Source organism: Nocardia sp. NPDC003979 (assembly GCF_053605015.1).
In genome coordinates this window covers 1-42,101 of the sequence record NZ_JBSGIJ010000033.1, presented here as the reverse complement: position 1 = coordinate 42,101, position 42,101 = coordinate 1, and the positions used below count along the sequence as shown (strand labels likewise).

Genomic DNA, 42,101 nt, shown 5'->3' with positions numbered 1-42,101 from the left:
TTCGTAACGCCCGTTTCTGAGTCGAGGCAATCGGGCGGGATCGTCTGCGCGAGAACGGAAAGCACCCGACCCGTCGTTTCGGTCGGGTGCCACCGTTTCAGTTCTGTTTGGCGCGAGTGCTGGCGAGTCGGTATGAGTCGGTGCCGGTTTCGATGATATGGCCGCCGAAGGTGAGCCGGTCGACGATCGCAGCGCAGAGGCGTGGGTCGGTGAAGGTCTTGGTCCAGCCCGAGTAGCTGTCGTTGGAGGCGATCGCGACAGAGTACTTTCTCCTCGCGTTCGGTCAGAACCTGGAACAGTTTGTCGAAGTCGGATGCGTCTCTGCGAGGTGGCTAGCGGCCACTTGTCCGGCGGACCGAGGCGCGCAGACCGCGAAAACAGGTGGCCGCCAGATGATGCGTGGCACCAGGATGCTGGAATGGCCAACGAGATGAACACCGCCCACCGGATCATCTGGCGGGACCTTTCCGAACCGACGCGCCACGCTGTCGAAGAACGCGTCGGTGCGCGGGTACGTTCCGCGGTGACCCAACCCGGCGGATTCAGCCACGGTCTAGCGGCCCGGCTGGTGCTCGATGACGATCGTGTGGTGTTCGCGAAGGCCATCACCACCGATGACCCGCTCATCACCATGTACCGCACCGAAGCGACCACCGCCACACGGCTACCACCGCGTGTGCCAGCGCCGCGAGTGTTGGCCACGATCGAGGCCGACGGCTGGTTGGTCATGATCTTCGAGCACATCTCCGGCGCCCACCCTCGGCTCGAGGATCCGGTCGAGTTGGCCGCGGTGCTGACTGCGGTCGAGCTGATGTCGGAGGCGCTAGATCCGAGCCCACTGCCTCGACGTGCCGACCATCGATGACCTCTATGGCGTGAAGCTCGCCGGCTGGCGCCGCTATGCCGAACAGGGCCCACCCGCTGATCTCGACGACTGGTCGCGACGCAACCTGGACAGGCTCGCGGCTTTGGAGGGCGACTGGACCACTTCGGCAGCGGGAAAAGTATTGCTGCACACCGATCTTCGTCCCGACAACATGCGGATGCGCCCCGACGGAACCGTGGCTGTGGTCGATTGGGCGTGGCCATGCACTGGCGCAGCCTGGGTCGATCTCGTCATGCTCACACCAGCCATCGCCAACAAGGGAATCGATCCGGATCCGATCCTGGCAACCCACCCCGTAACTAGAAACACCGATCCCGCCTCCATAAACTCATTGCTCTGCGGACTCTCCGGCTACTGGGCCAGCGCCAGCCGTCAACCACCGCCGCCGCGCGCACCACAGCTCCGCGAACACCGCGCCCGCGCCGAACACGTGACAACGCAATGGCTGCGTCGCAGACTCGGCTGGCCGTAGCGCTAACGGTCGGACATTCGCAGATCGAGGACGGTGCGAGGGAGGACCAGTCGATGGGTGCCGGGTTCATACGACGTTCGCCGTCGGCCTCGACGTTGCTTATGGTGTCCTGCAGTCGGTTTCGACCTTCAGGAGTCGCTCACGACGACGATCATTTGTGCGCGGGGTCAAGGTTGCAGCCGAGGATGTAGTAGTGGGCGATCGACTCCTGGAGCTGTCCAGATGGTTCGAGTTCGAGCAATCGTGCTCGCAGATCGGTCTCGAATCGTTCTGCGAGAGTGGAGTCCTGACGAATCCGGGCGGTGTAGGAGGTCGACCACAAGAATCCGAGGAACTCATCCACCGTCCAGGTGTGCGGTGTGGGGAACTGGTGCTCAGCGACGTCGACGAACCCTGCTTCGTGCAGCACGTCTTCGTGAGTGCGCCGCGCGGGGGTGTCGTCCTCGGCGGGGGCAGCCACAGTGCTCGCGGGGCGTCCCGGCTCGCCGGACCATCTGGCTACGACGTCGACTACGACGGCTTGCCAGGGCTCGGTCCCGCTCCACGGTGTGCTGCTGCCCAGGACGGCCAGGCATCCGCCTGGGGCCAGCCATTGGCGGGCGCGCTCGGCGATCAGCGATCGGTCCAGGCGGTGGAACGCATTGCCGATCGTGACGAGCTGCACCGGTTCGTCGATGGCCAGGTCTTCTGCCTTGCCGGTGCTCCAGGTGATGTTAGTGGCGCCAGCTCGCTCGGCTTTGGCGCGTCCGACCTCGACCATGTCGGGCTCGAGGTCCACGGCATAGACGTGGGCGAACCGGGTGTGCAGCGGAATCGCAATTTCACCAGTGCCGCAAGCGAGATCGACCAGGACGCCGCCCTCGCCGACCTGGTCGAGGAGGTCGTCGAACAGTGGCTGGGGGTAGGCCGGGCGGTACCGGCTGTAGTACTCGGCTGCGCCGCGGAAGAGGTCGTCGCGGTAGCCGGGTCGCATAGGCCAGCTTGGTGGGGTCGACGGGGTGTTGGTCATGTCGGGTTCTCGCTCCTTGCTCTGGCGGTTCGGTGCGATGCGGCGGGCTGTGCTGCGTTCGGCTGGCGGTCAGGGGACGAGGTCGGGGCGATCGAACTGCCGCCGGTAGGCGCTGAACCCTTCTCCGCAGACCCGCGAGCACACCTTGAGCTTGCCGCCCGCGATGGTGTCGGTGCTCCAGCTGCGTTCCACGGCCGTGAAGAATTCGCCGACGAGGATCTCATCGAGCGGGTGGTGGGCGGCGTCGAGGGTGGTGACTCCGCCGGAGGCGGTGAGCAGGTCGTGGACCTGTGCGTCGGTGGCGGCTTGTCCACGATACAGCTGGGGCAGCGTCGCTTGGACGTACAGCCAGCAGCACGGATACACGTGCCCGGTCGCCGAGACGAAGATAGCGCTCGAGTCGAGGGCCTGGCACTGGATGGTGCAGGTGTCGAAGAACGCGTCGAAGTACTCGGCGCGGGCCTCGATGCTGCGCGCCCAGAGCACGACCTCGTTGACGAGCCGCTCGTCGGCCGGTGGCCGCAGTTCCCCGACGACTGTGCCGGTGCGGTCGTAGATCGGGGCGGCATCGATGCCGTCACCGGGACGCAGTTCAGGCGCGGGTTCATACAGAGGCCGCAGGAAGCGAGCGGTCTTCTTGACGCTGAACTCGGCGAATCCGAGTTCGGTCGCGCGGGCGCGGGCGGATTCGATCTCGTGTTCGTTGTGGGCGAAGGCGATGTAGTCCCACTGGGCTCGGCCGCCGGCGTCGATGAACGCGGCGGCGTTGGCCAGGACTTTGTCGATGTCGATTTTGCGCCGGTACACGCCGTTGCTGGCCAGCCCGTCGATGGCGAAGATCGTGGTGACGCCGGGGATTTCGGCCAGCCGTGTCCACCAGGTCTGGGTGCGCAGGCCGCCGTTGGAGTAGATGCGGATGGTGGTGGCCGGATTGGTGGAGTGGATGTGGTGGCAGATGTCGAGCAGTTCGGGGGCAATGGCGGGATCGCCGTAGGCGCCGCAGATGTCGACGATCTCGAGTTGGGCCAGGACGTGTTCGGGCACGTAGGTGCGGAACTGGTCCAGGGTCATCGAAGTTTCGGTGAGGCCGGGAGCGGTGGCGCCGAAGAGATTGCGGGCGCACATGGGGCATTCGGCGTTGCAGCGGGTGGAGACCTCGAGGTGCAGTTGGCGCAGGTCCGGGACGGTGTACATGGTTCTCACCTCGGGTTCAGGGGTGGACGGCGGTCGGGGCGGACTTGGTGGCCTTGATTCCGGCGATGCAGTTGCAGGACCGCGCTGTGCAGGTGATGCCCGCGGTGGGCAGGGCCAGGTTGTTGTCGAAGATCGATCCGATCCGGCCGCCCTCGCGACACGACGCCGGCCAGATCTCATCGAACCGGATGAACAGGGATTCGGCGCCGACGTTGCAGGTCCAGCCAGGCCACCGGTTAGCGCCGGTGTCGATGAGCTGCGACGGGGTCAGGACTTCGTGGGTGCCGTCGAGGTATTCGACGTCGAGGTCGCCTTTGAGTAGCGCGGTTTCGCGGGAGCCGGGCTGGTCGACCTCGGTGGCGAGGGCGGCGGTGAGCGCGGCGTGCTGGTCGGGACTGTAGTCGGCGGCCCGCGCCCAGCCGTCGAGGAACATGATCTTGCGGTGCACCGGCGCCTTACCGTCGGCCTGGATGGTCGCGGCGAGGTTCATGGTGGTGTCGAAGGCGGCGGGGTCGATCACCACGTTGACATCGACGCTGGTCGTCGCGGCTATGGTGTCGACGACGGCACGGAAGTGGTCGGGGTCGGCGCGTCCGTGGTGGTAGCTGAGTAGTACGTGGTCGAAGGCGGGTGCGTGGGTAGCCCACCAGGGCTGCGGCCGGCTGCCGTTGGACAGGACCGCGACGTCGATGCCGAGGGCGCGCAGGTCGGCGGCCATGCGGGGCAGCCGTGGCCACAGGGTGATCTCGCCGCCGCTGAGCAGGAAGGTGATGCCGCGGCCGCGGTAGTGCTCGGCGACGGTGCGGGTGAAGCGGTGCACCGAGTCATAGTCAGGCCAGCGAACCCTGTTGTCGTGCAAATAAATTGGGCAGTAGTGGCAGGCATAGTTGCAGACGCTGGACATGATCCACTCCACGACGACGCGACCGGTGTCGGCGGTGTCGGCGGAGGTGATCCGGAGCGGGATTCGGGTCATGACCCTCCGTTCGGGCGGGCGGCGATGATCAGCTCGGTGGTGAGGTGTTCGGTAAGTACGGCGTCGGGCCCGAACTTCTCCACGAGCGCTGCCCGCAGGTCGTCCGCGAACGCCGCGCGGGCGGACTCGTCGCTGAATTGCCCTGGTGCGCTGTAGGAGAACGAGAACTGGAGCCCGATCACGGAATCGATGTCCCGATCCAGATCCCAGTGCCAGGTCGTAACGTCGATGTCGGAGAACGCCGAGGTGGCCAGGACTTCGGTGTGGGTCAGGCGGGGATGGGTGTAGGTGCTGGCGCCGGCGCGGCGAGCCGTGCCGAGGTGGGCGGTGCGGACCTCGGTGACGATGTCGTGCCAGGGCGGTGTGGTGGCGGTGGCCGGGGGCCCGCCGCTGGCCAGCACGACCGCACCGGCCGCGGTGAGGCGATGGTCGAGGTCGGCCAGCAGTGCGGAGCGGTCGGTCCAGTGGAAGCTGGCGCCCATGGTGACCAGATCGAGAGCGGGCAGATCGAGGGCGTCGAGGTGGTAGGAGTCGCCCTCGCGCCAGCTGATGTTGTCGATCCCGGCCGCGGTGGCGAGTTTCGCGCCTTCGTGCAGCATCTGGGGATCGGGGTCGACGGCGTGCACGTGGGCGACCAACGGTGCCAGGCGCAGCGCGATCTGGCCGGTGCCGCAACCGAGGTCGAGTACCTGTTGGGTGCCATCGAGACCGAAGCGGTCGCTCACGGTGGTGAACAGCGCGGCCGGGTAGCCGGGCCGGTGCCGGGCGTAGAAGGGGGCGGCGCCGGTGAACAGGCCGTGGGGGTCGTAGGTCATTCAGCGGGCTCCTTGCCGGATAAGGGGTCACAGGTGGTGCTGTCGAGCAATGCGAGGGCGTCCTCGTGCAGCGCACTGGTGGCGATCCCGGTGTGGTGGAGTAGTTCGTCGTGGCTCATCGGGAGGGGCGGGTTGGCCCAGCCTCGTACGACGACGGTGCGCGGTGCGGCGCGTTCCCCGAGCAGTGCATGGACTGCGGCCGGGTAGCAGGTGGTCGCGATGAGGACCGTGGCCCCGTGTGGGAACAGCCGCTCGAAGTCGGTGGCCGAGATCGCGGCGTCACGGCGACCGGGTGCGCCGAGGCTGGTCAGGTCGTGGATGTGCACGTACCGCAGGCGGGCCGCGGGGCGGGTGGCGGTGATGGTCGTTGCGGCGCGGGTGAGCTCGCGGGCGGCGATGTCACCGATCGAGACCAGCACGATCTCGGGATCGGGGTCGTCGGCGATGTGCGGCCAGACGGCGTACCCGTCATGCAGCTCCGCGTCGATGGTGGTGTGCGGATGGGCGGGCATCGGATGTTTGGAGGCGATGACCAGGCTGGCGCGGCCGAATTTGCGCACGGCGAAGGTGAGTGCGGCCGCGGTGCGGGCGGCGTCGGCGGGCAGATAGACGTGCACGCTCGGGTCGGCGGTGCCGATGGCGATGTCGATGAGCCCGGGGTTGGCGTGGGTGATCGTGTTGTGCCAGCCGAGGCTGGTCAGCAGGTAGACCAGGCTCGGGCCCGGCGGGCGTCCGGCCGCCGCGGCGAGCCGGTGCGCGAGGAGCTGTTGGGCCAGCAGTGAGGCGGTGATCGGGGCGAACGCCTCGTAGCCGACGACCACGCCGCGGCGACCGGTGGCCTGATAGCCCTGAGCCCAGGCGTGGCACAGCTCCTCGTTGAGCACTTCGATCGTCCAGCCAGAATCGGGGGCTCCCAGCTCGATCCGGTTGGAGGCCAGTTCATCCGGGCTGAACACCCTCAGCCCGTAGACGGAGTTCAGTTCGCGCAGGGTGGTGGTGATAGCGGCACCGAAGTCTGCGCCGGCGACCCGGTCGGCGACTGCGCCGGCGGCGGCGATGCAGCCGCGCGGTGCGTGGAGTTCGACCCGGCTGGTTGCGGCCGGCGCGAGGACGCGGCGCACCGTCGCGGTCGGCGCCCCGCCGGTGAACAGTTCCTGCGGGCGGTAGCCCGACAGCCAGCGCTCCAGCGCAACGAATTCCGCATTATCTTCGCGCGGGTTGCGGAGGGGAACCTTGTGCACTCGCGGCGTTTGTGCAACCTGTTGCCCAGCAACCGTTTTCGGCACGCCGTGGCCCTTGTCGACGGTAACGACGACAACGGTCGACGGTCCGTACTGCAAGGGCCGCAGCCCGGTCAAGGCGCGGGCCACTGCGGCGGTGATCTCGTCGGTGGACGGGCCGGCGGTGATCACCTCATAGCCCAGGCCGCCGAGGTGGCGGGCCAGATCGCAGGGGTCCAGGGCGGCCAGCAGCGAGGCCGAGCCCATGCGCAGGCCGTTGGCGAGGATGACCGGCAGCACGCGGCCGTGGGTGCCGGTGCCGATCATGGCGCGTGCGCCCAGCCAGGCTGCCGCAGTCGCGCCGGTTTCGCACTCTCCGTCGCCGATCACCGCGACGACGAGCCTGTCGGGGGCGTCCAAGCCCATGCCGTGGGCGATCGCCAGAGCGGGCCCGAGTTGGCCGCCGACGTGGTCGTGGCCGGGGATGAGCGGCGTAATTTCCCCACCGAACCGGGTGCGCGGGAACTGCGCGCACAGCTGCGCAAGGTCATGCTCGGTGTGACCGAATGCGTCTTCACCGGTGTCGAGGGCACCGGTGATCCAGGCGTGCGCGAGCGCCGACGGCCCGGCGTGGCCGCCTCCGTGCACGACCCGCACGTCGGTTCCGGGCATGCGCCGGTAGGGGCCCAACGCGGCGAGTACGGCATTGACCGGTGGGCACACGCCCCAGTGCCCGGCCGGGGCCAGTTTGACGTGGCCGGGCTGCAACGGCGTGGACAAGGTGACGTTGTCACCCAGATACAGCTGTGCCAGGCACAGGTAGTCCAGGGCGCGTCGCGCGGTGTCGACCTCGGCGGCGGTCACCGAGGCCGCGGCCGCCGCGACTTGGGTTGTCCAGTCGGTCATCGCCGGGCCTTCCGATCAGCGCCGGCCTGGGCGATCGCCGCCACGGCAGCGGTGATGCGGTCGGCACGCAGCTGATCGTTCCCGGCTTCGACGATCATCTCGAGGATCTGGGTCAGCTCGGGCTCGGTGATGTGGTCCAGGTCGAGATCGGCTGCGGTCAGGGCCTGTTGCAGGTCCGCAGGGATGCGATGGTGGCGGCGATCCGGCAGCGCGCGCAACCGCAGCGCCACCGCTCCGCTGGTCTGCTGGGCGGCCCAGGGCGGCGGATTCAAGGCGGCGCGGCCGTCGATGTTGAACACCACTCGTGAACAGCCGCCGGTCCCGTGGTGGTGCTCGACGCGGTAGCGGCGCCCGCGGTGGGGCCCTCGGGGTGCAGCGAAGTCGAGCACCACCACGGTGCGGCCATGCAACCGGCGAAGGGTGCCTTCGGTGCAGACCGGGATTGCGGGCAGTTCAGGCAGCATCGACCATCACCCGGGCAAGATCGACGATGACCAGCGCCCCGGCGGGACCGCCGGTGTTGCGGCGCGCCGCTTTGGCCGCGAACAACGCGCGGTCCACTGCGGCGAGGAGGAACTTCGCGCGCACTGCCGGGTCGACGCTCGGCCACACCAGGCCGGGGCGGACGACTGTCGCGGCGAAGGACACGCTGCACGGCAGTGCGGCTCGGCAGCGGTCACGCAGGTCGGTGACCGAGGCGGTGAACCCCGCCTCGGTGACGCCAGTCGCGGCCACGATGACCTCGTCACCACCGAACGTCGATACACATCCTGCGGGGAATGCGGTGTCGGCGAACCAGGTTCGGCACACTGAACCCAACTGTGTCATCAGCGCATTTCCGGCCAGATGGCCGAAGCTGTCGGGATCGGTGGCGTTGCTGTGCTCGACGTGGCTTTTGAGGTCGTCGACATCACCGATGGCCAGGCCGAGCAGAGTGTGCTCGGCGACGACGCTGGCCAGTGCATCGGTGATGCCATGCGGGTAAAGGTCGGGGAAGGCCACCAACCCGGTGATCGGGTCGCAGCGGGCTGCGGTCAACCATTCGGCGCGGCAGGGCAGCTCATCGAGAATATTGGTCACGGACAGGGCCTTTCAGCTCAGCAGAGGTGCCAGATCGGTCAGGGCCCCAATGCGGGCGACGTCGGGGTGCGCCGGGGTAGCGCTGTTGCGGACGAGGTGGATGGCAGACCAGCCAGCGGCCAGTGCGCCGTCGATGTCGAAGCGGGCGCTGTCACCGACGTTGAGCAGCTGCTGCGGCGCCAGGTCCATCGCGGCCTCGATCGCGCGGAAGGCGGCCGGCTGCGGTTTGCACGCGCCGATCTGCCAGCTGTGCAGCACCACCTCGGCGAGCACGAAGTACGGCGGCCGCGCGGGCTGGGTGTCGGGGTCGGGCCCGATCGCGTTCGACAGCAGGCAGATGCGGAAGCCGAGCCCGGCCAGCTGCTCCAAGGTGGGGATCACATCGGGATACAGCGGCGGATCGGCCATGTCGGCCACGCGCAGGCGCAGCCGAGCAGCCACCACGTCAGCTGCGTGCGGGCGGCCGCATGCGGTGGCGAGGATGGCAGCCAGTTCACCTGGCGGTGTGCGGCGGGTCTTGGCGTGTTCGATCAGCAGGTCGCGGACGTGCTCGATATCGGCGTCGAGCAATTCGGCGAGTTCGGCCGCCAGGACTCCGCGGGGCATGCGCACCAGGACCCCACCGATGTCGAAGCAGATCGCCCGGACCTCACGCTGCGGCACCGGCGTCTCCTTCTACGAAGCGATAGCCGCTGGTCAACCCTGCGACCGTGCGGGCGTCCAGATGCCCGGCGGCGGGCACCAAGGGATCGAGCTGGTGGTCTTGGCGCAGCGGTTCCAGCGTCATGTGGTACTCGATTGCGGGAACAGCCGCGGCGGGTGCGCTGGCGGCCAGGGCCAGTGCGACCGCCAGGCCGGAGCCGTGCGGAAGGCTGCGGATGTTCAGTCGCGCGGCCAGTTCCACCATCGACAGGGTGTGGGCGAGCCCGCCGCACCAGGTCGGATCCGGTTGCCAGATCTGGATATCCCCGACGAGGGTGCGCAGCTGGTCGGTGGGCTCGTAGTCGTGCTCACCGGCGGCGCGTGCCAGCCCGTGCCGGGCCAGGTCGGCATGCGAGATCGGGCCGGGCTCCTCGACCCAGCACACGCCCGCCTCGGCCAACACCGGGAGCATTTGGCGGGCGTAGTCGGCGGGCCAGCGCCCGCCGACGTCGACACCGATGCGGGCCTGCTCGCCGACCGCCTCGCGCAGGCGTCGCAGCCGGGCCGCGTCCGCCCGTGGTGTCTCGCCTCGGGCCGCGCCGGGCAGTCCCCATTTCTGTGCCCAGAAGCCCTCGTCGACGAGCCAGGCAGCGATGTCGGGTGCCAGCGGGTGGTCGATGTCGATGCCCAGTGCCGTGGCATACACCGGGATGCGGTCGCGTCGCTCACCAGCGAGCAGCGCGCCGACCGGGACACCGGTGGCGTGGCTGCGCAGGTCCCACGCAGCGAGCTCGACCGCCGACACCGCAAGGCGCAGGTGCCCGCCCTGGCGGTGGCGACCGTGCGGGGCGAGCGAGGCCATTGCCCGCCAGGCCGCGAGGTCTCGGCCGATCACGGCGGGAGCGACCTGGTCGGAACGCCAACTGGGCCACCGTGGCCGATACCGGCCCGAACCAACCTGTCGCGCCGGTGCTGTCGACGACTCCGACCGCCATCCGGGTCAGGTTCTCCGGCCACGGCTGCGCAGCCGGGTGACGCCGCGCGGGCCCAGTCCAGTCGGGCAGTACCTCCGCCACGGGCGCGGCGGTGAGGGGCAGCGGCGGTAACGGGCGGGTGATGACGTCGGTGATCGTGCGAGCCGTCATCGTCAGATCCTGGTGCCGGTCAGTGGCTCGTCGGCGAAGCTGAAGTACCACAGCGGCCGGTAGTTCTCCCACGGCTGTGGCCGGAGCCCGGTCGGCCCGAACAGCTCCTCGATCTCACGGCGAGCGGCGAGGTAGAACTCGATGTCACGGGCCCCGTCGGCGAGGAACACATCCATCATCGGGGTGTGGGACTGATAGACCTGGAACCGCGGGAAGGTCGTGGTCACCTCGACGAAGTCGGTGAGGTGGCGCGCGGCGACGTCGAGCGGGTCCAGGCCGATGATGTAGGTGAAGTCGGTGCGGATGCCCGCGGCGACGGCGTCACCGAGAACGCGCGCCATCTCGGTCGGGGTGAGCGCGGCCTTGGATTCCTTGAGGATCAGATCGCGCTTGGTGAAGGCTTCGGCGGTCAGCGTCAGGTGAAACGGTCCGATCCCGGCGGCCTCGGCCAGCCCGGCAGGCGTGGTCAGCACACTGGACAGAAAGTGGATCTCCCCGCCGCACTGTTGCGCAGTCATCGCTTCGCGAACCTGATGCAGGTGGGTCAGCGCGAGCTGCTCGAACCGGAAGCACCCGGTGCACACGGTCACCTTCTCCACGCCCGACAGCCCTGTGCCGGTGCGGTCCTCGACCAGGGTGGAGAAGTAGGCGTTGAGGTCGTCGAGGGCCAAGCGGGGATCGTTGGCTTCCTCAAGGGTGTTCGGGCAGAACACGCAGCCGGTGCATGCGCTGCGCGCGTTGGAGTTCAATGTCAGGACCCGGCCCTCGTTGCGCCAATACCCAAGCACCGCGTCGTCGGCCTCGGCGACGTCGATGACCGCGACCTGCTCACCACCGAGTAGAACCTGCTCACCGACCAACTTGAATGGTGACCGGCGCCGGCCCAGCGACAAGATCATGTACAGCTGATCCTCAGGGCGAGAGTTCAGCCGCAGCCGAAACCGCAACCGCGACACCCCGATGTCAGCGTCCAGACCGCACGCATTGAGCGCGATCAACATGACGTCGTCGGCGTCGATGCCCCATCGGATGGCGAGTCGTTCGGCGTCGGTGCTGGCTTCGAGCATATGTACCTACCTCTTGTTGCCGGTGTAAGTGGATGGTGTGGCGGGCATTGGTTGTCGACGTAGAGCAGGCCCGACGAGCGGTCGCGGTGCTCAAGCCCGGCGAGGTGTCCATGCCCGATAGGGGCGCCCCTCCACTCCGCCTCCACCCCGTCTTTGGGTCTGGCTGTTGTTCGAGTGTGCGGGCCCACGAACGCGAAATCGGCTACAGCCGTTTACAGTTCGCGCCTACTATCCGTTCATGGTGCATGCCCACGACGCGGCCCTGATAGGAGCGCGCCTGCGCGCAGCACGGGAAGCGGTGGGCAAGTCGCTGGCCTGGACTTCCCGGCAAACCAACCACAGCAAATCTGCACTCGGGGACGCCGAGAACGGCATCCGACGTCCGACCGCAGACCTCTTTGCGGTGGCGAGCGATCGCTTCGTCGAAGAGCCGGACGGCATTGCGGAATTTCTTCTTACGCAAGGCTTCTTTGCCACGTGCGACGAGGAACTGCGCTTTGAAGGACCCCGGGGTCAAATGCCCTGGGGTGTCATGGAATACGCTTTCATAGCCGACCGACAGGCGGGTTCGGCGCGGCGCACCGTTCCATTCGTGGTATCGCGTCTGACCGGGTGCGAGGAGCTGAATGGTCGGTGACCAGATGTAGATATGGTTGTTGATGATGTCGGTGCTCGCACGGTCTGGATCGGTGGTAGGCACCCTGACCGGCAGGGTGTACGCCATGACGTCACGCGCGATGGAAGGATCGGAGTAGATGTTTCGGTCATGGCTCGCGCAGTCGCGACATTGCGGCGAATGCAGGTCCAGCAGAACTGGTTTGTCTTCGATTTCGGATCGTTTCAGCAACGTTTGGAAGTCATGCTGGTCTGCCCATTGAATTGTCAACGTCATCAATCCGTTCGCGATCAGGCGGCGGACAGTCGATAACCAGCGGTACCTCGACAGTTGAGCCGAGGCGCGTCAGAGGTAGCGGCTCGCGTGAACTGCCTGTGCCAGGACTGGTCGGCGTCAGTTCGGGTCACCGCGCGGACCCCGCTGGTTGCTCTGCCGGCCGCTCCTGGCCGGGCCTGTCGTCTCACCATCTCGAAGTTGATGATGTTGGGAGCGGCTTGTTTTCAAGGTCCCATTCAGTCATCCTCGGCGGAAGCCACTGCAGGGGTACCGTAGGGACACTCGACGACGGCAGGGGCAGACGGGGGCGGTGACGGATGAGTTTGCGGGTTCGGCATTGGACCGGTGCCGATGCTCTCGCGCTCCGAGAAGCGATGCGGCTTACGCGAGAGGTGTTCTCCCAGAAGACCGGTATCGGAGTGAGTACGGTCAAGAAGTGGGAGACCCGCGGTGCGGTGCACAAGCTGTCTCTTCGTTTGGCCGAGGTGATGGACGCGACCCTGGACGGCGCCGAGGATGACGCGGCCGAACGCTTCTGGCAAGGTCGGATGTGCTCCGCCTCCGTAGGTTCGCTCCTACCACCACTGGAGTCCGGATTGATTCAGCGAGCCGATGAGTTCCATGAGCTGCGTGCTCTGGTTCTCGCCGCTGCCGATCACAGCAGCCCGCAGGTGATCGCGGTTGCAGGACCGGGAGGGTTCGGCAAGACCACATTGACCGCCCAGGTGACACACGATCCCGAGGTCGCGGCAGCATTCGAAGACATCCTCTGGGTCGAAACCGGGCAGAGTTGCACCCCGGACCGGGTTGTCCAGCTCATCTCGGATCTGTGCGTTCACCTCGGCCACGACCGGCCAGCGCTGGCCGATCCCACCCAGGCAGGCCTTCACCTGGCCCGCCTCCTCGACGAGCGCGAGGCCTTGCTGATCATCGATAACGTCTGGTCCGCGCACGATCTCGCACCGTTCCTTCAGGGAGCACCCCGTTGCGTGCGGATGATCAGCACACGCAATGTCGGAGTGTGTCCCTCGGATGCTGCTGTGTTCCGGCTCGGCACCATGAACGCCGATGAGACCAAGGAACTGATTCGGCGCAACCTGCCCAGCGAAGCCATCGATGGTTTGTCGCCGCTAGCTACCCTGTGCGGGGGGTGGCCGCTGTTGGCCACCGTCGTCAACGCCGCAGTCGGCCATGACATCCGTTCCGGAGCCACCCTGGGCGCGGCTCTCGCCGCCGCGAGTGAGATGCTACAGGCGGACGGACCGGGTGCCTTCGACGTGTGGGACACCGACCAGCGCAGCACCGCGATCGGCCATGCGATCTCGGCGAGTCTGCGAAACCTCGTCGAGCATGTCACCATCCCCGGCGCCGCGCGCCTCGATGACCGCTACCTCGACCTGTGCGTATTCCCGGCCTCGATACCGATACCGATCCCTATCCTGGCGCAGTGGTGGAAGACCGCACACGGCTGGAGTGTGTCGAGCACTCGCCGGTTCTGCCGGGTTCTCGCGGATCGCTCGATGATCAGCGCCCATCTCGCCGGTCAAGACGCCATCGTTCTGCATGACGTGTTCGTGGCTTACCTTCGGCATCTGTGTGGCGACGGTCAGCAGGCCATACACCGTTCGCTGCTCGATGCCTTCCGCCCTGTGAGTTTGCGGTGGGTCGATGCCCAAGACGTTGACTACCTGTGGCGGTGGCTTTCCTACCATCTCGATCGCGCGGCCCTGCTCGACGAGCTGTACGCCACGTTCGGGTCGCTGGACTTCCTCGCGGACAAGGTGCATCGCTATGGCCATCAGTCTCTCGCGCTCGACTACCAGATTCTGTCGAGTCATCCCAGCTCGAGCCCTGGTCGCGAGCTCACCGCGGCGGGCTTTCTGTTGCACGGGCTGACCGACCGCACCGATATTCTGGCCACTCTGCGGGTCATCACGGCAAGGACCGGCCATGAACTGGCCTGTGCCCCTTCTGACAGCGGCTTCGACGTCGAACATGTTGTCTCATCGGACAACCACAGCCCCGGCCACATCGGGGCGGTCGTTTCGGTGTCGGTGAACGGCTCGACGCTGGCCTCCGGTGGCGAGGACGGAGTGCTGAAGCTGTGGGATCTCGCGACCGGCAGCCCGGTCCGCCGCTGTAGCGGGCACACCGGATGGATACACGCCACTGCTGTCGCCCCCGACGGCTCCGTTGTCGCCACGGGCGGCGATGACGCCGACATCCGGCTGTGGGATACCGAGTCCGGATCGGTGATCGCCGTGCTCGCCGGCCACACTCGCCGTGTCAGATCGCTGGTGTTCACCCACGACGGCACTCGGCTGGTCTCCGGATCCGAGGACTGCCACATCTCGGTATGGGACGTCGAGCACCGCACGATGGTGCGAGCACCGACCGTCGTTGCTGTTCCGGTTTGGTCGGTAGCCGTATCTCTCGACGACCAGCTCATCGCGGTCGGTGGCCAGGACGAATCCGTCCGGCTGATCGACCTTGCCGATGGCCGGATCACTGCCGAGAAGATCGGCCATGACGACTGGGTGCGCACAGTCGCCTTTGCCGATCAGCGCACACTCCTCAGCGGTTCCGGAGACCGCTCGATCCGCCGCTGGACGATCACCCCCGACCACGATCTGATCCCCGAAACCCGAGCGACATTCACCGAGCGTGTCCGCGCCATCGTTTCCGACAACGACCAGACAGTCGTCGCGACCGAGGACGCCCACCTGCACATATTCGAAGACGATCGGCAGGTAGCCGATGCCGCGATGCCGCCGGGAGTCGACTGGATCCGCTCTATCGCGATCACCGAAGCGGGCGAGGTGATCGCCGGGTGCGAAGACGGCGCGATCAGACGATTGCGCGGTGGGCTCGTCTCGACATGGGTACCAGGGGTTAACACGGTCTGGTCGATCGCCCACCATCCCCAGACCCGGCAGACATTGCTCGGCGACGGTACCGGCGAAATCACCATCACCGACGAGTCAGGCACGAAATGCGCCACGATGCAGGTCAGTCCCGGACGGATATGGTCGCTGGCCTGCGCCGCGAACTACATCGCGGCGGCCTGCGGCGACGGCCAAGTCCACCTGCGATCGACCACCGACCCAGCCTGGAGCCTGGTTCTCAATCATGAAGCACGCAGAACATGGGCGGTCACCATCGCTGGTTCAGGGACTCGGGTCGCCGCCAGCGCCCGCGACGGACTTGTCCGAGTCTGGAGTCTGCCAGCCGGCGACCTCATCTGGGAGACCCGCACCGCCGCAGGACGAATCCGTTCACTGTCATTCGACGATGAAGGGTCGATCCTCGCTGCGGCATGTGGAGATGGCACAGCTCGCCTGTGGAACAGCCACGGCGAACTATTGACGGTCGTACCCGCCGCCGGCGGATGGAGCCGGACAGTCGCCCTCGACCCTGCTGGATCACGCCTGGCCGTCGGAGCGGGAACCGGCACGATCATTGTGCGCGACACCGGGACCGGGGAAACTGTGGCCGAGCTTTCCGGCCACGCTGGCCGCGTCCTGATGCTGGGATTCCTCGATGACCATGTCGTCTCCGTCGCCGCGAACGGCACAGCCCGCTGGTGGTCACTCACCGAATCCCGCCACTGCGAAGTCCGCGTCGACGCCTCCTGTCAGGCGGCCGCCTTCGAACCGGCCCGTGGTCGTGTCACGATTGCCAGCGCGGGCGGTATGACAACCTTGACCGTCCCTCAGTCCGCGATGGGAGCCTGATGTCCAACAGCACCACCTCCGCCCCGGCGATCCTGTCCAGCGAGAAGGGATCCTTCTCGTGGAAGGTTCTGACCCAGCGCCATCCCACCCTGATCGACCAGATCGCGTGCGGCCACCCCTACCCGCCCGAAATCCAGCGACGACTCGAGGTATTGCGGGAGGAAATCACCGGAAAGGTCCGGCCCCTGCCGGACGGCGCAGTGGCCAAGCACGCTTGGGACACGTGGGGTGAGGGACTCTACGGCTGCGACTGGCTCGACGTGCCGTTCCTCTGGGCCGAGAGCTACTTTTATCGCCTGCTATTGGAAGCAGTCGGCTACTACGAACCCGGCCCGTGGCGCGGAATCGATCCCTTCGTCCAGAAGAATACCGAACTCCACGACCCCGATCTCGCTGCGGAACTCGCAGCGATGAACCCCGACCACGACGGCTCGCCGACAGAAACCGCAGCCCTGATCCACGCCGCCTTATGGGGTAACCGCGCGGACCTCGGATTCCGGATCTCAGATCCCATGTCGGCTGCCCGCGAGCACAATCACTCCAACATCATTGTCGACCAGACCGCTCAAGCGGTAGATCTCCTGCGTGCCGTCACCGATGGGACGATCACGTTGATCGCCGACAACTCCGGCCGCGAGCTGATCCCCGACCTTCTGCTCATCGACCATCTCCTGAACCTCAACACCAGACTCACGGTCGAACTCCACCTCAAACCACACCCGTATTACGTCTCCGACGCCACCACAACAGATCTCCTGGCGACACTGCGCCTGCTGGAATCGATCCCCGGACGTGCCTCAGGCACCGCCGATCACCTCACCACGGCTCTGCGCAACGACAGACTTCGCCTATCGAGTCATGCGTTCTATTGTGCACCACAGTCTTTTCACGAACTGCCAACCGATCTCAAAGGCCAGCTGTCTGCCGCTGACGCCGTAATCTTGAAGGGCGACCTCAACTATCGACGGCTGACAGGCGACCACCACTGGCCGACGGCAACTCCGTTTAGCTCCCTAACCGAGTACTTTCCAACCGCTGTCATCGCACTTCGGACTCTCAAGTCAGACTTGGCTGTAGGAATCGATGGCACTACGTCTTTCCGGCTTGAGTCCTCGGACCCTTCTTGGCGAACCTCTGGCCACTACGGCATCGTTCAAACACGTCCATGATCTAGGCCTCGTCCGCGTGTCGATAACGCCCCAACTAATCTTGAGTCAAGCCTCAGTGCGTCCGGTTCTTTCGTTCGACTAGCTTCAAGCTTCGCTGCTTCGGACGAGGCCAAGCTCTCACCGAGGCAGCAGAATTCATGCATGCGAGCATGCCAGGCCGCCGCGCGACACTCGTCCATCATGTGCAATCATGACTTGATGAATGCCGCCGCAGATGCCCCGTCGGCAATGAGGACTTCACGATCGACCGGAGCGTTCCAGCGACCGTCGGAGCCCGCGCCGATCGAGGGAGTCCGACGGTTGCCCGCTAGCGAGGTGCAGGCCGCAATCGGGAGGTTTCTGTACCGCTTCCCGTTTCATGGACTGCCGTCCTGAGCGCGGCAAGGTCAAGCCATGGCTTTCGGTGATGAGATCCGGGCAGCGCGACGGTCGCGTCAGTGGTCCTACGGGCGGCTGATCCAAGCACTGGTGGAATGTGCGAATCACCAAGGCATCGGGATTATGACCGAGCGCAGCCTGAAAACTGCGCTGTCGCGGTGGGAGAACAACCGTACGGTCCCAGATGCCTTCTACAGACGGTTACTCACCACCGTCCTGCAACTGGAAGACGTCGACGACCTATTCGTCCGATCCGGTACCTACGTCCACGATCTCCCCAGCGCAGTGGACCTCATGGAAGGGCTCAGCGGCGGACGGGGTCAGCCCAGCAAAGACTATCCCGACGCCGGACTCGCGCTTGTCGAAGACGATCAAGTGATCGCGGGCTATCTGTTCACTCGCTCCTTCTCGGTGCTCGATAGTGATGTTCACTGCGCCGGTACAGTGCATCCCATTGCCGACCGGTTGCGTGCCAGAGCTGCGGAATTGATGGACCTCGACTTTGCGTTGGGCGGTGGTCATGTTCGACACGCATTGACTGCCTTCTTCAGATCACAGGTAGTGCCGGAGTTGCGAGCTAGCCGCGGCAAGCCACGTCATCGGGAAGTATCTTCTGCTGCTGCGGAGGTCATTCAGCTATTGGGTTGGACCGCGTACGACGAAGGCCAGCACAGTCTTGCTGCGAGGTACTTCGTCCTCGGGCTGCGACTCGCAGAGGAGGCAGGAGACCATTTGATGGGTTCCCGACTACTGGCGAATCTCAGCCATCAGTACACGTTCCTAGGACGGCCTCAGCGGGCATTGACCTTCGCGCGCGCGGCGCAGGCGGCGCTACGTGGACGTGGCACCAAAACGGTTGAAACCATGTGCGTGATGATGGAAGCCCGGGCGTTGGCAGTCCTCGGCGACGCCCGGCAAGCGATCGCGACAATCGGGCACGCAGAATCCTTGTTCGGCCGCAGTGCGTCTGACGAGCCAGCATGGATCGGCTACTACGATGAAGCCGAGCTGGCAGGCGACATCGCGCATGCGTTCAAAGACTTGGGTCAGCCTGCGGAGGCACGCCGGTTCACGGCTTTGGCCATTACTCCCACAACTCCTCGGCGGACACGATCCTTTATCCACTTCGTCGCTGCGCACGCCGCGCTGATGGCCGGAGAGGCTGGTGAAGCAGCCTCCCTGGCAGAGTCAGCTGCACGCGATGGCGCAGGCCTTCAGTCAGCGCGCCATGTAAGCTACGTTCGAGAATTCCGGAAGCGAGCGTCCGTCCTCGACGCGCCAGAACTTTCAGATTCGATCGAATCAATACACACTCCGTCAGGCTGATCACTCCGAGCCGAAGCCGAAGTAGAGTTCTCGGTCAAAAGCCACGCCACGCATCCCACAAACGACCGGTACGCATGGTGTTGAGCCGCTTATTGAACTCATGGCGAACGGCTGCGGAGTGTGCGGCGTTCTGACCTAGCCAGGTCGTCATACGTAGCTGCATGACTGCGCAGACTGTGGGAAACCCTTTCCAGCCTCGTACATCGTGCCCGTATGCCTTTGCAAATTCGATATACCGTTCGGGAGCGAGCATTCCCATCTCTGCTTCGGTGGCGATTTTGGCCAGGTCCCACTCACGATGTGCTCGACAGACCGCTTCAAGATCGAGCAGTACTGCGATTCCAGCGGGGTTCACGATGACATTCTTGATGTGCACATCTCCGTGATTGACACCCACATCCATCTCATATGCGAGTCCAGGGAGCTCGGCTCGCAACTCAGTAGCCCTGCCGACCAGAAAATCTTTGTCCGTGTCAGGAATCTCTGCCTGCTCGATGCGCTCTTCGACTCTTTCGAGGGGTAGCCAGGCAGGGATCTGGACTCCCACCGGTGGCGGAAGCTGGTGAAACCGTCGCAGTAGGTCTCCGATCACCCCGAGATCCGATTGTCCCGCGCTGGAGCCTTCTACATACTGCCAGAAGGTAATCGGATGACCATCGATCGTGATCGGTTGTGACGTAGGCAGGTTAGCCGTCCGTACGGCCTCGAAGCTGTTCTCATGGAGCCAACGTGCTGCCTCGACCTCTTTGACTGAGGTGCTCAAGTAGCTCGAATCGCGGGCGACGCGTACCACTACGCCTGGTCCCGGCAGCCGGAACATCAGGTTCTGGCCTAGGCGGAGGAGCTGGATGTCATCCGATGGGAGGCCGACGGTCCGGGATGCCGCAGCGGCGACCGGCGCCATCGCTTCGGGCACGAATCCGAGATGTTCGTTCGACACTCCACCAGGCTAGCGGCGGCATCAAGTTGCTAACCGTTGCCAACTATCGACACTCATCTCCGGGGGCCAAGCTCGATACATGACCTCACATCGTCCTGTACGACAGCGAACATCCCGTCATCGACGTGGCCCACAGCGCGAAGGCGAGCCACCGAACGGTGCAAACGAAAGCCAACATCACATGCCGATCACTGGAACGGTGAGGTGGTTCAGCGTCGATAAAGGATTCGGCTTCATCGGAAGAGAGGACGGCCCCGACGTATTCGTCCACTACACCGGCATAGTTGGCCAAGGATTTCGTGCACTCGCTGACAACGATCGGGTGCAATTCGAGATCACGGAAGGTGACCGTGGTCCGCAGGCAGTGCGCGTACGCATTGTCGAACCTATTGGAACACCAACACCACGGTAGGCAGAAATCATCGGCCCACACTGATCCGCCGCCGACTCGCTGCCATGTACTCGAACTACTGCGGTGCAGCCGTGGACATCGGCGTGGGCGCAGAAATGCGCGAGTCGGAGCCAACTTGTCGTTTGCATATGCACCAGCAGAAGATCCGAAGAACTGGGGTTCACGGCGATGCGCAGTAAGCGAAGACAAGAGCTTGAATCCATCCTCCGGGCAGCCGCGCGCGGTACCCCAGCTGAGCTGGACACCCTCGTTGCCGAACTCAAATGCGAGCACGAGGGTGAACAGCGATGGCGGGCAACCAGCCGCCGAGTGAGGGAAGTTGAACGCGCCCTAGCCACCATTACCGCTGGGACAACCCCAGCAGCGAACATATCCGCGCTTGCCAGCCGGACAAGAACGATCATCCGTCGAACCAGCGGAGGCACCGCCTGATGAATACGTACTTGGCAACAGACCCAGCCGACACGATGCTGGATCAAAGGTCATTCTTGCCTGAACCCGGCATGGACATAAGCCAGGAATGGGAATGCGTCACTGCGGCAAAACCATGTGCCTATTACCAGCAGGTGTGTCACTTGCCAGCGGTCCTGGATTCGATCTCCGGTCAGATTGTCGTCGTCGCAGGGCGAGTGCAGGCGGTCATGGTTCCCTGGACGCTGGGGCAACGCGTGCGCGCTGCTCTAACTCGATCCGACACCGGTGGTGGGCCGATCGTGTCCCACCTCAGGTCGGGGACATGGACGTTCCTCACCAACTCCGACCGCGACTTGGAACCGACGCCCGATGACACCCGGCTCTGGTTGGGAAATGTTGTTGTGTTGTCCGCAGGTGCCCCGATCGCGCTACCGACACCGACGGCGACAAATACCGACCGGTGCCGTGAGTGGGAGTTGCCACCGACCAGCCCTCAACGACCCACCACTTTCGCGGTCCTCACCGCGATCCGGGCGTGTCTGGAACGTGGTGGAAGACGATGAACTCTCCGCGAGTCTTATTGGTGGACAAGGTTATTCACCGGGCCAGTATGTACCGCAATGTGTGTGGTTTCGATGCGTTCGTTCGCGAGTCCACCTCTCAGATCGTGTTGCGGACCGGGACTGTGGGCGCCGTCGAATTGCCGTCCGAGCTCGGTCACCGGGTGATCGCGGCATTGACGTGGCCGGGCCCGGTCATCGTGCATACCGATACCCCGGAACCGGTCGTGACGATTCTGACCGGGCCCGTGCCCACCCATCTGCGCAGTGGTGCGTCCTTCGCGACGCTGTCGGCTGCCGGCGCGGTGCTGGTGCCCGATGGTGACGAGGTGTTACTGCCCTCGCCGCGCGATCCCGCGCGGCGCTGGCTGCCGCACGAGCCGCTGGATCCGTATCGGCCCTCGGCCGAGGTCGTGGTCACCACGATCTCGGCGTGCCGGTAGGACCGGAGTTTCGCGATGCCGCGGCGGATGCTGTCACCTCGTCCGGAGGAACCCGATACTCATTTGCGGGTGATCAGTGCCGGGTTGGTGGTCGACTTCTGTGGGTGCCGCACCGCGGTGCGGAACTTCGTGCGTGACTGGCTTTCTCATCCTCATCCGTCCATGACCGTTGCTGAGATCCGAGACGGATTTCTCCCGATCAACCGAATGCCCTGCGAGGAATTGTGGCTAGACCCTTGACCGAAACCCCTGCCGATCGGTGCACCGCCTACCGCCGCCTCGGTTGGCGTGTCGTGCTCGACGGACACGACCAGATCATCCTGCCCGCCGACACCGTCCACGCCATCCAGGTGTGTTCGGGTTTGGCGGACCTGGTGCTGGACATGCTAGGCCACAGCCGGGTGAGCACCCCGATCGTGGACAACGTCGCGACCGGTACCCGCACGTTCTTGACCACCCCGCCTAAGCCCAGCGATACCCGGGCCGTCAGGTTGTTTCCGCCTACCTCGAGGGTGCAGGCCATCCGTACCGTGACGGGCTCACCGATCCCGCTGCCTACCCCCGGCGACAACAGCCGAAGATGGCTCGCCGAACCCGGCCCCGACAGTCTGGTCGACTTCGAATTGCTGATCAGCATGACCCTCGACGCTGCACGTGCCGCCCTACGCGTCGCGTAACCCGATCTCCACTTCCCGCTGAACCGATATCCCGATCCGCCGGGTACCGCCTGGCGTTCACCACCGCTGAAGAGACGGAAAACGATATGACGTACGTGAGTTGGTATGCCCGAACCGAGACCGGGCTGGCCAAGCTGCAGCGCAGCCTGATCGACATCGAAAGCGGTGTCACCCTCCACCGCGCATGGAATCCGGAGCTGATCATCGGGCTTGTCCAGACCGAGGACTATGCACGCGCGGTCCTGGCCGCCTGCATCGAGGTGCTCGGCGTTCCGAACGACCTCGACGACGTCGTCGCTGCCAGGATGCAACGCCAACAGATCCTCGACCGTGAAACCCACAGCTTCGAGTTCCTCATCGGCGAATGGGCAGTGCACCGCATCGTCGGTGGTAGTGCGGTGATGCGCGCCCAGATCAAAGCGCTGATCGATAACCTCGATTCCCGCCCCAACATGCGGATCGGGATCGTCCCGCTTCACACCGAATTCCGTGCGCCCACACCGGCATTCGTCATCCACGACAGCGCTGCGGTCGAGACCGAAACAGTCACCGGCGAGGTCATCGCCACTCGACCCGACGATATCGCAGTGGCCGAACGCACTTTCGCCCTCCTGCAGAACCAAGCCGTCTACGGCGACGACGCCAGGGTCCTGCTCACCCGGGTACTGACCACACACACCGACTAAATGTGCCCGGCCCGCTGCCGAACCACTCGGCTCGGCGGCGGGCGGGACTCGACTTAGACTGAGCCCCACTTTGATTCACCGCACGAATCGTGCCCATCTCGGTTGAGCGCTGTCGGCGGCAGGGTGATCTTGTCGATCATCCTTGCAGGCGAGCCGCTACCGCCGGAGTGGGTCGTGCTGTACGCGATGTGCAGCACGACCGGGGGCGTCCCGTCGACCTGGACCGGTTGGCGGTGGCGTGGGCTCCGCTCGTTGGACTGGTACGTGGCTGGACGCGCTCACCGCCGATCTACTCGCGGGGCGACGGCCGCGATCCCGGTGCGTATCTGGTGGAACACAGGGTTGGCTCGTTTCCTTTGCAGGAGAACTGATGACGCTCAATCGCAGTACCGTGGCCGCCCTGGCGTGCGTCGTGGCCTTCACCGTGTTCGCACCCCACGCGGGGCTGGTCTGGGCTTCACCGTCAACGACGGCGGCGCCGGTTCCGTCGACGTCGCTGTCGTTGCCGAGTTGTCCAGCGCTGTATGTGTTCGCGGTTCAGGGCACAGGTGAGTCCTCACCGGATGCCGCACCCAGTACCGATACCGGGATGTTGTCGCTGGTGATCCGGCCGATGTTGGCCGCCGCGCCCGGTCGCGGGCTGGTCGGTCGTGCGTACGTGCCCTACCCGGCGGGTTTCGGTGGCGCGGTCGGTGCCTCACCCGTCCCGTACGCACAGTCCGTGGCGACCGGGGTGCTGCGTCTGGAACCCATGATCACCCAACTACATTCGGCATGCCCGACCACTCGCATGGCGATCCTCGCCTACTCCCAAGGTGCCCATGTCGCATCGATCACCGCACAAGACATCGGCGCCGGGGCCGGTGTCGTCGCACCCGAGCTGATCGCCGCCGTCATCCTGATGGCCGACCCCACCCGCACACCCGGCGCGGGCTTGTTCCACGGCACCGACGCCACGGCCCCGGCCCCTGCTCCCGGAACCAACGGCCAGCACCTGGCAGCAATACCACCGGCGCCGCTGCGATCGGGGGTATCGGGCGGCGGGATCGGTCACCAGCGTGACATACCCGAGGACTTCGGGGCCCTGACCGGCCGCGTCGCCAGCCTCTGCGTCGCAGGCGATCTGGCCTGCGACACCCCGGCTGGGTCGGTGATCCTGCGCGCCGCCGCCGCAGTGGCGTCGCAGTCGCTGCTCTCGACCGGGGACCCGATCGCGTCGTTGATCTCGATCGGGCAAGCCCTCGCCTACACCTCCCTCAACGCAGCCGTCACCGTCGTCGACGACGATGTTTCCGGTGACCCTGTCGCCGCACTGAAGGTGTCCCCGCAGAAGTCGATCTCGCAACGCCTCGCCGATGCCTCGGACCCGAGAACCGCGTTGAATGCCCACCAGGCCCTGGCCGCTGTAACCCGGGTGGGCACCATCGGATTCGACGCTGTCCGCGCCGTGGTCGCATCGGTCCTCAACCCCGCCGCTCTCACGCAGCTGACGGCCGTGGCCCTGTCCAATCCAGGTGCCGCTGTCGCCCTGCTCGGCGAAAAGTTCACCACCGCGATCAGCGAGCTGGTGCCGCCGACGACCGGTGATGAGTTGATCAGCGCCGCCTTCGAGATCGTGCAACGCGAAATCGCCGACAACCGCGGCCTTCTCGACCTGGCAACCTGGGTGCGGATCTGGGAGACCGGGAGGCGGCACGACGCCTACTCCCACCCCACTGGAGGTGGCCCCTCGCCCGTTGCGTGGGCCGGAGCGTGGCTGACCGCAGCAGCGCATGACGCTGCCACGACGCCGTTACCATCGCAGCACACCAGCGAGCGTTCGCCTTCGGCCTCCAGGAGCACCCCGACACTCTCGGCGTTCGCCACGACCATGTCCGCACCGGTTGGTGTGGACTCGCCCGCTCCCACCACCTCACCAAGATCGAGCCCCTTGCCGATCGAGGTGGTGGGAGCCCCCCAACACCTCGCGCCTCCACCGGCCCTGCCGCAACCATCCTCGACCCCTGCGGTGACCGTTGCCCCGCCACGCCAGCCCGGCATCACCGTCGACACCACGACTACTCCTTCGACCGTTGCTCGCCAGCCCGGCATCACAGATCCCACCCGCTGATCCCCGCATCCACCTCCGTGAAAGGCGAACGATGAATCCGCTGCTCGCTGCCGGTAGCGACCTGTTGGCACAACTGCACAACCCCTCTCCTCAAGCGCCACCGCTGTCGGAAAAGATCTTGCAAATGGTCCGGTACCTGACCTGGTTCATCCTGCTCTCGGGCATCGTGGCCATCACCTACGCCGGTGGGAAGTTCGCCTGGGAGAAATGGACCGGTGGCGGACTCGAATCACCGAAGATGATCGCCGGGGCCATGATCGGCGGCGTCGTAGCCACCAGCGGCGGGACCATCATGAACGCCGTCATCGGCAGCTGAGCGTAACCCGATACCAACCTCGGTCCAGGACCTGACCAGCCCGGCATCCACTGAACCTTGCCCGCGGGCTGCCCCGTCATCGAAGGCACGACGCCCTCGAATCCGCTGGCGGGCAGCGCGCTGCCCGCCAGCCATCACCTATCGATCGGAAACCGATGCCCAGCCCAATGACACCGTTCCCCGACACCAGCCGGTTGCTCGCGGTATGGGACGTTGCGCAACCAGAGGCAACCTCGCTCGAACACGCCACCCGGGCCTACGTCGCGCTCTGGACGATGTGCCTCGTCGATGTCGACCACGCGCAGATCGGTGACTGGCAGTACTTCGAGCTTCCCGACACTGCAACCGGAGGCAGTCGAGTCATCGCCCGGGTGATCGATGACGAGATCAGCTGGCATATCGGGAATCGACCCGATGTGGCGGTGCTAGTCGACGACCATGTCCCCGGGCCCGTCACCGCGGGAGAACTGGTCGGCCGGCTCGCGATGTTCACGGTGCTGTTCGACAAGTGGCCACCAACACTGGGTCAGTGCCCGATCGGTCCGGCGTTCCTGGGTGTCGGCCGCCAGTTCGACAGGTTGATGCTGGGTTTGGCCCGAGGTCGCAGCCAACCTCGCGGCCGTGCCGACGGCCTGCCACCCCTCGCGCGACCGCAGCGGATCGAACTCGGCATCCCCGCAAGCGACCGAGAGTGAGTCCCTCAGCTCCGATGCTGCACTACAGCAACATCACCGACCCCACCGCAGCGTTGGTCCGCTACGGCCCCGACACCGTCGTCGGGCTCGCGTTCGGCCCGACGTGCCTTGCCTTGGTCTACCTCACCGTGCACCCCGACAGCCTCACGGGCCAACCAGATTCACTACCGGTCGAGGTGGCATGCGATCTGATCGACCATCACGGGGATCCGTGGCAAGCACGACGGCTACTGGCCCGCCGCATCGATGCATGCTGGCGCCACGCTCGTGCCCTGGCCGCGTACGCCCCGGTGCCGGAGCTGCGCGCCTACGGAAAATCGCAGGCGCTGTGCGATCTGACCGGGCTCTGGGAATTCCGGGCCGGGTTGGGGTCGGAGATCATGACGATGATCGACCTCGCCTGCGACACCGCCGACGTCGGAAGCTCCTTGTTGGACGCGGTGATCGAGCACGGGTTCGCACCCGGCACCTCACCCGCACGGCTGGCCCAACGCTGTGTCCTCGTCGAAGCGATCGCCGCCGCCGCCGAAGGCACACACCATCTCGACCTCCTCGATCCGACCGACATCGACATCGCGACCCTGCTCGCCCGCATCGAACCACCCGCGCCCCCTCCGAGCCACCTGGTGCCCCGTCGAGCTCAACCGCGTCGTAGGGAGCTGACTACACCCTGACTTTGCGCGAACCACTCCGACGGCGCAGCCAGAATCACCGCGATCAGCGAGGCACCATGACCAACCACCAACACCCCACCCGACGGCCGAAAGGAGCATCCTTGCCCAAGACCGAGAGCTCGACAACAGTGGTACTCAATCAAGAGGCTCCCAACCGGGCCCGCATCCTCAACGCCATCCTCGGCCGCAAAGACGCCGAACTCCACGACCGCCGCATCGGGGAACTGCTGGGCACCATCGACCCGCTACGGATCGCCATCACCGAATCCCGCCTTTTCGTCGAACGCGCTATCGCACACCTGGCCGCCCGTCACGGCATCGCTCAAATCGTCGAACTCGGATGCGGCTACCCGACGACGCCGAGCCTGCACGACATCGCCCAGGAGCACAGGGACTCGGTGAGAACCCTCTACATCGATTCCGACCTGCTCGTCACCGTCCACGCCCGTGCACTGCTGAGAGAACCTGGCAACCACGTCGCCCACATCGACCTGACCGATACGCCCACAATCCTCGAACACGTCGCCACGGTGATGGACCCTGCCCAACCAGTCGCGGTCTGCCTGTCCGGATCCTTGGAATATCTCGCCGATGCCCCCGCAGTCCTCGCAGCACTGACCAACGGGCTACCCGCTGGGTCCTGGCTTGTGTTGAGCCACATCACCGCCGACGTCTTCGCAGACGAAATCGCCGCAGCAGTCGAAATATTCGGTGCGAACGGGATCGGACTTCACCCGCGCAGCCGCGACGAGATCACCGCGATGCTGGCCCCGTACCGGCTTCTCGCCCCAGGTCTGGTCGCAGCACATCTGTGGCGCCCCACCCACGACTACGGACAGCCATCAGATTTGATGGACGAACGCCCGCCGCTGTTGGCGTCAACAGCGGCAGCCAGCTATGTCGCGGTGGGAAGCCTGGGTCCTTCCGACGAAATCCTCAGCTAGCCAGCCGTTCCCGCTTGCCACACGCTCTCGACGGAGGACAATCCATGGCGATCAGCGATTCTGACATCTCGGACACGCTCGCTGCCTACTTGGAGGACCACCCGGACGAGGCCACGCTCCTATCCGAGCCGATGCGGTTGCTGCGCGGCGGACACGATTTCGCCTCACGGCGAACCTTCCCCATGCACGTGACTGTCGGCGCCCTGCTGGTCCGCCAGCATTCCGAAGTCCTCTTGGTGCGCCACAAAGCGTATGGAGGGCTGCTTTTGCAGCCAGGAGGTCATCTTGAGGAAAACGACTTCACGCTGATCGATGCGGCGGTGCGCGAGCTTGCCGAGGAAACCGGGCTCGATCCAAGCGGCGTCGCCCTAGAGTCACCGAATCCTGTCTACATCGAGTATGGCCCGGTTCCAGCTCGGCCGGTCAAGGATGAGCCGGCCCACTTTCACTTGGACGTCGGGTACTGGTTCACCACGGCAACGGCCGATATCGGGCAAATCCAAGAGTCCGAGGTGAGCGCTGCAGCCTGGTATCCCCTCGCCGAAGCCGAGCGCCTCGTCGGGCACCGGATCGGGCGTGCACGAGTCGACCAACCCGAGCGCTGAACTGACACACCGGCTTGAGGTCGTTGTGGCCTGTTCACACCGCTCTACAGCGTGATCAACACCCCAGCGCAATGGGATCCGCGCGGCGCCGACCGCTCTCGGCGGTGCGGAGCCCACCCGGGCCTAGCCCGCCGATGCGGTCAGCCACAACTGGAGGTCGACTTGGGACAGCACCAGTCGATGTAGCGGCAATTGTGCCTATCCACTGATCAGAGTGCGCCGTGGCGCGATATTCAGGCGGTGGCGAAGACCTCGTCGTACTCCAGCCGTGGCAGCCGTCCCATCCAGGCGTCCGGACCCGGCTTGCCGATATTGATGACGCACAACGGAACATGCCTGCCGTCGGGGAAGAACTCTCGCCGCACGGCGTCGCCGTCGAAGCCGACCATCGGGCCCGCGGCCAGACCCGCCGCGCGAATACCGACGATGAGGTAGGCAACCTGCAGCGCGGCGTTGAACGTGGCCGAGGGCTCCCGGACCGCCGGATCGGCGAAGACGTTCTGCGGGTTCTCCATGAACGGAACGAGTTTGGGCAACTCGTCGTGGAAGTCGAGATCGGCCGCGACCACGACCGTCAGCGGCGCCCGCGCGGTCTTGTCCTTGTTGCGATCGGTCATCGCCTCGACCAGCTTCGACTTGGCTCCGTCCGACCGCACGAGGACACCGCGCAGCGGTTGCTGGTTCATCGAGGTCGGCCCGAACTTCACGAGTTCGTAGACGGCCCGGAACTGCTCGTCGGTCACCGGTTCGTCGGTGAACGTGTTGGCGGTGCGGGCAGCGCGGAACAACAAGTTCTGCGCTTCCGCGTCCAGTGCCAACTGCTGGGTCGCTACCGTCTCGGCCATGAAAGCCCTCCAGAGCAAAGTTGATTAGACTAGATGGTCCAGTCCAGTAAATAGTAGATAGACTGACTCGTCCACCCGTACGGCTGGTGCCCCGGGTTGCTCATCAAGAAAGGCGCACAGGACATGCCGTCATCGGCCATGCGACCGAGCGGGGCCGGTGGCCGCCCGCACGGCGGCGACCCGGGGAAGCGCCGAGCCATCCTCGACGCCGCGATCGATACCTTCCTGCGCGACGGCTACGAGCGGGCGACCCTCGATGTAATCGCCGAACGGGCCGGTGTGGCGAAACAGACCGCCTACAACCACTTCGGCGACAAACAGACCCTGTTCCTCGCCGCCGTGGACGACGAACGCAGCCGAGTTGCCGCGAATTTCGACGCGGAGATCACCGGGTCGGACAAGGCAGACGACCTTGACGCCATCACCGCCCTGGTCGAGATCGGCCTTTTCGTGCTGCGGGTCCTGCTCGACGAACGCGCTTCGGCGCTGCGCCGCTTGGTCATCAGCGAGGTCGCCCGCATCCCGTCCCTGCGCCCTGCGTGTGCGGAGGGCGAACCGAAACAACTAGTCACGCAGATCGCCGATCTGCTACGTGGCCGCAGTGAGCGCGGCGAGCTCGATGTCGAGGACCCGGCGACGGCCGCCCGGCAGTTCATTTCCCTACTCGTCCAGCAGGGTCTGCACGCCTCGACGTACGGCACGATCCCACTTCCGGCCGCTGACGCGGCAACGATCTGCACCGAGGCCGCCGATCTCATCGTCCGCGCCTGCCGCCCGAACGGTTGATCCGAGCTGAGGACCGTTTGCGGCGAAGTGGTTGGGTCGAATGTCCGCACTCAGCCAACCAACCGGTCCTGTCCTGAGACGCCAGCCTCAACAACGACCTCGGCAAAGGCTTTGGCCGGGTTGGCCAGCTCCAGTCGCCTACCGAACTCACGGACGGTGCCGGGCCATGGGTTGGTGATCTGGCCGTCGGCACGTTTGAACCAGGACTGCACGCCGCGGGGCCAAACCGTCTGCGCCAGCTCGGTGTCCAGGTGTTCCTGGTATGTCGTCATGGCCTCGGGGGTGACTTCGATCGGAGATCCGAGTCGAGCGGAAAGCTCCAGGCACCGCAGGATGTAGCGGGCCTGGTGTTGCTTGACCGAGGGATTGCTGTTCGACGGAGTGAACGAGTGCGGCCCAGCGATCATGTAGAGATTCGGAAAGCCGGGTACCGCGAGTCCGTAGAAGGCGGTCGGTCGTCCTCGGGACCGCCACTGCTCGTGCAGGTCTTTTTTGTCGCGGCCCCGGATCCGGACCCCGGCAAAGAATTCCGGGGCTCGGAATCCGGTGGCCCAGACGATGACGTCGGCGTGGCGTTCGGTGCCGTCGACCGTGCGGATTGTGTCCGGGGTGAGCCGGTCGATGGGGTCGGTGACCAGTTCGACGTGTGGCAGGATCAGTGCCGGGTAGTAGCCGTTGTCGAGCAGGATCCGTTTCTCCCCGATCCGGTAGTGCGGTGTGAGTTTCGCACGTAGCTCGCGGTCGCGCACCTGTCGTCGAAGGTGGGCCCGCGCGACGAGTTCGGCGGGCCGTGCCGACCACCCTGCGCGCATGATCGGTGCGAGGAGCAGGTCAGCGGCGTGGTAGGTCCCTGTCCGGTAGAGGTCGTGTAGGCCGGGCGCATGCGTCAGCGCCCACCGCGAGATCGGGCCGAACGCGGCGGCGGGCTTAGGCAGGACCCAGGCCGGGGTGCGCTGATACACGGTGACTCCGGCCGCGGTTCGGGCGAGTTCGGGAATCATCTGTGCCGCTGAGGAACCGGTGCCCACGACTGCGATCTGCCCACTCAGATCGGCGGTGTGGTCCCACCGTGCGGAATGGAACGCAGGCCCGGCGAAGGTCTCCGCCCCTCGCATGCGAGGAATCGCGGGTCGATGCAATTGACCGAGCGCCCACACGACCGCGCGGGTGCGGATCAGCTCACCGCTGCTCGTGGTCAGGGTCCAGGTCCGGTCGGTGTCGCAGTAGTCGGCGGCCACCACCGTGGTGTTGCAGCGTAGGTGTGGTCGCAGGCCGTTTCGGTCGGTGACCTCGCGCATGTAGGTCAAGATCGACTGCTGGTCCGGGTAACGGACCCGGGCGTCACGGTAGGGGTCGAAGGCGAACGAATACAGGTGCGCTGGCACGTCGCAGGAACAACCCGGATAGGTGTTCTCTCGCCATACCCCACCGACCTCGGGTCCTTCTTCGAGGACCAGGAACTCGCCTATGCCGGCGTGTTTCAGCTCGGCCGCCATGGTGAGGCCGCCGAATCCTGCCCCGACGACGACCACTCTGTGTGGGGTCATGGGCGCGTCTTGTCGCTGATCGACCGGGTGGCGGTGGCGGTTGGCGGGTTCGGCCTGGTGGCCCAGTGTTGCCACCAGTGCAGGTAGTCGGGGGCGGCCATCGGTGCGTCGAAGACGTCCAGGCTGATGCCGAATCCGTCGACCAACTCCCCCAGATGCGCGCCCAGGTACTGGCGGTGGCGGTGTAGTTCGCGGTGGACGCGTTGGGCGCGCCGCGGTGTCATCCGCCGGTGGGCGGCGAACCAGGTTCCTCGGTGCAGGATTCGTTCCAGCGTGTAGACCGCGGTCGCGGATTCGAGCAGGCCTCGCGCGGTGTCGTCGTCGGCTGTGGTCGCGGCGGTCCACAGCGCGGTCGCGGCGAGTCGTTCGCTGGTGGCGGCGGCGAGTTCGACGGCGGCGGTATCGCGATCGAGTGCGGTTTCGGCCGGGGTGATGTCGTTGCGTCGCAGTCCGGCCGCGATGGTGGTCGCTCTGTCGATGAGCATCCGGATATGCCAGGGCAGATGCGAGGGGGTGTCCGGCAGCGCCAAGGTGGTGATGTCGCAGGTGGTGAGTTGTCCGGCTTGTTTCCACAGCAGCTGTGATTCGCCTTCGGCGGTGATGATTCCTTCGGTGTTGCCGATCCAGTCTTGGATCCAGTTGGTGCGCAACGATCCTTGGGCGCCGCTGCGTTGCCGGCAGGTCAGCAGTACCTCGTGTGCGGTGTAGGCCAGTAGCGGTTTGATCAGCATCGACCACACACCGATGAGCGGGTCTGCTGCTGGTGCAGCTGCGGCCATGTCATGCACGCGGCGTCCGAGCACGCTGGTGGCGTAGGTGGCTGCCAGTGCGGAGACCGGGTCGCGGCTGACCGTGCCCCGCTCAGCCATCAGGGTCCGGCCACCGGGTCGGCGTTGCCGGGCGTAGTTGACCGTGACCGCCAACCCGGCCCGCGCACCGGCGGCGGATGCGCCCGCCAGATCGAGGCGTCCCTGTCCCAGGGTCGTGATCGCCCGGTGGAACCGTGCCCGCACCGGCACTGTCGATGCCATCTCGTGCGTGCCCATCACGGCCCATGTCCCGCCGAGCAACCCCTCGGCGGGGACGAAGACTTTGTCGAATCGGATCAGCGCGTGATCCATGGGAGCCCATCCTTTGTCGGGCAGGGTGGCGACCCGCAAGCCGGGTGTGAGCCCTTGATCTGTGCGCAATCTCAGGAGCAAGGGCAGGACACCTTCGTCACTGCCGCCGATGATCAAGCGGGCGGTGACCACTCCGATCTTGGGCGTTGTCGGGTCGGCGATGTTGGGCATGAATTTCCAGCTGGCCGGGTCAGGTGAGGTGAGCCAGAATCCACCCCGGATGTCGTCCCAGGTCGCGGTCGTTTGCTGGTCGGCGCCGTTGGTGCCTCCGAGTTCGGTCAGCAGCAACACTCCGATCGCTTGACCGGTGTCGAGTTCGGCGAGCAGGTCACGTTGGTAGGCGGACCCGTTGCCCAGGGCGCTGATCGCGCCGATCGACAGATCGAGGTGGCCGGTCAGCACTGGCAGCAGGTGCGGGGCGTAGATCGCGGCCCATTCGCACACGATTCCGCGCAGTCGGGTGTCGGCGGCGATCGCGGTCGCTGATCCGCCCAGCCCGGCAATGGTTGCGCGGAGCAGGTTCGGTGCCAGTCTCGCTTCGGCCGAATAGGTCGAGCCTGTGCCGGGCCGGTCCCCGAGTTCGGCGATGACGGCACGCACGCGCTGGTGCGTGTCTGGTTCGGTGCCGAGGATCGCGGTGCGCAACGATGCGACGGTGGGATCACCAGGTGGGGAGAGCGGCTGGGCCGCCTGATTATGGTGAGCAGGGATCGGCGGTAGATCGACGGTAGTCATCGCAAAGGTCTCCAAGCGTTTGTCTGGGCACTGGGGCTGGGTAACCGCGGTGCAGGGGCGGTTTCGGCGCCGCGGCTCACGCGGCTTCTCTTGGGGTGTTTCGATCGGGTGGCCCCCGGCGGGTCGTTGCCGAGCTCCGATCGGTCGGCGGCGGTGTGGTGGGTGTAGTAGTCCTGTGGTCGAGCCGGCGGCTCGTCACGGTTCAGGGCCTGGCGTGAGTGGACGATCCGGTGGCGGCCCGGCTGTTGCGTCGGCCGTGTGGTGGTCGGGTTCTGTTGCCGTGGGCGGCAGGGCAAGTTGGACTGCGGTTTCGATTCGCTGCCCGTCGGTCGAGGGATCAGCTGGGGTTGCGTCGCCCAGTTGCAGGCGGGTGCGGGTGATCAATTCCTCGACCGTCGGCGGCATCGGCAAGCCGGGCTCGGTACCGGCCGGTGGGGTGGTGGTGCGGCGCAGGCTGGCCAGCGACGAGCGAACACTCGCCGCGATCGCGGGGGTGGCCAGGTCGCGCCAGAGCGCGGTCAGGTCGTCGACGGCGAGCCGGTGGTGAGTGGCGAGACGTTCGGCGAGGCGGGCATCGGTCACCGTCGTGCTGCGCTCACGTTGCGCGGGGGGCATGTTGATCGCGGCGGCGGTGTGAATGATGCGGGTGCGGATCGCGACCATGTTGTGCCGAAGCTGTTGTACAACAGCAGGTTCGGGCTCGACTTCGATCCCGGCTCGGTGGAGATGGTGGTGGCGCAGTACCGACACCGTGGCCATGTCGACGAGCCGGTGGGTGTCGGCGACGACTCGGCCGTAACCGCGGCGGGGGACGTTGTTCTTCGGCGGGTCCCGCAGCACCGTGGTCGGTTGCCACGCCCTGTTCTCGTGCCCGTATTCGCGGGCTTGGGTGATCCACACCGCCGGTATCGCCCTGCTGGCGGCCACGATCTCGGCGATGCTGCGGTCATGTTCGAGCCGCACCAGTTCGGGGGCATACGGCTGGCTTCGACGCAGCGCACCGGCGCGGCGGGCCAGGTCATGGATGTCCTTGAGCGCTTCGGCCTGCGGGGCCGGTAGATCCGACACCAGGCGCGGCTGCGATGGCGGGCGGGTCATGGCTCGATCCCGGGATAGTTCGTTTGCGGGTCACTGAATACCGGCTGGGTGGTCCACGCGTCGTTGTCGAGGTCGTGGGCGCAGGCCCCGGTCGCGCCGATGGCGGCGTCGATCTGCGCACCGGGTGCGTGGGAGAACAACCCGATCACCCGAAGGTGGTTGTCGCCGAGAACGTCAAGCACTGCGCTCGGCTCTGGGGGTGCGATCCTCGAATCGGGGTCGATCCCGGCCTCGGCCAAGGCGCGCGCCTGCACCGCGCAACTGCTGATGTCGGTGGCCGCGATCGCCCGCCACTGGTGGGCGAGGCCGGCTTCGTCCAGCCCTGCCGCTGCCGAGGCGGCGGTTTCGATCCACGTGTCGTGCGCCCAGAGTTGTCGGGCTTCCGCCTCCACCCGGAGCAGGACACCAAGTTGGGCAGATCGTCGCCACAGGGTGTCGAGTATGTCGCCGACTTTGGTGGTGTCGGAATTGTGTGCGGCTGCGATGGGTCGGTAGGCGGCATGGATTCCGGTGAACCGTGCCAAGTGTTCGATGTCGGTGCGCAGGTTGTCGATCAGCGCCTCACGATCGACCGGGGCGGCGCGGCGCAGGAACAGGTTGGTGTTCCAGCGGATACCTTTCGTGCCGCGCTCGCGGGCCTGATCAACCCACTCGACCGGCACCCCACCGGCGATGGCAGCGGCGCCGAGCTCGCTGTGCACCGTCGCCCGCGCCTGAAAGTCCTGTGTCCATTCCGGGGTCGGCTCGGTGCCGCTGGCGCGTTGGGTGTTCAGGAGCTTTTGGGAGTCGGCGGCCTGATTCTGTAGCGCCTTGAGGACCCTTTTCTGGACTGTGGTCGCGTTAGCCATACTCACTGCGGCTCACCTGCTTCGGTGAAGGCGCGAAAGTCCGGGCCGAACCCAAGGTGGTGGACCGGTGCCGAGGACCCGGGAGTGCCGAACCAATTCGACGGAACCGGTTCACCACCCAGGCCTGGGCTGTCGATGTGGCGGTCAGGTGTGCAGCGGTGCAGTGGGCCGTTGGCGGCGTCGAGGATGTACCGCAATTGGGGGTCGATGTGGCGGACGAACAGTGCGCTCATCGCCTGCTTGTCCTCGGCATTGACCGCGGCTTCGAAGCAGGCGTGCAAGCCGGCGAAGCGGATCGCGACGCTTTGGTGGCGCCACCACTGTCGACACCAGGTGTATTGGCCTTCCCGGTTGTTCGCGGCGATCTTCACCGACACCACCGGCAACAACCACCGCTGCACGAACTCGCTGTAGTGGTCGAACTTCTTCGCTGGCTTGTCATCGTCGACGGCGGCAGGGGCGGTGGTGCCGAACCAACCGGGCGGAACAGGATCGAACGGCAACGACGGTGTGACCTGGTGGCGACTACGGGTGCAGCGGTGCAGGGGGCCGTTCGCGGCGTCAAGGATGAGGTTGACGTGCGGGTCGAAATGGGTGAGCAGGAACGTGCTCAGGCTCGATCCGGCTTTGGCGCGGCGCATCGCCTCGAACGCGGTATGCAGATGCGCGACCCGGACTGCGACCGGGCGATGAGCCCACCACCGCGAGCACCAGGTGAAGGTGTTCTCCCGGTTGGCTTCGGCCAATCGGACGCTGATCGTGGGCAACATCCACTTGATGGCGAAGTCGGTGAAGTGGACGAACTGCGGTGCCATCGGCGCCGTAGCGGTCGGTGCCGGGCTGGTCACGACTGCCCCTCCCCCATGGCAGGATGAGTGGCTTTGATCAGCGAAACCGGCTGCCCTTCGAACCGTTGCATCGACATACGAACCAGTGGCGCGTAGTCGCTGTCGAACCAGGGGATTTTGCGGACGACGACGGGGCCGTGGCCGGGAAGACGGACCAGGGCACGGTCTTTCGGTAGCGCTGCGAGCATGGCGACATCGAGGATGGGTTCGGCGCGCCAGGACAGGCTGCGTTGGATCCCGCCGGGGGTATAGGTGCGCGAGCGATCGGAGACGTCGTGTTGCCCGGCCATCGCCGACCAGTGCTCCAAATAGTCCCTTGAGGCGATAGACCCGCCGTAGACCTCGATCGACTGGGCCATCATCGTCTTCAAACCATTGACCCCCCACAGGTTTTCGCCTTGTTCGAGGACCTGCAGGATCGTCATCAGGATGATTCCGCAACCTGCGGCGTAGGTGTAGTAGGAGGGCAGTTCGCTGATCCGTGCGCAGTTGGCAGCCTCGTCGAGCACACACAACAGCGGCACCGCCAACCGCCCATCCGGGCGAGCCCGCGCTGCGGTGAGGGCGGCTTCCAGGACTTGCCCGACCAAGGCCGCGGTCAAGGGGGTTGCCCCGTCGGGTCCGGTCATCGACAGCGGGTACAGGGTGTCGTTGGAGGTGACGAACGCGGTCGGGTCGAACTCCGGCAACAGGTGGGTGCGTGGTTGCTCGGTGGTCTCGATCAGGACCCCGTTGCGGATCGAAGCCGCCGTGCCCGACAGATTCTGTTGCGCTGTAACTGATTTGGCCGCGGTTTCGCTGACCTGGAACAGCTTCCGAACCGGGGGCGTGACCATCTGGGCGTACCCGGAATCAGACAGCACGTTGAGGAAACGCCGCGCCATGTCGTAGAGGCCGTCACGCTGTCTCGCGTAGAGGCCTTGGCACTCGATGATGCGGGCGGCGGGGCGGTCGTGACCGTAGTGGCGCAGGATCAATGCCGGGGTCGGGTCCTGGTCGCGGCCGAGCCATTCCGCCACATGATGCAGGTCCCCACCAGCGCACGCAGCAGCGAAGATGCACAGGGCGAACAGTTCCTGGGCGCCGCCGTCGAAGTAGGCGTCAGTTTTCGCGTTCGCGATCTCGTTCGCCGAACCCGCCGACCCGGACACGAAGAACCCGGCCAGCTTGCGCGCCGCGGGAAGGCCGGTGACCTGGTTGAACAGGTTCACCCAGAACCCGCACACCACCTGCCCGGTCACCGCCTGCAAGTCGCACACCCACACCCGCCCAACCTGCTCACGCCCGTAGACGGTGTGCCGATACAGGTCGGGTTTGTTCGAGGTGGCCAGGCACGGCCCCCACGCCGAGAGCACCGCCGGGATCGCCCACGCCACCGTCTTTCCGGTCCGCTGACCAGCCGTCACCGTGACACCGAGTTCAGCGGGAACATGTAAGGCGATATCGCCGATGACCGTGCGCCCCAACAGCGGTCCCGGATTCGCCTGCACCGCAGGTGGGGCGTCATTGAGGAGGCGTTGGTTGTCAGCGAGGTTGTCGGCGGCGCGCGCGATGCGGATCTTGCTCGGCGGTTGCATGGTCCGCGCCGCCGCATCGACCTCCCCGCCGCTGGTGAACGACCTGGCTCCGCGGATCGCACCTGCGCCGGTCACGCAGAGCAAGACCACCGCGATCGGGGTTGCTTGCCAAGGCCATCGCTTGTCTCCGGCGACGACCGAGAGCAAGGCCGCGAACGGGTTCCACGACACGGATTGCCCGGCCTGCCAGCTGCCGAGTTTCAGTGCCGCCCACAGCACGAACACGAGCGCGAGCAGTGCCAGCAGGATCAGCAGCATGCTGGCTTCCTCACCCAGTCCGGACTTGGTGCGGCGGCGGGTTTCTCGGGGAGAGAACATCATTGACCTGGTCCTTTCAGAAACTTGGTTCCACACCGGGTGCGGGCGCAGGCGCGTCGATGACCCCGGTGAATTGAGGGCTCACCCACTCGGCGGCGACGTCGGCATCGGGCAGGGCAGACTCGACCGCATTGGCGATCACCGCCCCACCCGGCGGGGCGGTGCTGGAGGCCGGGTGGTGGGTGTTCTCCGCGCCTGCGGCGAGCGCGAGCGCAGGTGGGTGGTCAGGAGCCAGACCGAGCTGGCTTCGCAGGATGTCGAGTTCGGCCACAGCGTTGTCGCGTTCGCCCAGGACGTGCTCGAGTTGCGCCAGCCGCGGCGCCCCGGGCTGCTGCGACCAGTAGTGCCCGTCCAGGCCCGCCTGGTAGGCGGCGGTGATCTCAGCGTGGTCTGCCCCGGCGAGGGCGGCGGCGCGGCGGGCATCTCTCGCGCCGTCCATCAACCGCTCCAACTGGTCGATGCGGACCTGACTGCCTTCGAGTGATTCGTCGAATTCGGTTGCCAGCCAGGCATGTTGAGCGGCCAGGTCTTGAACCCGGCGCACGGCGACGATCTGGGCGGGCAACTGGTCGACCGTGACGGTGGGAGTGAGGTAGGCGTTGCGTTGGGCGGCGGGCAACAGGGCGGTGATCTCGTCGTCACCGGTGTCGAGATCACCGAGAGCTTCCTCGGCGGCGAGGAGTTCGTCGGAGCCGTTGATGATCGCCTCGACCTCGGCCATGCTCAGCTCAACTGCAGCTCGCCCGCCCAACGCGCGATCGACCAAACTGTCCGAGCGTGTTGTTTCGGCGCCGGGATCGGGGACCACGCTCAGGTGGCGAGGTCGCCATCGGGCGCCGTCTTGGGCCGACCGGTCGTTGACCGGTTCGAGGTGTCCGGTCAGTTCCGCGGCTTGCCGTTGCGTTCGGATGGTGCTCGCGTCGATCCCGGCGCCGCCCTCGATGAACGCTTGCTGCAGCTGACCGAACCCGACGCGGGCCGTTTCGGGGTTCGCGGTCCAGGCCTCGACCGCGCTGGCCAGGTGGTTCCACAACTGCTGATGCTCGGGTGAGGCGTCTTGTTGCCACTGTCGGGCGATGGCGTGCGCGCGAGCTTTGTACTCGACGACCTGTGCTGGGGTTTCCCCGTAGCCGGCGATCTCACCCAACTGGTGGTGAGCGGCGAAGTCGGCGCGAAGTTGGGCCTCGACGCTGTCGGCGGCGTCACGGTAGTAGGCGGGGTTGGTGAAACTGGTTCCTCGGCTCTGCCAGCTCATCGCGGGCTCCCGGACAAGCACAGGTGCCACGAGGTGGTGGGATTCGAGAGTGAGGGTGGTTGTTCGCGGATTCGGTGGGGCATCGTGCTTCCTCGGATCGAGAAAACGTCACACCCTCAACGGGGTGTGGTGAGGTCCCAGCGGTTCAGGTTCGGTCGCCTCGGTCCAGTTCCCCCTGGCCGATGCGCCGACAAATCACGAATCGTGCTGCAGTTCTACAGATCTGGTCCGTTGTCGATGCCGCTTCGACCGGCGGGCCCGGGGACGGGGTCCGGGTCGGCTTCCCAGGTCCATGCGGTGTCCTCACCGAGGGCGGCGTCGACGACGGCGGTGATCGCGGTGCTCTCGGCGGCCAGATCGGTCGGTTCGGCCTGGCCGATGGCAGTGTCGACGAACTGGGACCGCAACGCGGTCGTCGCGTCGGCGAGCATCTTGCGTGGTGTCGGCGGGACGACCCGGGCGGTGTCGGTAGGCGTGCCCGTGTCGGGATCTCGCGGAACATACGGTGGCACCGCCAACGCCGGATCAGCGCGGGCGTAGCCGTTCCAAGCTTGAGCCAGAGCTTGCTCGGTGTAGCCGGCGAAGGTCACCGCATGCACCCGGCGGATCCCTTCCACACTCGACCCCCACAAGCTCTCACCCTCGGCCGGTGTCAGTTGCGCTGCGGCCGCGAGCACCGTGACCCGGGTGTGCAGTGCCGCCATGTTGTCGGCGAACTGCGCGACCGCGATCGGGTCGGTATCGAAAGTCCATCTCCCAGTGGCGATTCGATCCATTCGGGCCGCTTCCAGGCCGGCCATGCGTTCCATCGTCCACAAGTCGACCTCGAGCATGTCGAGATAGAACTCCTGCGCTTCGCTGGCGCGGGCGGGATGCTGGCGCACCACACCCGGCTTGGGCGGGTTCGCCCCACGCTGACCGAGCTCGCGGGCATCGACCACCCAACCCGGGTCGACACCACCCAACATGGCCGCATACTCGGCGTGTTCGCGCTGCACGGTGAGCAACTCAAGTCGCTCGTTCCACACCTGCTCGCTGTGACCGGAGATCCCGTCATCGAACATTCCCGGTCCGGCATCGGTGATCTCCCGGTGTTGGGCGGCCAATTGCTGAATCCGCCGCAGGATGCGCCCTTGCCACTGACTCACCGACTCCTCAGGTCCCGGAGCGCTGGTCATCACCACACCCCCTGATCCACACCGGACCCGGGCCCTCGATCAGGCGGGTGCGGTTGAAGGTCCGGGTCCGGCTCCCACCGCGCTCCTGTCCCGGCCCCAGTCGCCTCGACCGCGGTGCCGATACCGTGCCCCGCACCCGGGCCCAGGCTGTCGGCGAAGGTGACCGCGGCCAAGGCCTGTTCGGCACGCTGGGCGAACTCCCAGGGAGTGGGCGGGCCGAGATCGGTGACGGTCGTGGTGGCGAGGTTGCCGAAAGTGCGCGAGACGTCGGCCTCGATCCCTTTCCACGACATTTCAGTGAATCGTTGGCGCAGTTCGGCATCGGTGTAGGAGGCCGCGGTCAGCTCGGCCACCTGCTGCCACGAGCCCGGGCTGCGGCCCCACAGTTGCTCGGCCTCGCCGGGTTGGACGTTGATCAGTGCCGCGGTCCCGGTCGCGCGGCGCCACAGCGCGGCCATGTTGTCGTGGAGTTGGCGTTCACCTGACTCGTTGTCGGGCAACCCACCGGTGTGCACGCGATGCAGGTATTCCGCGCGGACCAGGGCGGTGTGTTCGAGGCGCCAGACGTCTTCGGCGAGCTGGTCGAGCAGGTGCAGGCGTGCCGGATCTGCCCCCGGCGGGGCCATCGGCAGTGTCGCTGTTTCGGGGGTGTCGCCCCAGCGTGCTCCCCTGGCGCCGGTGTCGGTGGCGTAGTCGATCATCCGTTGCGGGACCCCGCAAGCGTGGGCGTGTAGCTCGATCTCACCGCGCTCGTCGTCCAACGCCCTCAGGTGGGTCCGCCACGTCTCGAGCTGAACGCTCGGCCCGTTGGCGGGCGAGTACTGCGGGGACCCGTGGAACAAGGTGCGGTAGTGGTCGTAGCTGGCGTTCTGGATTCGTTCGAGTAGGCGAAGCTGCCACGACGGCAGATCCTCGGCACCCGAAAGTGGATGACTCACCGGTTTCTCCAATCCTGTTGATCGACTGCGTGTTCGGGTCCATGGGCGGACCTGGAAGGGGTGAGTGAGAGCTGTTCACGGTCCAGGCCCGATCTCGGACCCGGGGAGTTGTTGATCCGGGTTCGGGCCCGATCGGTGATCGGTGGGGTCGTGTTCGGTGTGGGCACCGGCGCCGGTGGCCTCGATCGCGGCGTCGATGCCAAGCCCGACCGCGTCGGGGTTCGCGAGATCGGCATCGAGGGCGGCTGCGGCGAGCTCGACCATCCGGTCGGGCAGGACGGGGAGTTGACGGTTGATGTCGTCGGGAGTGATTCCGGCGGCTTGCAACACCATCACCGGCATCGACACCGTGGCGAAATCGGTGTCGATGACGGCCTGCCACCGCGCCGACAACTCCGCCCGGTCCAGCCTCGACATGGTCTGCGCGACCTGCTCGGTCCACAGCTGGGCGGTTGGTTCCCACGCGTGTTGTTGCTCGACGGCGTTCAGGTCCAGGGCGTGCCCGACCGCGCCGACCTGTTGCCAGCTCACGCCCATGACGCGGCGGAATGCGGAGAACCCGGCACGGGGCGGGGCGGCCTGTAGCGCGGCGTCGGCCCCGCCCCCCGCCCCCCGCGGCC

The 42,101-nt window shown here is 66.1% G+C and carries 39 protein-coding genes and 1 pseudogene; 17 read left to right on the top strand and 23 right to left on the bottom strand.

The annotated features are described in order from the left end of the window. Positions 1 to 97 precede the first annotated feature (97 nt). A pseudogene (locus ACWEVR_RS32830) lies at positions 98 to 302 on the bottom strand (ATP-binding protein); the annotation flags it as partial. A 116-nt stretch (positions 303 to 418) separates the two neighbouring features. On the opposite strand from ACWEVR_RS32830, the gene ACWEVR_RS32825 reads away from it, so the two are divergent. Next, on the top strand, positions 419 to 865 hold the full coding sequence (locus ACWEVR_RS32825) for a hypothetical protein (RefSeq protein ID WP_452470094.1): 447 nt from the start codon (positions 419 to 421) through the stop codon (positions 863 to 865). After that, positions 849 to 1,358 (top strand): phosphotransferase, encoded by a 510-nt coding sequence (locus ACWEVR_RS32820; protein ID WP_452470093.1) that lies wholly within the window; start codon positions 849 to 851, stop codon positions 1,356 to 1,358. The genes ACWEVR_RS32825 and ACWEVR_RS32820 overlap by 17 nt, the downstream gene beginning before the upstream one ends. A gap of 151 nt (positions 1,359 to 1,509) precedes the next feature. On the opposite strand, the gene ACWEVR_RS32815 is transcribed toward ACWEVR_RS32820, so the two are convergent. From ACWEVR_RS32815 to ACWEVR_RS32770, 10 genes are all read right to left on the bottom strand, one after another. Next, the gene (locus tag ACWEVR_RS32815; RefSeq protein ID WP_452470092.1) at positions 1,510 to 2,367 is read right to left on the bottom strand and encodes a class I SAM-dependent methyltransferase; all 858 of its coding nucleotides are present in this window, start codon (positions 2,365 to 2,367) and stop codon (positions 1,510 to 1,512) included. Positions 2,368 to 2,436: 69 nt separating this feature from the next. Then, on the bottom strand, positions 2,437 to 3,561 hold the full coding sequence (locus tag ACWEVR_RS32810) for a radical SAM protein (RefSeq protein ID WP_452470091.1): 1,125 nt from the start codon (positions 3,559 to 3,561) through the stop codon (positions 2,437 to 2,439). Between the two features lie 16 nt (positions 3,562 to 3,577). Beyond that, positions 3,578 to 4,537 (bottom strand): radical SAM protein, encoded by a 960-nt coding sequence (locus tag ACWEVR_RS32805; protein ID WP_452470090.1) that lies wholly within the window; start codon positions 4,535 to 4,537, stop codon positions 3,578 to 3,580. Further along, complete coding sequence (locus ACWEVR_RS32800; protein WP_452470089.1) at positions 4,534 to 5,352, bottom strand: class I SAM-dependent methyltransferase; 819 nt, start codon at positions 5,350 to 5,352, stop codon at positions 4,534 to 4,536. The genes ACWEVR_RS32805 and ACWEVR_RS32800 overlap by 4 nt, the downstream gene beginning before the upstream one ends. Beyond that, entirely contained in the window at positions 5,349 to 7,478 is a 2,130-nt protein-coding gene (locus ACWEVR_RS32795) for a phosphoketolase (protein ID WP_452470088.1), read from the bottom strand. Before ACWEVR_RS32795 ends, ACWEVR_RS32800 begins: the two co-directional genes overlap by 4 nt. Next, complete coding sequence (locus tag ACWEVR_RS32790) at positions 7,475 to 7,942, bottom strand: hypothetical protein (RefSeq protein WP_452470087.1); 468 nt, start codon at positions 7,940 to 7,942, stop codon at positions 7,475 to 7,477. The genes ACWEVR_RS32795 and ACWEVR_RS32790 overlap by 4 nt, the downstream gene beginning before the upstream one ends. Continuing rightward, the gene (locus ACWEVR_RS32785; protein ID WP_452470086.1) at positions 7,932 to 8,558 is read right to left on the bottom strand and encodes a GGDEF domain-containing protein; all 627 of its coding nucleotides are present in this window, start codon (positions 8,556 to 8,558) and stop codon (positions 7,932 to 7,934) included. The genes ACWEVR_RS32790 and ACWEVR_RS32785 overlap by 11 nt, the downstream gene beginning before the upstream one ends. A gap of 12 nt (positions 8,559 to 8,570) precedes the next feature. Beyond that, positions 8,571 to 9,221 carry an HAD family hydrolase gene (locus ACWEVR_RS32780; RefSeq protein ID WP_452470085.1) on the bottom strand — a complete coding sequence of 217 codons (651 nt, stop codon included), beginning with the start codon at positions 9,219 to 9,221 and terminating at the stop codon, positions 8,571 to 8,573. Continuing rightward, the gene (locus tag ACWEVR_RS32775) at positions 9,208 to 10,095 is read right to left on the bottom strand and encodes an enolase C-terminal domain-like protein (protein ID WP_452470084.1); all 888 of its coding nucleotides are present in this window, start codon (positions 10,093 to 10,095) and stop codon (positions 9,208 to 9,210) included. The genes ACWEVR_RS32780 and ACWEVR_RS32775 overlap by 14 nt, the downstream gene beginning before the upstream one ends. A 252-nt stretch (positions 10,096 to 10,347) precedes the next feature. Continuing rightward, a complete protein-coding gene (locus tag ACWEVR_RS32770) occupies positions 10,348 to 11,412 on the bottom strand; it encodes a radical SAM protein (protein WP_452470083.1) in 1,065 nt (354 codons plus the stop codon). Between the two features lie 238 nt (positions 11,413 to 11,650). On the opposite strand from ACWEVR_RS32770, the gene ACWEVR_RS32765 reads away from it, so the two are divergent. The 4 genes from ACWEVR_RS32765 (at position 11,651) to ACWEVR_RS32750 (ending at position 18,911) form a co-directional block, all read left to right on the top strand. Beyond that, a complete protein-coding gene (locus ACWEVR_RS32765; protein WP_452470082.1) occupies positions 11,651 to 12,049 on the top strand; it encodes a helix-turn-helix domain-containing protein in 399 nt (132 codons plus the stop codon). Positions 12,050 to 12,678: 629 nt separating this feature from the next. Beyond that, a complete protein-coding gene (locus tag ACWEVR_RS32760) occupies positions 12,679 to 16,038 on the top strand; it encodes an NB-ARC domain-containing protein (protein ID WP_452470081.1) in 3,360 nt (1,119 codons plus the stop codon). Next, positions 16,038 to 17,207: a damage-control phosphatase ARMT1 family protein gene (locus ACWEVR_RS32755; RefSeq protein WP_452470080.1), complete on the top strand. Its 1,170-nt coding sequence runs from the start codon at positions 16,038 to 16,040 to the stop codon at positions 17,205 to 17,207. Before ACWEVR_RS32760 ends, ACWEVR_RS32755 begins: the two co-directional genes overlap by 1 nt. 393 nt (positions 17,208 to 17,600) lie before the next feature. Then, positions 17,601 to 18,911, top strand: coding sequence for a hypothetical protein (locus ACWEVR_RS32750; RefSeq protein WP_452470079.1), 1,311 nt, complete (start codon positions 17,601 to 17,603; stop codon positions 18,909 to 18,911). Between the two features lie 34 nt (positions 18,912 to 18,945). Here the strand turns inward: ACWEVR_RS32750 and ACWEVR_RS32745 are convergent, their stop codons facing one another. Then, positions 18,946 to 19,851: a phosphotransferase enzyme family protein gene (locus ACWEVR_RS32745; protein ID WP_452470078.1), complete on the bottom strand. Its 906-nt coding sequence runs from the start codon at positions 19,849 to 19,851 to the stop codon at positions 18,946 to 18,948. Between the two features lie 79 nt (positions 19,852 to 19,930). Here ACWEVR_RS32745 and ACWEVR_RS32740 point away from each other — a divergent pair, with 79 nt between their 5' ends. The 10 genes from ACWEVR_RS32740 (at position 19,931) to ACWEVR_RS32695 (ending at position 28,387) form a co-directional block, all read left to right on the top strand. Then, positions 19,931 to 20,263, top strand: coding sequence for a cold shock domain-containing protein (locus ACWEVR_RS32740; RefSeq protein WP_452470077.1), 333 nt, complete (start codon positions 19,931 to 19,933; stop codon positions 20,261 to 20,263). A 973-nt stretch (positions 20,264 to 21,236) separates the two neighbouring features. Then, entirely contained in the window at positions 21,237 to 21,680 is a 444-nt protein-coding gene (locus ACWEVR_RS32735; protein ID WP_452470076.1) for a hypothetical protein, read from the top strand. Positions 21,681 to 21,904: 224 nt separating this feature from the next. Further along, positions 21,905 to 22,357, top strand: coding sequence for a hypothetical protein (locus tag ACWEVR_RS32730; protein ID WP_452470075.1), 453 nt, complete (start codon positions 21,905 to 21,907; stop codon positions 22,355 to 22,357). Positions 22,358 to 22,443: 86 nt separating this feature from the next. Beyond that, complete coding sequence (locus tag ACWEVR_RS32725) at positions 22,444 to 23,043, top strand: DUF5753 domain-containing protein (RefSeq protein WP_452470074.1); 600 nt, start codon at positions 22,444 to 22,446, stop codon at positions 23,041 to 23,043. Positions 23,044 to 23,413: 370 nt separating this feature from the next. Next, positions 23,414 to 25,153: a cutinase family protein gene (locus tag ACWEVR_RS32720; RefSeq protein ID WP_452470073.1), complete on the top strand. Its 1,740-nt coding sequence runs from the start codon at positions 23,414 to 23,416 to the stop codon at positions 25,151 to 25,153. 31 nt (positions 25,154 to 25,184) lie between these two features. Further along, the gene (locus ACWEVR_RS32715; protein WP_357395969.1) at positions 25,185 to 25,469 is read left to right on the top strand and encodes a hypothetical protein; all 285 of its coding nucleotides are present in this window, start codon (positions 25,185 to 25,187) and stop codon (positions 25,467 to 25,469) included. A 155-nt stretch (positions 25,470 to 25,624) separates the two neighbouring features. Then, on the top strand, positions 25,625 to 26,164 hold the full coding sequence (locus tag ACWEVR_RS32710) for a hypothetical protein (RefSeq protein WP_452470072.1): 540 nt from the start codon (positions 25,625 to 25,627) through the stop codon (positions 26,162 to 26,164). Then, a complete protein-coding gene (locus ACWEVR_RS32705) occupies positions 26,161 to 26,838 on the top strand; it encodes a hypothetical protein (protein ID WP_452470071.1) in 678 nt (225 codons plus the stop codon). The genes ACWEVR_RS32710 and ACWEVR_RS32705 overlap by 4 nt, the downstream gene beginning before the upstream one ends. A 101-nt stretch (positions 26,839 to 26,939) precedes the next feature. Continuing rightward, positions 26,940 to 27,782, top strand: coding sequence for an SAM-dependent methyltransferase (locus ACWEVR_RS32700; protein ID WP_452470070.1), 843 nt, complete (start codon positions 26,940 to 26,942; stop codon positions 27,780 to 27,782). A 44-nt stretch (positions 27,783 to 27,826) separates the two neighbouring features. Then, positions 27,827 to 28,387: an NUDIX hydrolase gene (locus ACWEVR_RS32695; protein WP_452470069.1), complete on the top strand. Its 561-nt coding sequence runs from the start codon at positions 27,827 to 27,829 to the stop codon at positions 28,385 to 28,387. A gap of 233 nt (positions 28,388 to 28,620) precedes the next feature. Here the strand turns inward: ACWEVR_RS32695 and ACWEVR_RS32690 are convergent, their stop codons facing one another. Next, positions 28,621 to 29,232, bottom strand: a complete 612-nt coding sequence (locus ACWEVR_RS32690) for a malonic semialdehyde reductase (RefSeq protein WP_378666596.1) — start codon at positions 29,230 to 29,232, stop codon at positions 28,621 to 28,623. A 123-nt stretch (positions 29,233 to 29,355) separates the two neighbouring features. Between ACWEVR_RS32690 and ACWEVR_RS32685 the strand changes: the two genes are divergently transcribed. Further along, entirely contained in the window at positions 29,356 to 30,018 is a 663-nt protein-coding gene (locus tag ACWEVR_RS32685; RefSeq protein ID WP_067488354.1) for a TetR/AcrR family transcriptional regulator, read from the top strand. Positions 30,019 to 30,068: 50 nt separating this feature from the next. On the opposite strand, the gene ACWEVR_RS32680 is transcribed toward ACWEVR_RS32685, so the two are convergent. The 10 genes from ACWEVR_RS32680 to ACWEVR_RS32635 form a co-directional block, all read right to left on the bottom strand. Beyond that, positions 30,069 to 31,565 (bottom strand): flavin-containing monooxygenase, encoded by a 1,497-nt coding sequence (locus ACWEVR_RS32680; protein WP_452470068.1) that lies wholly within the window; start codon positions 31,563 to 31,565, stop codon positions 30,069 to 30,071. Then, a complete protein-coding gene (locus ACWEVR_RS32675; protein ID WP_452470067.1) occupies positions 31,562 to 33,331 on the bottom strand; it encodes an acyl-CoA dehydrogenase family protein in 1,770 nt (589 codons plus the stop codon). Before ACWEVR_RS32675 ends, ACWEVR_RS32680 begins: the two co-directional genes overlap by 4 nt. A gap of 285 nt (positions 33,332 to 33,616) precedes the next feature. After that, a complete protein-coding gene (locus ACWEVR_RS32670; RefSeq protein WP_452470066.1) occupies positions 33,617 to 34,519 on the bottom strand; it encodes a hypothetical protein in 903 nt (300 codons plus the stop codon). Then, positions 34,516 to 35,373 carry a hypothetical protein gene (locus tag ACWEVR_RS32665; protein WP_452470065.1) on the bottom strand — a complete coding sequence of 286 codons (858 nt, stop codon included), beginning with the start codon at positions 35,371 to 35,373 and terminating at the stop codon, positions 34,516 to 34,518. Before ACWEVR_RS32665 ends, ACWEVR_RS32670 begins: the two co-directional genes overlap by 4 nt. Then, positions 35,370 to 36,215 carry a DUF4913 domain-containing protein gene (locus ACWEVR_RS32660; RefSeq protein WP_452470064.1) on the bottom strand — a complete coding sequence of 282 codons (846 nt, stop codon included), beginning with the start codon at positions 36,213 to 36,215 and terminating at the stop codon, positions 35,370 to 35,372. Before ACWEVR_RS32660 ends, ACWEVR_RS32665 begins: the two co-directional genes overlap by 4 nt. Next, a complete protein-coding gene (locus ACWEVR_RS32655; RefSeq protein WP_452470063.1) occupies positions 36,212 to 38,113 on the bottom strand; it encodes a type IV secretory system conjugative DNA transfer family protein in 1,902 nt (633 codons plus the stop codon). Before ACWEVR_RS32655 ends, ACWEVR_RS32660 begins: the two co-directional genes overlap by 4 nt. A 13-nt stretch (positions 38,114 to 38,126) precedes the next feature. Continuing rightward, the gene (locus tag ACWEVR_RS32650; RefSeq protein ID WP_452470062.1) at positions 38,127 to 39,365 is read right to left on the bottom strand and encodes a hypothetical protein; all 1,239 of its coding nucleotides are present in this window, start codon (positions 39,363 to 39,365) and stop codon (positions 38,127 to 38,129) included. A gap of 215 nt (positions 39,366 to 39,580) precedes the next feature. Then, positions 39,581 to 40,513, bottom strand: coding sequence for a hypothetical protein (locus ACWEVR_RS32645; protein ID WP_452470061.1), 933 nt, complete (start codon positions 40,511 to 40,513; stop codon positions 39,581 to 39,583). 29 nt (positions 40,514 to 40,542) lie between these two features. Then, the gene (locus ACWEVR_RS32640; RefSeq protein WP_452470060.1) at positions 40,543 to 41,481 is read right to left on the bottom strand and encodes a hypothetical protein; all 939 of its coding nucleotides are present in this window, start codon (positions 41,479 to 41,481) and stop codon (positions 40,543 to 40,545) included. A 75-nt stretch (positions 41,482 to 41,556) separates the two neighbouring features. Then, a partial coding sequence (locus ACWEVR_RS32635; protein ID WP_452470059.1) for a hypothetical protein occupies positions 41,557 to 42,101 on the bottom strand: 545 nt, incomplete at its 5' end.

Excerpts from the sequence above, each read along its gene's own strand:
- ACWEVR_RS32750 (WP_452470079.1), top strand. The coding sequence starts at position 17,601 with ATGGCTTTCGGTGATGAGATCCGGGCAGCGCGACGGTCGCGTCAGTGG.
- ACWEVR_RS32760 (WP_452470081.1), top strand. The coding sequence starts at position 12,679 with ATGCGGCTTACGCGAGAGGTGTTCTCCCAGAAGACCGGTATCGGAGTG.
- ACWEVR_RS32720 (WP_452470073.1), top strand. The coding sequence starts at position 23,414 with ATGACGCTCAATCGCAGTACCGTGGCCGCCCTGGCGTGCGTCGTGGCC.
- ACWEVR_RS32655 (WP_452470063.1), bottom strand. The coding sequence starts at position 38,113 with ATGATGTTCTCTCCCCGAGAAACCCGCCGCCGCACCAAGTCCGGACTG.
- ACWEVR_RS32680 (WP_452470068.1), bottom strand. The coding sequence starts at position 31,565 with ATGACCCCACACAGAGTGGTCGTCGTCGGGGCAGGATTCGGCGGCCTC.
- ACWEVR_RS32795 (WP_452470088.1), bottom strand. The coding sequence starts at position 7,478 with ATGACCGACTGGACAACCCAAGTCGCGGCGGCCGCGGCCTCGGTGACC.
- ACWEVR_RS32725 (WP_452470074.1), top strand. The coding sequence starts at position 22,444 with ATGACGTACGTGAGTTGGTATGCCCGAACCGAGACCGGGCTGGCCAAG.
- ACWEVR_RS32800 (WP_452470089.1), bottom strand. The coding sequence starts at position 5,352 with ATGACCTACGACCCCCACGGCCTGTTCACCGGCGCCGCCCCCTTCTAC.
- ACWEVR_RS32690 (WP_378666596.1), bottom strand. The coding sequence starts at position 29,232 with ATGGCCGAGACGGTAGCGACCCAGCAGTTGGCACTGGACGCGGAAGCG.
- ACWEVR_RS32715 (WP_357395969.1), top strand. The coding sequence starts at position 25,185 with ATGAATCCGCTGCTCGCTGCCGGTAGCGACCTGTTGGCACAACTGCAC.
- ACWEVR_RS32765 (WP_452470082.1), top strand. The coding sequence starts at position 11,651 with ATGGTGCATGCCCACGACGCGGCCCTGATAGGAGCGCGCCTGCGCGCA.
- ACWEVR_RS32790 (WP_452470087.1), bottom strand. The coding sequence starts at position 7,942 with ATGCTGCCTGAACTGCCCGCAATCCCGGTCTGCACCGAAGGCACCCTT.
- ACWEVR_RS32695 (WP_452470069.1), top strand. The coding sequence starts at position 27,827 with ATGGCGATCAGCGATTCTGACATCTCGGACACGCTCGCTGCCTACTTG.
- ACWEVR_RS32815 (WP_452470092.1), bottom strand. The coding sequence starts at position 2,367 with ATGACCAACACCCCGTCGACCCCACCAAGCTGGCCTATGCGACCCGGC.
- ACWEVR_RS32740 (WP_452470077.1), top strand. The coding sequence starts at position 19,931 with ATGACCTCACATCGTCCTGTACGACAGCGAACATCCCGTCATCGACGT.
- ACWEVR_RS32810 (WP_452470091.1), bottom strand. The coding sequence starts at position 3,561 with ATGTACACCGTCCCGGACCTGCGCCAACTGCACCTCGAGGTCTCCACC.
- ACWEVR_RS32650 (WP_452470062.1), bottom strand. The coding sequence starts at position 39,365 with ATGAGCTGGCAGAGCCGAGGAACCAGTTTCACCAACCCCGCCTACTAC.
- ACWEVR_RS32755 (WP_452470080.1), top strand. The coding sequence starts at position 16,038 with ATGTCCAACAGCACCACCTCCGCCCCGGCGATCCTGTCCAGCGAGAAG.
- ACWEVR_RS32670 (WP_452470066.1), bottom strand. The coding sequence starts at position 34,519 with ATGACCCGCCCGCCATCGCAGCCGCGCCTGGTGTCGGATCTACCGGCC.
- ACWEVR_RS32825 (WP_452470094.1), top strand. The coding sequence starts at position 419 with ATGGCCAACGAGATGAACACCGCCCACCGGATCATCTGGCGGGACCTT.
- ACWEVR_RS32685 (WP_067488354.1), top strand. The coding sequence starts at position 29,356 with ATGCCGTCATCGGCCATGCGACCGAGCGGGGCCGGTGGCCGCCCGCAC.
- ACWEVR_RS32710 (WP_452470072.1), top strand. The coding sequence starts at position 25,625 with ATGCCCAGCCCAATGACACCGTTCCCCGACACCAGCCGGTTGCTCGCG.
- ACWEVR_RS32770 (WP_452470083.1), bottom strand. The coding sequence starts at position 11,412 with ATGCTCGAAGCCAGCACCGACGCCGAACGACTCGCCATCCGATGGGGC.
- ACWEVR_RS32735 (WP_452470076.1), top strand. The coding sequence starts at position 21,237 with ATGAACTCTCCGCGAGTCTTATTGGTGGACAAGGTTATTCACCGGGCC.
- ACWEVR_RS32805 (WP_452470090.1), bottom strand. The coding sequence starts at position 4,537 with ATGACCCGAATCCCGCTCCGGATCACCTCCGCCGACACCGCCGACACC.